Source organism: Luteibacter sp. (assembly GCF_035539195.1).
In the GTDB taxonomy this organism is placed as follows: domain Bacteria; phylum Pseudomonadota; class Gammaproteobacteria; order Xanthomonadales; family Rhodanobacteraceae; genus Luteibacter.
Genome location: NZ_DATLIW010000026.1, coordinates 1 through 57671 on the forward strand (window position 1 = coordinate 1; position 57671 = coordinate 57671).

Annotated in this window: 45 protein-coding genes (1 of these 45 running past the window's edge); 21 read left to right on the forward strand and 24 right to left on the reverse strand. The window is 64.7% G+C overall.

Annotated elements, in window-relative coordinates:
- Window positions 1-243: 243 nt before the first annotated feature.
- Window positions 244-1656: a porin gene (locus VM621_RS07635; RefSeq protein ID WP_414674507.1), complete on the reverse strand. Its 1413-nt coding sequence runs from the start codon at window positions 1654-1656 to the stop codon at window positions 244-246.
- A gap of 305 nt (window positions 1657-1961) precedes the next feature.
- Here VM621_RS07635 and VM621_RS07640 point away from each other — a divergent pair, with 305 nt between their 5' ends.
- The 8 genes from VM621_RS07640 to VM621_RS07675 all read left to right on the forward strand — a co-directional run bounded on the left by VM621_RS07640 (window position 1962) and on the right by VM621_RS07675 (window position 12196).
- A complete protein-coding gene (locus VM621_RS07640) occupies window positions 1962-4220 on the forward strand; it encodes a TonB-dependent receptor (protein WP_325468371.1) in 2259 nt (752 codons plus the stop codon).
- A gap of 403 nt (window positions 4221-4623) precedes the next feature.
- Complete coding sequence (locus VM621_RS07645; RefSeq protein WP_325468372.1) at window positions 4624-4806, forward strand: hypothetical protein; 183 nt, start codon at window positions 4624-4626, stop codon at window positions 4804-4806.
- A gap of 41 nt (window positions 4807-4847) precedes the next feature.
- Window positions 4848-5183: a hypothetical protein gene (locus VM621_RS07650; RefSeq protein ID WP_325468373.1), complete on the forward strand. Its 336-nt coding sequence runs from the start codon at window positions 4848-4850 to the stop codon at window positions 5181-5183.
- A 4-nt stretch (window positions 5184-5187) separates the two neighbouring features.
- Entirely contained in the window at window positions 5188-5562 is a 375-nt protein-coding gene (locus tag VM621_RS07655) for a GntR family transcriptional regulator (protein ID WP_046969113.1), read from the forward strand.
- Window positions 5559-6416, forward strand: a complete 858-nt coding sequence (locus VM621_RS07660) for an ABC transporter ATP-binding protein (RefSeq protein ID WP_325468374.1) — start codon at window positions 5559-5561, stop codon at window positions 6414-6416. The genes VM621_RS07655 and VM621_RS07660 overlap by 4 nt, the downstream gene beginning before the upstream one ends.
- A complete protein-coding gene (locus VM621_RS07665) occupies window positions 6413-7375 on the forward strand; it encodes a hypothetical protein (protein ID WP_325468375.1) in 963 nt (320 codons plus the stop codon). Before VM621_RS07660 ends, VM621_RS07665 begins: the two co-directional genes overlap by 4 nt.
- Before the next feature lie 65 nt (window positions 7376-7440).
- Window positions 7441-8688 (forward strand): serine hydrolase domain-containing protein, encoded by a 1248-nt coding sequence (locus tag VM621_RS07670; RefSeq protein ID WP_325468376.1) that lies wholly within the window; start codon window positions 7441-7443, stop codon window positions 8686-8688.
- 94 nt (window positions 8689-8782) lie between these two features.
- Entirely contained in the window at window positions 8783-12196 is a 3414-nt protein-coding gene (locus tag VM621_RS07675; RefSeq protein WP_325468377.1) for a patatin-like phospholipase family protein, read from the forward strand.
- Between the two features lie 10 nt (window positions 12197-12206).
- On the opposite strand, the gene VM621_RS07680 is transcribed toward VM621_RS07675, so the two are convergent.
- Window positions 12207-13604 carry a class II fumarate hydratase gene (locus VM621_RS07680; protein ID WP_325468378.1) on the reverse strand — a complete coding sequence of 466 codons (1398 nt, stop codon included), beginning with the start codon at window positions 13602-13604 and terminating at the stop codon, window positions 12207-12209.
- Between the two features lie 141 nt (window positions 13605-13745).
- Here VM621_RS07680 and purB point away from each other — a divergent pair, with 141 nt between their 5' ends.
- Complete coding sequence (gene purB, locus VM621_RS07685) at window positions 13746-15113, forward strand: adenylosuccinate lyase (RefSeq protein WP_325468379.1); 1368 nt, start codon at window positions 13746-13748, stop codon at window positions 15111-15113.
- Window positions 15114-16013: 900 nt separating this feature from the next.
- Here purB and VM621_RS07690 read toward each other — a convergent pair.
- Complete coding sequence (locus VM621_RS07690; protein ID WP_325468380.1) at window positions 16014-16187, reverse strand: hypothetical protein; 174 nt, start codon at window positions 16185-16187, stop codon at window positions 16014-16016.
- Window positions 16188-17096: 909 nt separating this feature from the next.
- Window positions 17097-17600 carry a type VI secretion system tube protein Hcp gene (locus VM621_RS07695; RefSeq protein ID WP_325468381.1) on the reverse strand — a complete coding sequence of 168 codons (504 nt, stop codon included), beginning with the start codon at window positions 17598-17600 and terminating at the stop codon, window positions 17097-17099.
- 345 nt (window positions 17601-17945) lie between these two features.
- On the opposite strand from VM621_RS07695, the gene VM621_RS07700 reads away from it, so the two are divergent.
- From VM621_RS07700 to pilH, 9 genes are all read left to right on the forward strand, one after another.
- The gene (locus tag VM621_RS07700) at window positions 17946-18761 is read left to right on the forward strand and encodes a DUF6402 family protein (protein WP_325468382.1); all 816 of its coding nucleotides are present in this window, start codon (window positions 17946-17948) and stop codon (window positions 18759-18761) included.
- Window positions 18761-19291 carry a hypothetical protein gene (locus VM621_RS07705; protein ID WP_325468383.1) on the forward strand — a complete coding sequence of 177 codons (531 nt, stop codon included), beginning with the start codon at window positions 18761-18763 and terminating at the stop codon, window positions 19289-19291. The genes VM621_RS07700 and VM621_RS07705 overlap by 1 nt, the downstream gene beginning before the upstream one ends.
- A 359-nt stretch (window positions 19292-19650) precedes the next feature.
- Window positions 19651-20853 (forward strand): cupin domain-containing protein, encoded by a 1203-nt coding sequence (locus VM621_RS07710; RefSeq protein ID WP_325468384.1) that lies wholly within the window; start codon window positions 19651-19653, stop codon window positions 20851-20853.
- 5 nt (window positions 20854-20858) lie between these two features.
- A complete protein-coding gene (locus VM621_RS07715; protein ID WP_325468385.1) occupies window positions 20859-21344 on the forward strand; it encodes a hypothetical protein in 486 nt (161 codons plus the stop codon).
- Between the two features lie 132 nt (window positions 21345-21476).
- Window positions 21477-24329 carry a 2-oxoglutarate dehydrogenase E1 component gene (locus VM621_RS07720; RefSeq protein ID WP_325468386.1) on the forward strand — a complete coding sequence of 951 codons (2853 nt, stop codon included), beginning with the start codon at window positions 21477-21479 and terminating at the stop codon, window positions 24327-24329.
- A 7-nt stretch (window positions 24330-24336) separates the two neighbouring features.
- Window positions 24337-25545, forward strand: a complete 1209-nt coding sequence (gene odhB / locus VM621_RS07725; protein WP_325468387.1) for a 2-oxoglutarate dehydrogenase complex dihydrolipoyllysine-residue succinyltransferase — start codon at window positions 24337-24339, stop codon at window positions 25543-25545.
- A 111-nt stretch (window positions 25546-25656) separates the two neighbouring features.
- Window positions 25657-27084 (forward strand): dihydrolipoyl dehydrogenase, encoded by a 1428-nt coding sequence (lpdA, locus tag VM621_RS07730; RefSeq protein ID WP_325468388.1) that lies wholly within the window; start codon window positions 25657-25659, stop codon window positions 27082-27084.
- 201 nt (window positions 27085-27285) lie between these two features.
- Window positions 27286-27888, forward strand: coding sequence for a TIGR00730 family Rossman fold protein (locus VM621_RS07735; RefSeq protein WP_325468389.1), 603 nt, complete (start codon window positions 27286-27288; stop codon window positions 27886-27888).
- A 234-nt stretch (window positions 27889-28122) separates the two neighbouring features.
- A complete protein-coding gene (pilH, locus tag VM621_RS07740) occupies window positions 28123-28491 on the forward strand; it encodes a twitching motility response regulator PilH (RefSeq protein WP_325468390.1) in 369 nt (122 codons plus the stop codon).
- Window positions 28492-28519: 28 nt separating this feature from the next.
- On the opposite strand, the gene VM621_RS07745 is transcribed toward pilH, so the two are convergent.
- Window positions 28520-29431, reverse strand: a complete 912-nt coding sequence (locus VM621_RS07745; protein ID WP_325468391.1) for a J domain-containing protein — start codon at window positions 29429-29431, stop codon at window positions 28520-28522.
- A 91-nt stretch (window positions 29432-29522) separates the two neighbouring features.
- Window positions 29523-29975: an Hsp20/alpha crystallin family protein gene (locus VM621_RS07750; RefSeq protein WP_325468392.1), complete on the reverse strand. Its 453-nt coding sequence runs from the start codon at window positions 29973-29975 to the stop codon at window positions 29523-29525.
- A 157-nt stretch (window positions 29976-30132) separates the two neighbouring features.
- On the opposite strand from VM621_RS07750, the gene VM621_RS07755 reads away from it, so the two are divergent.
- A complete protein-coding gene (locus tag VM621_RS07755; protein WP_325468393.1) occupies window positions 30133-30624 on the forward strand; it encodes a peroxiredoxin in 492 nt (163 codons plus the stop codon).
- Between the two features lie 825 nt (window positions 30625-31449).
- Here the strand turns inward: VM621_RS07755 and gyrA are convergent.
- The 14 genes from gyrA to rimP all read right to left on the reverse strand — a co-directional run bounded on the left by gyrA (window position 31450) and on the right by rimP (window position 50309).
- The gene (gene gyrA / locus VM621_RS07760) at window positions 31450-34086 is read right to left on the reverse strand and encodes a DNA gyrase subunit A (RefSeq protein ID WP_325468394.1); all 2637 of its coding nucleotides are present in this window, start codon (window positions 34084-34086) and stop codon (window positions 31450-31452) included.
- A gap of 139 nt (window positions 34087-34225) precedes the next feature.
- Window positions 34226-34639, reverse strand: a complete 414-nt coding sequence (locus VM621_RS07765; protein WP_325468395.1) for a GtrA family protein — start codon at window positions 34637-34639, stop codon at window positions 34226-34228.
- Entirely contained in the window at window positions 34636-35646 is a 1011-nt protein-coding gene (gene mtnA / locus VM621_RS07770) for an S-methyl-5-thioribose-1-phosphate isomerase (RefSeq protein WP_325468416.1), read from the reverse strand. The genes VM621_RS07765 and mtnA overlap by 4 nt, the downstream gene beginning before the upstream one ends.
- A gap of 191 nt (window positions 35647-35837) precedes the next feature.
- Window positions 35838-36332 carry a DUF2165 domain-containing protein gene (locus VM621_RS07775; RefSeq protein WP_325468396.1) on the reverse strand — a complete coding sequence of 165 codons (495 nt, stop codon included), beginning with the start codon at window positions 36330-36332 and terminating at the stop codon, window positions 35838-35840.
- Between the two features lie 38 nt (window positions 36333-36370).
- Window positions 36371-37438 carry a class III poly(R)-hydroxyalkanoic acid synthase subunit PhaC gene (locus tag VM621_RS07780; protein ID WP_325468397.1) on the reverse strand — a complete coding sequence of 356 codons (1068 nt, stop codon included), beginning with the start codon at window positions 37436-37438 and terminating at the stop codon, window positions 36371-36373.
- The gene (locus VM621_RS07785; protein ID WP_325468398.1) at window positions 37435-38382 is read right to left on the reverse strand and encodes a poly(R)-hydroxyalkanoic acid synthase subunit PhaE; all 948 of its coding nucleotides are present in this window, start codon (window positions 38380-38382) and stop codon (window positions 37435-37437) included. The genes VM621_RS07780 and VM621_RS07785 overlap by 4 nt, the downstream gene beginning before the upstream one ends.
- A 42-nt stretch (window positions 38383-38424) precedes the next feature.
- Window positions 38425-40794: a beta-glucosidase BglX gene (gene bglX / locus VM621_RS07790; RefSeq protein ID WP_325468399.1), complete on the reverse strand. Its 2370-nt coding sequence runs from the start codon at window positions 40792-40794 to the stop codon at window positions 38425-38427.
- A gap of 242 nt (window positions 40795-41036) precedes the next feature.
- A complete protein-coding gene (gene pnp / locus VM621_RS07795; RefSeq protein ID WP_325468400.1) occupies window positions 41037-43142 on the reverse strand; it encodes a polyribonucleotide nucleotidyltransferase in 2106 nt (701 codons plus the stop codon).
- 25 nt (window positions 43143-43167) lie between these two features.
- Window positions 43168-43434 (reverse strand): 30S ribosomal protein S15, encoded by a 267-nt coding sequence (gene rpsO / locus VM621_RS07800; protein ID WP_325468401.1) that lies wholly within the window; start codon window positions 43432-43434, stop codon window positions 43168-43170.
- A 140-nt stretch (window positions 43435-43574) separates the two neighbouring features.
- On the reverse strand, window positions 43575-44492 hold the full coding sequence (gene truB / locus VM621_RS07805; RefSeq protein WP_325468402.1) for a tRNA pseudouridine(55) synthase TruB: 918 nt from the start codon (window positions 44490-44492) through the stop codon (window positions 43575-43577).
- Between the two features lie 193 nt (window positions 44493-44685).
- The gene (gene rbfA / locus VM621_RS07810) at window positions 44686-45069 is read right to left on the reverse strand and encodes a 30S ribosome-binding factor RbfA (RefSeq protein ID WP_325468403.1); all 384 of its coding nucleotides are present in this window, start codon (window positions 45067-45069) and stop codon (window positions 44686-44688) included.
- A gap of 76 nt (window positions 45070-45145) precedes the next feature.
- A complete protein-coding gene (gene infB, locus VM621_RS07815) occupies window positions 45146-48070 on the reverse strand; it encodes a translation initiation factor IF-2 (protein WP_325468404.1) in 2925 nt (974 codons plus the stop codon).
- Between the two features lie 133 nt (window positions 48071-48203).
- Window positions 48204-49718 carry a transcription termination factor NusA gene (gene nusA / locus VM621_RS07820; protein ID WP_325468405.1) on the reverse strand — a complete coding sequence of 505 codons (1515 nt, stop codon included), beginning with the start codon at window positions 49716-49718 and terminating at the stop codon, window positions 48204-48206.
- 45 nt (window positions 49719-49763) lie between these two features.
- On the reverse strand, window positions 49764-50309 hold the full coding sequence (rimP, locus tag VM621_RS07825) for a ribosome maturation factor RimP (protein WP_325468417.1): 546 nt from the start codon (window positions 50307-50309) through the stop codon (window positions 49764-49766).
- 337 nt (window positions 50310-50646) lie between these two features.
- Here rimP and VM621_RS07830 point away from each other — a divergent pair, with 337 nt between their 5' ends.
- Window positions 50647-51798, forward strand: a complete 1152-nt coding sequence (locus VM621_RS07830) for a GGDEF domain-containing protein (RefSeq protein WP_325468406.1) — start codon at window positions 50647-50649, stop codon at window positions 51796-51798.
- 108 nt (window positions 51799-51906) lie between these two features.
- Here VM621_RS07830 and VM621_RS07835 read toward each other — a convergent pair whose 3' ends face one another.
- The 4 genes from VM621_RS07835 to VM621_RS07850 form a co-directional block, all read right to left on the reverse strand.
- Window positions 51907-52902 (reverse strand): GlxA family transcriptional regulator, encoded by a 996-nt coding sequence (locus tag VM621_RS07835; RefSeq protein ID WP_325468407.1) that lies wholly within the window; start codon window positions 52900-52902, stop codon window positions 51907-51909.
- A complete protein-coding gene (locus tag VM621_RS07840; protein WP_325468408.1) occupies window positions 52902-53465 on the reverse strand; it encodes an isochorismatase family protein in 564 nt (187 codons plus the stop codon). Before VM621_RS07840 ends, VM621_RS07835 begins: the two co-directional genes overlap by 1 nt.
- Window positions 53466-53632: 167 nt before the next feature.
- Window positions 53633-56104 carry a protease pro-enzyme activation domain-containing protein gene (locus VM621_RS07845; protein WP_325468409.1) on the reverse strand — a complete coding sequence of 824 codons (2472 nt, stop codon included), beginning with the start codon at window positions 56102-56104 and terminating at the stop codon, window positions 53633-53635.
- A gap of 403 nt (window positions 56105-56507) precedes the next feature.
- Complete coding sequence (locus VM621_RS07850) at window positions 56508-56975, reverse strand: antitoxin Xre-like helix-turn-helix domain-containing protein (RefSeq protein WP_325468410.1); 468 nt, start codon at window positions 56973-56975, stop codon at window positions 56508-56510.
- A 289-nt stretch (window positions 56976-57264) separates the two neighbouring features.
- On the opposite strand from VM621_RS07850, the gene VM621_RS07855 reads away from it, so the two are divergent.
- Window positions 57265-57671: the 5' portion of a GGDEF domain-containing protein gene (locus VM621_RS07855; RefSeq protein WP_325468411.1), read on the forward strand. The gene runs 1072 nt beyond the window's last position; only the first 407 of its 1479 coding nucleotides appear in the window; the start codon lies at window positions 57265-57267; its stop codon lies off the right edge, out of view.

Here is a 57671-nt window from a genome sequence, read left to right on the forward strand (position 1 = left end):
CGGCCGTAGGCCATATAGATACATAGGCCGCGCAGCGGCCTTCCGCACCGAACGCGGAGGACCTGTCTGAGCAGCGAGGGTGGGCGCCAAGGTCTCCCCGCGAAACGCCCAAGTGTACAAAGCGATGGCGAAGCCGAGCCCCGCGAGGCCGAAGGCGAGCCATCGGCAAGGTGCGAACGAACGCCCGGCATGCCGAGCGCCCGCCTCCCAGTCATCCGTGACGAACCAAAATAGGCCGACTACTCAGTAGTTCACCTGCAACTGCGCGCGAAGAAGCTGTCCATCGATACGACGGTACGGCGCCGCGCTGACATCCGTCCGGCGCATGTTCGCCCACGCCACCGCAAGTTCGACGGCACTGGACGGCTGCCACTCGACACCCGCCTCCAGTTCGTACACCTGCATCTTCGGCGCGTTGGTGTCGAACTTCGACGCGCCACGATACGTCTGCCACTTCGCATACGGCATCAGCGAGCCGAAATCGCCGTCGAACTTGTACATCACCTGCGCATAGCCGCCGCGAACCGATTGCGTGCGAATGATCCTTCGCGCGACGTCGAGCCCCGGACCTTGCCCCACTGTCCACTCCGCCTGGAAACCGAACGGCTGCGGGTAATACACCACATGTGCCGCGACGCGACGATCCGTCGAGCCGGCGACCGGCGCATCCACCGTTGGCGTGAATGTCGCGCCGCCGATGGCGGCCGACCCTGTCGCCACCTTGTAGCGCCCCGAGTAGGCATCCGCACCGACTTCGAGATACTGCCCGTTGGCGAATTTGAACGGGTAGGAAAAGTGGATCACCGAGTGCAGCTGGTCGTTGCGGTCCGGGCGATTCGCACCCTGACCGTTGTAGACGCCGACGCCAAACACGCCGTAGTCGCCCGAACCCTTCAGGCCCGACTTGACCAGATAGGCGTAGCGCTCCTTGATCTCCTTCGGCGTCCAGTAGAGGAACACGCCAAGATCCCGTTCATCGCGCACCGCCGAGTTGAGCGCGTCGGCGCGATCGAGGGCGAGGCGGTTCTGGCTCGACTGCAGGTCTTCCCAGCCATAGGGAATCTTCGACTGGCCCGCACGGATGCGAAACGTCTTGTCCTTGTCCAGCCACAGGTCCGCATACGCATCGCGCAGCTGGGCGAAGTTGCCGGTGCTCGATCCGGTCGGCGTACTGGCGAAATCCGGCTGGATGTAAATGGACATCTTGTCGGTGACGTCGCCACTGATGACCACGCGTGCGCGGCGAATGCCGAAGCCCTGTTCGCGACCGATGTAGCGATCGCCGGGCGATTTCAGGTCTTTCGCATCGCCGCCGGCCTCCTGGTTGTAGCGCATCTGCACGTAGCCACGAATGCCGATCTTGTCGTACCAGGCCTTGCCCGCCGGCGAGGCCGATTTAACCGCCGCAGCGGACGGCGTGACCGCGCCCGCCACCACGGTGGAGGCTGCCGTGGCGGGGGCCACGGCAGTGGCGGGGGGCGGGGTATCCGTCACTTGCGCGAACTTGCCCAGGCGCTGCCGCCCCGGACCCGGCTCCGCAAATAGCTGCCGCGTGGCCGAATCGACGTAGAGCTCGATCGCTTCTTGCGGTGCGCCCTCGGCGGCGGCGGTACCGCACATCGTCCAGAACGCAGCGGCCAGGGGGAACTTCTTCATACGCGGGTGCTCCGAAAATACTCATGGAATGTGTTGAGAAAAAGCTCAAACGTCGGCGATAGTGGTGCCTACATACCCGAAACGTCACGAACGCCTCCGGTGGAGCGGCACGTTATCGGCCACCCGTTGCACTTCCATGACAAGCCCAGGCCATTCGAATCCACGCAGTTTTCTGCGTTGCAACACTTCCGTCATGACCACGTCACAAGGGATAATTCGCAAAGACGCGCCCTCGCCAGGGGATCGGCTCGACCGAAGTTGGCGAGGCACTCTCCCACCCCAGGACCTCCCAGGCGGACCACACCATGTCTCTCGTTAGCTCGCGCCGTATGCCGCGACGTCTCGTCATCGCCCTGTCCATCGCCACGGCGCTCACCGCCGGCACGGCCATGAGCCAGGACGCCGCGCCCACTGCTCCGAAGGCCAAGACCGCCACGCTGGAGACCGTCACCGTCACGGCCGAGAAGCGCACGGAAGACCTGCAGAAGGTGCCCATCTCGATGACCGTGATCACGGCCGAGAAGCTCGAGGCATTCGGCCAGGCCGGCGACGGCGTGCTCCAGCTCGCCGCGCGCGCGCCGAGCGTGTATGCCGAGACATCGTATGGACGCGAGTTCCCGCGCTTCTACATCCGCGGCCTCGGCAACAGCGACTTCGACCTCAATGCGTCGCAGCCGGTGTCGATGGTTTACGACGATATCGTCCAGGAAAATCCCATCCTCAAGGGTTTCCCGCTGTTCGATCTCGACCAGGTGGAAGTGCTGCGTGGCCCGCAGGGCACCTTGTTCGGCCGTAACTCGCCGGCGGGCGTGATCAAGTTCGAATCGCGCAAGCCGACCCAGGAAACCGAAGGCTACGCCCGCGTCTCCTACGGCTCCTACGGCACGGCGAATGCCGAAGCCGCCATTGGCGGCAAGATCAGCTCCGACTGGTCCGGCCGCGTCTCCGCCATCGCCCAGCACCGCGACGGCTGGATCGACAACGACTTCAAGGGCCAGAAAGACGACCTCGGCGGTTACAACGACCGTGCTGTCCGCCTGCAGGCCATGTACAAGCATTCCGACGACTTCGATGCACTGATCAACGTGCATGGCCGCCTGCTCGATGGCAGTGCCATGGTCAACCGCGCCAACGCGATCACCCTGGGCAGCGACCAGTTCGTCCAGGGCTTCGACCGCGACTCGGTCTCGCAGGACGGCAACAACCGGCAGCACCTGTTCACCTGGGGCAGCAACCTGCACCTGAACTGGCACTTCGGCGACCTGAACTTCACCTCGATCACCGGCCTGGAACGCGCGCAGACGTACAGCCTGGGCGATGTGGACGGCGGCTACGACGCCTCCGAGACGCCGGCCCGCCCAAGCAACACCAATCGCACCACGCCCTTCTACTCGGAGACCGCGGACGCCCTGCCGAAGGATCGCCAGCTCAGCCAGGAATTCCGCCTGTCCAACGACAGCGCGGAACGCCTGAAGTGGCAGGTGGGTACGTACTACTTCGACGAAGACGTCGCGATCACGAACTACTCGTACGACACGCTGAACAACCACGCCCTCAACGGCCTGGTCGACCAGAGCCAGCACACGAAGGCCTGGGCGCTGTTCGGCTCGACCGATTACCAGTTCACCGACGAATTCGACGTCCGCGCCGGCGCCCGCTGGTCGCACGACAAGCGCGACTTCAGCGCGCAACGCTTCATCGGCTTCACCGGCCCGATCGGTCCGCTGACCTCCAAACCGACCGACTCGCGCTGGAGCGGCGACCTGACCGGTACCTGGCAGCTGTCGAAGAACGCGAACGTGTACGCGCGCGTCGCCAACGGTTTCCGCGCGCCCAGCGTGCAGGGCCGCATCACCTTCGCCAACAGCATTTCCACGGCACGGCCGGAGACGGTCACGTCGTATGAAGTCGGCTTCAAGTCCACCACGGAAGACAACAAGCTCCGCTTCAACGCAGACGTCTACAAGTACAACATGCACAACCAGCAGCTCACGGCGGTGGGTGGTGCGAGCAATGTCACCGAGCTGATCAACGCGAAGAAGACCGAGGGCTACGGCGCCGAGTTCGATCTCGAGGCCTACCTGACGCCGCAGTTCTACATGACGGCCGGCGGCAGCTACAACCACACCGAGCTGAAGGACAAGAACCTGGCCATCGCGCCGTGCGGCGGTGGCTGCACGGTGCTCGATCCGCTCAATGCCGACGGCAATGCGCTGATCAATGGCAATTCGCTGCCCAACGCACCGAAGTGGATCGGCACCTGGACCGCGCGCTACGGTATCCCGTACGGCGAAAGCGGCGAGTTCTTCGTCTACACCGACTGGAACTACCGCAGCGAGGTGAACTTCTTCCTGTACGACTCGGCGGAGTTCAAGAGCAAGCCCTTCCTCGAAGGCGGCATCCGCGTCGGCTATAACTGGGACTTCGGCAAGCGCGAGATCGCCCTGTACGGTCGCAACATCACCGACAAGAAGGTGATCACCGGCGGTATCGACTTCAACAACCGCACGGCCTTCGTCAACGACCCGCGCATCATCGGCGTGGAGTTCCGCGCGGAGCTGTAAGGCTCCAGCCGCCTTGATCGGCTAACGGCCGGCCCCGCAAAGGGCCGGCCGTTTTCGTTGCTGACCAGCCCGTCCGTGTGGGAGCCCCTCGTGTGGGACCCCCTCCGTGTGGGACCCCCTCCGTGTGGGAGCCGCTTCAGCGGCGATCCCGCGGCAGCGGGCAGGCTCGCCGCCAGCACCCCACCGCTGAAGCGGCTCCCACGGGCCTGCGCAGCTCTCGCCTAAACCTTTCCCCCGGAAGCCGCATCAGAGCTGGTGCCACCGACGCACCCCACCAGCACAGCGCGGCACGGCATAGGCCATAAGTCATATGGAATTTCACGAAATTCCGGTTGACGACTAAAAATCTGGTGTTATAGTTCACTACAACACCGGTCACCCACACCACCACTGGAGTACAGACATGAAAAACCTCAACCTCGCCGCCCTCGCTGCCGCCTTCGCCATCGCCACGGCTTCCCTGGCCGGTTTCCACAGCACCTCCACCGCCGCCGCCCCGCTGACCGAAATCAACGGCACGCATGTCACCGACCTCGCCCCGATCGTTGTCTACGCCAACGCCGACGCCAACGTCGCCTCCCTCTAACCCCACCGACCGACCTGCAGCAAAGTCATCGGAGTCGAATCATGAAAGCGCCGAACCTCATCGCACTCACCGCCTCTGTCCTGATCGCCGGAACCAGCGTGTTCGCCCTGCGCTCCTTCGATGACCGCGCCGCTGCCCTGGTCGCCGCCCCCCATTTCGTCAACGGCGTTCGCGTCGTCGACCTCCCGGCACTCCAAGTGCGGCCCACCGACGCCGATGTGCGCGAGGCCGCCCTGGCAAGCGAGGCCACCCTGGACTCGGCGGCTGCCGCCCTCAAGCGCAGCGCGGAAGATCGCGCCGCTGCCTTGATCGGCGCCCAGCTGGCCATGCCCTACTATTCGTTTGGTAATGCACTGCGCCGCACGGCCAAGGATTAAATACATGTCCATCACCTGGAACGACAGCGTCCCGATTTACCGCCAGCTCCGCGAACGCGTGGTGGCGATGATCCTGGACGGCGCCTTGAACGAAGGCGACCCGCTGCCGTCGGTACGCCAGGTCGCGGGGGATTTTCAGATCAACCCGCTGACCGTTTCCAAGGCGTATCAGGAGCTGGTCGACGAACAACTGGTTGAGAAACGGAGGGGTCTTGGCATGTTCGTGATCGATGGGGCGCGTGACGCGCTGCTCAAGAGTGAAAGGGAGCGCTTCCTGCGCGAAGAATGGCCGGCGCTGTTTGCCCGCCTCCAGCGCATGGGCCTCGACCTCAAGACTTTAATGCGTGAAGCCCAGGGCTCCACGGAGGATCCGTCATGACCGCGGTCGTTACCGCCACCGGCCTGAGCAAACGCTACAAGTCCTCGCAGGCGCTCGATGGCGCCACCTTCCAGATCGGATCGGGGCGCATCGTCGGCCTGATCGGCCCCAACGGTGCAGGCAAGACGACCGCGCTCAAGGCGATCCTCGGGCTGACCACGTTCGAGGGCGAGCTCAACGTCCTCGGCCTGGATCCGCGCAAGGACCGCGACAAGCTGATGGAACAGGTCTGCTTCATTGCCGACGTCGCGGTGCTGCCACGCTGGATACGGGTAAAGGACGCGGTGGACTTCGTCGCCAACACCCACCCCCGCTTCGACCGCGCCAAGTGCGATGCCTTCCTGGCCCGCACGAAGCTGCAGCCGCAGCAAAAGGTGAAACAGCTTTCCAAGGGCATGATCGTGCAGTTGCACCTGGCCCTGGTGATGTCGATCGACGCGCGGCTGCTGGTGCTCGACGAACCGACGCTGGGCCTGGATATCCTCTATCGCAAGCAGTTCTACCAGAGCCTTCTGGAAGACTACTTCGACGAGGAGAAGACCATCCTGGTCACCACCCATCAGGTCGAGGAGATCGAGCACATCCTCACCGACCTCATGTTCATCCGCGACGGCAAGATCGTGCTCGATACCGACATGGACAGCCTGGGCGAGCGTTTCGCCGAGGTCCTGGTCGGCGCCGAGTTCGCACACGCGGCCCGGGAACTGAAGCCGCTCGACGAGCGTCAGGTCTTCGGCAAGAGCATTTTTCTCTTCGACAACGTCAGCCGGCCCGAGCTGGAACGCCTGGGCGAGGTACGACGCCCGTCGATCGGCGACCTCTTCGTCGCCACCATGAAGGGCACCTACGCATGAAAACCTTCTACTGGCTGGTCAAGCGCGAATTCTGGGAACACAAGGGCGGCTTCTTCTGGGCTCCCGTGATCACCGGCATCGTCTTCCTCGTGCTCAACGGCATGGGCATCGCCCTGGGCGAAGTGTTCGGGCGGCGATGGGGCGGCCTGCAGTTCGGCGGCGGGCATGTCCACTTCGAGAACAACATGAGCCTGGTGGACCTGCGCAACGCCGGGGCCGGCATCGACATCATGCTTTATGCGGTCGCGGCGATCATCCTGGGCGTCGCCGCCATCGTGGTCTTCTTCTACTGCCTTGGCGCGCTCTACGACGACCGCCGCGATCGCAGCATCCTGTTCTGGAAGTCGCTGCCGCTGTCGGATACCTCCACCGTGCTGTCCAAGCTGGCCAGTGCCGCCCTGCTCGCTCCCGCCATCGCGATCGCGGTCGGCGTGGTTGTCGGACTGATACTCGCCCTGCTTCTCGCCGTCGTCGCCACGATCCACGGCATCAGCCTCTGGTCGCTGTTGATGGCATCGCATCCGCTCCATGTCGCGATCAACATGGTGCTGCTGCTCCCGCTGTATGCGATCTGGGCATTGCCGACACTGGGCTGGCTGCTGCTCTGCTCGGCCTGGGCCAAGAGCAAGCCGTTCCTCTGGGCTATCGCCCTGCCCGTCGGCTCCGGCGTCATCGTCTCCTGGTTCGGGCTGATGGGTCTGCTCAATCTGTCGACCGACTGGTACTGGAAGAACGTGGTCGGCCGCCTGCTGGGCAGCCTTGTCCCCGGCAGCTGGGTCGGCAACGCCTCGCCGCTGGTGGTCCCGGACCACAACGATCCGGCCGCTGTGCTCGACAGCCTGGGTCTGGCCTATCACTACAGCGCCCTGGCCAGCCCGTCGCTCTGGATCGGCGCCGCGGCGGGTATCGCGATGATCGCCGGCGCCATCTGGTTCCGCCGCTGGCGGGACGAAAGCTGAAACGATGATTGGGCGGCCCCTTCGGGGGCCGCCTTCCGTTGATGGGTCACACTTGGAGGTCGCTCATGGTCCGTCCGCCCTGGTTCCTGCTCATTCCGCTAGCCCTCCTTATCGCCGGCTGCGCCACGCACCCGACGGCTCCCGCCGCAGCGAAACCCCTGCGTGGCGAGGCCCTCGACCAGCGTGTCGAGCAGCTGATGAAAGCGGCCAACGTGCCCGGCCTCGCCATCGCGATCATCGAAGATGGCAAGGTGACCTACCTGCACGCCTACGGCGAGCGTGATACGGCGCAGCACCTGCCCCTGCAGACCGACACCGTGATGTATGCGGCATCGATCACCAAGCTGGCCTTCTCGTACGCGGTCATGGGACTGGTCGACGACCATCGGCTCGATCTCGACGCGAGCATCGCCAGCGATCTTCCCAAGCCCCTTCCCGCCTACGAGAAATATGCGGACCTCGCCAGCGATGGCCGCTGGAGGGCGCTCACGCCGGCCATCCTGCTCAGCCACCGCTCGGGATTCTCCAATTACCGCTATTGGCCACCGGGCAAGGACTACGATCCGAACGGCAAGCTTGCGTTCTACTTCGATCCAGGCACGCGCTACGCGTATTCCGGCGAAGGCATCAACCTGCTGCAATTCGTGATCGAGAACGGCAAGGGTATCGACGTGGACACGCTGATGCGCGATCGCCTGTTCACCCCCTATGGCATGACGCGGACCGCCATGACCTGGCGCGACGATTTCTCCGGCAATGTCGCTATCGGCTACGACGAACACGGCAAGGCCCTGGGCCATAAACGCCGAGAATCCGTGCGCGCGGCGGGATCGATGGACACGACGCCGCGCGACTACGCGCAGCTGCTGGCCGCCATGGTTCGCGGTGATGGCCTTAGCGCCGCCACCTACCGGAACTGGCTGACGCCGCGCATCGCGATCCGTTCGCTGCAGCAGTTCCCGACGATCGGCGCGCCCGATACCACCGACAACGCCGGCATCGGGCTCGGCTACGGATTGGGTATGGCCCGCTACCATTCGAGCGCGGGGCCGGTGTTCTTCAAATCGGGCCATGACGACGGGACGAACAACCTCGCGGTCTGCCAGATCGATTCGCGCACCTGCGTCCTGCTCATGAGCAACAGCTCCAACGGCGAAAGCATCTTCGCCTACCTGCTGGAAGCGACGATCGGCGAAACCTGTTTTCCCTGGTACTGGGAGAACTACATTCCGTTCGACCATCCCGAACTCGGCGGCGACGCCGGGCGCGTCATGCACCATCCTTCGTGCACCGTGCCGAAAGCGTCGATCTGATCCTCGCGCCATGGCCCGGAAGCGTGCGCCAGCGCACGCGAATACGCTGCATGGCGTGTTGCACGCGCTGGCCGCAGGGTCTACAAACGGAGGCATGAGCACAGCAGCCGCCGCGGCAACGGAGCCGACCACGGAGAGCGAACGCGAAGCGTTGGCCCGACGCCGCTCCGCCGCCGGCATCGACCCCGCCGCGCCACGCGTGGGGCTCGCCTTCTCCGGCGGCGGTATCCGCAGCGCCACCTTCTGCCTGGGCGTGCTTCGCGCCCTCGCCCGCAACAAGGTGCTGCATCGGTTCGACTACTTGTCGACCGTCTCCGGCGGCGGCTATATCGGCTCGGCATTCGGGCGGCTGTTCCACGCCGGCAAGGATGGCGACGCCGCTTCGGTCGAGAAGGGTGTGGCGGACGACGGCTCCCTGTTCCTCTGGTGGCTGCGCAATAACGGCCGATTTCTCGCGCCGGCCGGCGCGTCGGACCTGATCCAGGCCCTGGCGAGCCAACTGCGCGGTTTCCTCGCGACGCAGGTGGAAGTCGCGGTCCTGATCATGCTGTTCGCCGGTGCGATCACCCTGCCCCACCTGGCCTATTCCTGGGTGTTCGCCGTGCGCGAAGGCATGCCCGTCGCGATGAGCCTGTGGTGGTGGCTGTTGCCCTTGCCGGCCGCCGGCGCACTGACCATGTGCTACGCGTACTGGTTTCTCGGCAAAGCGAGTGCGAGCGGACTGGCTACCGCCGTGCTGGCCACCATCGTGGGCCTCTATCTGGCCGCGCAGGCCAGCGCCACGCCCACCTCGTTCGACGCGACCCTCCTGTGGCTCGGGGCCATTGGCATGTTGCCTTCGCCCGTGGCCTGGGTCTGCGCACGGGTGAGCAGCCTGCGCCGTTCCGAGGAAACCAACCGGGTGCGTTACACCAAGGGGCTGGCCAGGTGCCTGAAAGCGCTGGCGGTGGTCTTTGCCTTCGGCCTGCTCGACATGCTCAGCTGGTACATGAAGCTCTGGCTGACCCAGATCGGCGGTGAGGCCGCCGGTGGCAACGTCGCGGCCGGCGTCGGCGTGACGACGGTGCTCATCGGCATCGCCCGCTTCGTCCTGCCGATGCTGCAGACAGGCAGCAAGTCCGGGATCGCAAAGCTACCCTGGGGCATGCTCGCCAACGTGCTCGGCCTGATACTCGTGATGGCCCTGGCGCTGTTCTGGATGACGATCTTCCAGACCATCATCTTTCCCGACAAGGGCGACGTGCTCGGCAATCTCTTGCGCAATGCGTACGCGCGCTGGGCCAGCGTCTTCGTCATCAGCCTCGCCTACGTGCTGTTGAACGGCCGGGCGCTGCAGCAACTGAATCGATCGTCGCTGCATTTCTTCTACCGCTCGCGCATCGCCCGGGCCTATGTGTCGGTGGGCAATGGACCCGATGGCGGCGCCGCGCATCCCCGCTTTCCCGCCAGTCCCCTCGTCGCGAACTCGCGTAGCCTGACCGAGCGCACGGCGAAGATCACCTCGCTCATGGATGGCGACGATGTCGCCATGACCGACTACGTACCCCACCACTTTGGTGGGCCGATCCACCTGGTCAACTGCTGTATCAACCAGACGGTGGACGATCGCACCGGCACGTACAACGCCGACCGCAAGGGCGTCAGCCTGACCGTGAGCGCGCTGGGCGTGGAAACCGGAACGCAGCTGCCCGAAGATGGCTCGGCGGCCTTGTTACGTGACAGCACCGTCGCCGAGTGGATCGCCATTTCCGGTGCCGCAATCGGCTCGGGCATGGGCTCGCTGACCCGCCCGGGCACGGCCGCCATGGCGTTCCTGAGCGGGCTTCGACTCGGCTATTGGCAAGACAACCTCACCGTAGGTTCGGTGCGGCGCCACGGCCCGGTCGCCAAATACTTCGCCGTATTACGTGAGATGTTCGCGCGCTTTCCCGGCCTCGGCAGCGCGGAGTGGTATCTGTCCGACGGCGGCCATTTCGACAACACCGGCGTCTACGCGCTGCTGAAGCGCCAGCTGGCGTTGATCGTGCTGGTGGATGGCGGGGCCGACCCCGATTACTGCTTTGCCGATGTCGAGAACCTCGTGCGCAAGGCACGCATCGATTACGACGCGACCATCGCCTTCGTCGATCCCGCGGGCCTCATACCGCTGGCCGGCGCGTTAGCGCCGATGTTCGGTACCCCCGAGACCATCTCCAACGGGCCGGGCGACGCGCATCTCCTGTTGGCGCGCATCACCTATGCCGACGGACAGCGCGGCACCCTGCTCATCGTCAAGCCGCGAACCACCGACGACATGCCGCTGGATATCGCCGGCTATGCCAACCGCGAGGAAAGCTTCCCGCAGCAAAGCACGAGCAATCAGTTCTTCAACGAGGCGCAGTGGGAAAGCTACTGCGAGCTTGGCGTGCTGCTTGGTGCGCCGGTCGATCCGTCGCTCATCGGCCACCTGCCGGTATGGGCGTGGAACGCTCCGGTCATCGGCGCGAACGCGGCGCTGCTTTCACCTGCCGCCGCGCCCATGAGCCGCACGCAACGCCTCGCCACGACCGTCGGCACATCCATCGGCGTCGGTGCCTTGCTGACCGCACTCCTTGCCGGTTGGCAGGCCTGGGACTCGCACAAGCAACAGATGGTGCAGATGCAATCGGCAGCCAACGAACAGACCAAGGAGGTCAACGACGAAGTGCGTTCCCTGCTCACGTATCTGTCTGCGCCCGAACGGCAGAGCGCGAGTTTCGATCCCTCGGTGGACGCGACGGTGAACCTGCTTACCTCGGATATCGGCAATGCCACGCTGTCCGACCAGCAGGTGAAGACCATGCAGGATCTGGCCAACCTGCTCTCGCCGATCTGTGCGCGCACGCAGGACGCCACGCTGGTGACGCAGTGCGACTACGACCTGTTCGTGCTGACCAATAGCGGACATCGGCCGACGAGTGCGTGGAACGACGCCATGGCCAACTACAACGGCTGGCGCGATCCCGCCGCGGTCGCCTTCGTGTCGGCAACGACGACGGCGGCGAGCATGAGCCTTGGTCTGCCGGAAGCCGGACCCTCGCCGCCCCCGCCGCCGGTACGCGCTCCGGCAACCCGGCCGGCGGCCGCGCCGATCGATCGCACGCAACTGCGCAACGATGCCATCGCCAGCTGTGCGGAGAACGGGCAGACATTCATGCTCTATACGCAGATCTACGATGAAAGCCAGCGCGACGATGTGCTCAGGAGCCTCGCGCCGGTGCGCGAACTGGGCATCGTGGTTCCCGGTGTCGAGAATGTCACCGACACCGCCAAACGCAATGGCAAGCACAGCCCGTTCGAGTGGAAAGCGCCGACCCTGCTTTATGCGCCCGAAGGCAAGACCTGCGCGACGGCCCTGGTCAAATGGGGCAATGCCACCCTGCCGGCGCTGGCGACAACGCCGGCGAAAGCCGTTGCCCTCCCCGTCGGAACGGGGACGAGCAACGTGCTGGAGCTATGGATCCCACGGCGCCGAGCGGCTACCCCGTAACAGTGGCCGATCAGCCGCCACCACCGCCGCCGCCATGGATGCCGCCCTTGGTCAGCGCGGCGGGGTCGAGCAGCTTGGCGAGCTCGGCCTTCGACAGGCCGGTGGTCTCCAGGGCCACGTCCATGATCGGACGCTTTTCCTTGTAAGCCTGCTTGGCCGTCGCGGCGCCCTTCTCGTAGCCGATGACCGGATTGAGCGCGGTCACGAGGATCGGGTTCTTGTCGAGCGCCTCGCGGATGTGTTCCTCGTTCACCTTGAAACCGGCGATGGCCTTGTCGGCCAGCAAGGTCACGACGTTGGCGAGGATCTCGATCGACTGCAGCAGGTTGTACGCAATGACCGGCAGCATCACATTGAGCTGGAAGTTACCCGACAGGCCGCCGATGGCGATCGTCGCGTCGTTGCCGATGACCTGGGCGGCGACCATGGCGGCGGCCTCCGGAATCACCGGATTGACCTTGCCCGGCATGATCGACGAGCCCGGCTGCAGTGCCGGCAGCTCGATCTCGCCCAGGCCCGCCAGCGGTCCGGAGTTCATCCAGCGCAGGTCGTTGGCGATCTTCATCACGGCCACCGCCAGTGCGCGCAGCTGGCCGGAAAGTTCGACCGGTGCATCCTGTGCCGCCATGCCGGCGAAATAATTCGTCGAGGATTCGAACGTCACGCCGGTGAGCTTCGACAACTCGACCGCCACGGCCGGGCCGAACTTGGGATCGGCATTGATGCCGGTGCCGACGGCGCTGCCGCCCTGGGGCAGGCGACGCGTGCGCTTGAGGGTGTCGGTGATCCGTTCGGACGCGTCGGCGATCTGCGCGGACCAGCCCGAGAGCTCCTGGCCGAAGGTGATCGGCATCGCGTCCATCAGGTGGGTGCGGCCGGTCTTGACCACCTTCTTCAACTCTTTGGCGCGCGTATCGATGGTCTTGCGCAGGTGCTTCAGCGCTGGCAACAGCTTTTCGGTCGTCGCCAGCGTGGCGCTGACCAGGATGGCGGTAGGAATGACGTCGTTGGAACTCTGGCCCGCGTTGACGTGGTCGTTCGGGTGCACGGTCGTGCCGGCGGCCGCGGCGAGGTGGGCGATGACCTCGTTGGCATTCATGTTCGAACTGGTGCCCGAGCCGGTCTGGAACACGTCGATCGGGAAGTGCTCGTCGACGCCGCCGGCGGCGACCTGCTCGGCCGCGGCGCGGATCGCCTTGGCCGAGGCCTTGTCCAGGTGGCCGAGCTTGACGTTGGCCTCCGCCGCGGCCGACTTGATCAGGCCCAGCGCACGGATGAATTCGCGCGGCATGGTCAGCCCCGACACCGGGAAGTTGTCCACCGCCCGCTGGGTCTGTGCGCCATAAAGAGCCTTGGCGGGTACCTTCAACTCGCCCATGCTGTCGCGTTCGGTGCGGAATCTGCTCATGCGGGGGTTCCTGTGGGAGGGATCGGGTCACGATAAGCCTAATCGCGTCATCGTTCTACGCCGATTCCCACGGGCCGGGCCTCCCCTGCCCGCTGGCGGTATAATCACCGGCTGCTCCCGCCTAGCCTCCAGGAACGCCCCATGTCCCACGCCACGCTGACCGCCCTCTCGCCGCTGGACGGCCGCTACGCCGCGAAGGTGGAGCCGCTGCGCCCAATCTTCAGCGAGTTCGGCCTCATGCATCGCCGCGTGCACGTGGAAATCCACTGGCTGCTGGCCCTGGCCGCGAACCCGGGCATCGTCGAGCTGCCGCCGTTCCCGGCCGACGCCGTGACCCGGCTGATCGCCATCGCCGACGATTTCTCGATCGAAGACGGCGAACGGATCAAGGCGATCGAGGCGACCACCAACCACGACGTCAAGGCGGTCGAATACCTCATCAAGGAAAAGATCGGCAACGATCCCGCCCTCGCCCAGGCCAAGGAATTCGTGCACTTCGCCTGCACCAGCGAAGACATCAACAACCTCGCCTACTCGCTCATGCTGCGCGACGCCCGCGAGTCGGTGCTGCTGCCGGCGCTGGACCAGGTCATCGCCAGGCTGCGCGGCCTCGCGCACGAACATGCCGGCCTCTCGCTGCTTGCCCGCACGCATGGGCAGACCGCGTCGCCGACCACCATGGGCAAGGAAATCGCCAACGTCGTCGCGCGCCTCGAGCGCCAGCGTCGCCAGCTCGTCGCCATCGAAATCCCGGGCAAGATCAACGGCGCCGTCGGCAATTACAACGCGCACGTTATCGCCTACCCTGCCGTCGACTGGCCGGCCCTTGCATCGAGCTTCGTCGACGGCCTCGGTCTCACGTTCAACCCGTACACCACGCAGATCGAGCCACACGACGGCATCGCCGAGTTCGCCGACGTGCTGCGCCGGATCAACATCATCCTGATCGACCTCGCGCGCGACATCTGGGGTTACATCTCGCTGGGCTACTTCCGCCAGGCGCTCAAGGCGGGTGAAGTCGGTTCCTCGACCATGCCGCACAAGGTCAACCCGATCGACTTCGAGAACGCCGAAGGCAACTTCGGCCTCGCCAACGCCCTGCTCGGCCACTTCGCCGAAAAGCTGCCGATCAGCCGCTGGCAGCGCGACCTCACCGACTCCACCGTGCTGCGCGCGCTGGGCACCGCGTACGGTCACTCGCTGGTCGCGATCGAGTCGCTGCTCAAGGGCCTTGGCAAGCTCAACGTCAACGCCGATCGCGTCGCCGCCGATCTCGACGCCAGTTGGGAAGTCCTCGCCGAAGCCGTACAGACCGTCATGCGTCGGTTCGGCCTGCCGGAGCCGTACGAACAGCTCAAGGCGCTCACCCGCGGACAGGGCATCACGAAGGAGTCGATGCGCGCCTTCATCGCCGGGCTCGACCTTCCCGCCGACGCGAAGCAGGCACTCGCCGAACTGACGCCTGCGTCTTACATCGGCCTTGCGGACAAGCTCGCGAAAGCCATCTGATCCAACGCGTCATCGCCTATGAAAAAGCCCGGCATTCACATGCCGGGCTTTGTCATGGCTCTTCGCCGGGCATTCTTTCGCACCTCGCACCTCGCACCTCGCGCGGGGCTCGCCTTTGGCTTCGCGGGGCTCGGCTTTGCCATCGCTCTCTACACTTGGGCGTCTCGCGGGGAGACCTTGGTGTCCACCCTCGCTGCTCAGACACGTCCTCCGCGTTCGAGAAGGAAAGGCCGCTCACGCGGCCCGTGTATCTATTTGGCCTACGGCCGCTCCACTTGTGCGGAACTCGCCTCGAGGGTGGACACCAAGGTCTCTCACGACGGTACGGTTGATTGGCAGGAGAGCCGTTGGCGTGGTGCCGTCGTCGGCCCCGGCCTCTCCGGGACACGAAGGCGATGCGGAAGCCGTTGCTGGTAACCGGTTGCGGAACGCCTTACTCGCGTCTGCGCTTCCGCCGGCGTGCTGGCGTGCTGGCGTGCCGGCGAGGCTGCAAGGCTGCAAGGCTGCGAGGCTGCCGACAATGCTGCGCGCTTTGGCCCGACCCACGCGAACATCAGGGTCCGGGAGAGCCTTCGGTGCCCACCCTCGAGGCGAGTTCCACACAAGTGGAGCGGCCGTAGGCCAAATAAGTACACCGCCGCGCAGCGGCCTTTCCGGTACGAAACGCGGAGGACGTGTCTGAGCAGCGAGGGTGGGCACCGAAGGCTCTGCGCCGCCACGTCACCGAACGCTCTGCGCCTCACCCCTGACGCACTCGGCGGCGCGCGAGCCGCTAAAAACACGCACTCGCAAAAAGCGAATGAACCACCTGGGTATCGCCGCACCAGCCAGCATTGAGCGGCGTACATCGCCCACGAAAAAGCCTGGCATGCGAATGCCGGGCTTTTATAGGTTCAGGCGTCAGTGGTGGTCGTGATCGTTGCAGCTGTTGTCGCGATGGTCGCGATCGTCACAATGATGATCGGGGCCATTGTTGTAGCGGTCGGGGCCACCGTCGCGGTGATCGCGAATGATGCAACCACTGAGTGAAGCGACGGACGACAGAATCACGGCGATGAGAAGAAGACGTTTCATGGGCGGCTCCGGAGATAACGACGGCGCGTTACGTTGTTACAACGTACGCTCGGCTGCATCAAGGAGCGATGAATGCGCCTCGAATCCTGTCCCACTCCATCTTGATGTGCCCGCGATGCGCACTGGACGCCCATGACGACCAATGCATCGATTGCCCCGAGCGCCAATAGCACTCTCTGCCGGTCCGGGATCTCGTCATCGTGTAGTGACTCGACGAGCAAGCCCGTCACCCCACGCGCGTACTGCAAGAACTCGCTCGCATCATTTAACAGTGCATTTATCCCAGCCTCCGCGTCGAGGCAAAAGCTCCCTTCGCCGAGCGTTCCGTACGTTTCCATGGACAACTCATTAGGACCGCACCTCCGCCGAGGTGTGGCGCGTCGCGAACAACATGACGCGCCACCATCGCTCGGACGATGAGTTCTCAACGGCGTGTCCGTGACCGGACGCCGGGCGGTTTGATCGAGAAGTGGGATGCGGCGTCAGTCGTTGCTTTCCAGGCACGCGGCTAGGCGCCGAGTGTCGCCGGCAAGAAATGTCTCATTTCAACGGCGGCCGCCGCGGTTCTTCAACCGTGTCTGCGACGCGTGCGGACGGCCCGATTACCGTTGAGGGAGGCCCCGCAGGAGAGCGGCGCGCGTGGGAATGCCTTAGTATTTGGCTTAGCCATGGTCAACCTTGCTTGTTGATTAGGGTCAGCGGACCTTGTGGTGCTTCTACACCCATGGTCCGCGCTTCTCATCTCTTCGAGCGATGGTTGCCTGCGGTGTGCGAAAGGCGGTTCCGCAGGCAACTCATACAACCTAGCAAACTCAACAATCTGTTGTCATGAGAATGTTTGGGTAGCGCGGAAAAAAGACCTGATAAGTTGGCCGCTCGGCGCTTCGACGATCGACCATTGCCGTCGCATCAGACTGTGTACGTCTTGTCGTTCTTCGTCAGGCTCCATGCCCCCAGCGTCATTCCGCCCTGACCGCCGTCGATGTTCTGCTTCTGGTATCTCCACTGGATTGCTGCATAGCGAAGCGACATCATCTCCGTCGGAAGCGATGCCTCGCCGACGTCGAGAAAGATTTGTGAGATCAGCACATTCTTGAGTTGAATCTCAAGATACTTCACTCGCTTGCCATCCCCAGCATCGCGATAAAGGTCGATTTGTGCCGACCGAAACGTCGTGCCTCCCGACAGGTACTGGTAGAGCATTGGGCTCGCTGAATCGAGTTCCTTGAACAGCGATATGTCTCCGTGCTCGGCACGTTGTGTCGCATGACCACCGGCCGTGGACACGACAGGAGACGTCGGCTGATGCATTTCGTGGCGAAGCGACTTCAGTTCGATCCACTGGCCGTGATCCTTGTCCAAGGACTCACCATTCAGGTCGGGACCGCACAGTTTCAGATAGATGCTTTTCATGAAATTCCTTTCTTTGATGGGATCTGGCGTGCGTGATGACGTCATCGCACCTGCAGCCTTCTATAGAAATTCGGTTCCGAATACATGAGACCAACGAACATCTAGTTCTGACGTAATGCCTGTATTCATGCGACTGACAAGCTCGCATGAATGGACACACACTCCGTATAGATGTGTCCGATTTTTCGCATTCCGCCACGGCCGTCCGATCACTACCATCCCCGCCCAACACCTTTTTACCGAAGAACGGAAACGGGCCAGCAAGGGGTCTCTACACCATGGAAGCGTCGAATGTCGCCTCATGGATAGCGAGAGTTCGAGCACCTATAGGGAAGGATGATAAGCATGATCGGAAGTTCGTCGCACCAGGAAAACGTTGCAGCCGTCAGGGAGTCGATCGAAATGATTCCTGTCGCCATGCGTCGGATGGGATGGAGAGTCTCGGCCGAATTGATGGAGCGCTGGCTACGTTCACCCGCGTGGGTGTTGCCGAGCAAGTGGAAGTCGAACAATCCACCGGATCCCAGAACACTGGCGTCCGCGCACCTTGATCAAAAAATCGTCCGCATGAGTTGGGCGATGGCCAACCCGCGCGTGCGCATCGCGATGGATGAGCTGCGTGCAAAGATGGCGAACGGTCCAGCAAGGGCGAATCTACGTGACCGGATCTCTACCTTGCCGTGGCTGTCGCACCAAAAGATGGCCTTCGGCAGTCAAAGCGACAGCGCGGTACAACTGGACCAAACCTGCCAATCGAACCGCGTATCCTTTGGCGGCATGATGGACACGATGGATGATTTGTACGGAGGCATTGGCAGAGCGACCTTGAAGGTGGCGCTGATCGGTGAAGCAACGCGCGACGCAAGAACAGGAAACGACTCGCTCCGGATTACGCATGCCGGCTTCTACATCCGCGATACGTACGACTTTAGTGGCATCCAGTACTTAGGAACCTGGACGGAATCGGGCGTTCTGAACAAGTCACAGATGCTCATGGCCTCGGTGAGCGACGGCCTGACATTCCGCTGGGGCAAGCCACTTGGCCACAGGTCCAATCAGGATTTCGAGACGCTCAGGCGCCTCACCGGGGTGGGCGGCGACTTTGTTCTCTATTCCGACGTTTACTGGGAGCGCGTGGACCTTTTACTGGATCTGAGCTGATGCGTGTAAAGGTGATCCTCGCCCTCGCTGCGGCTGCTGGTGGTGCCGCGGTCTATCAGGCGTCCGAATGGTGGGAGCGTGCCTATGCGATCTACGTCGCTTCGGAAATAAGCCCCGATGGTTGTTTTCGCATCGATACCTACACGCCATTTTGGGTCTTGCCGTCAATGCTTCATCGAAGCCCGGATCCCGATCCCGCAATCCGTAACAGCCTAGGTAGGCCTTGGGACATGGCTGTATTCAGGCGTGCGTACGAAATCAGCACAGGCGAACTGCTGGGTGAGACGGTCGTCTTCGACCCGGTGGGTCCGGCCGATCGCAACTATTGGAACACCTCAAGAACTCCTGGCCGCCGCACTGTGTTTGCCAATGAATTTCTTCTTTTCGACTCCGACCGTTGTTCCGACGATGCGACGCTCGCCAAGCTCGAGGCATTCTACGAACAGCAGCGGGAAGCGAACCGAACGATTGTGAACGCCTGGGAAGAAGAACGCAGGCGCGCGAATTCTCCGACGGGGACCGGTCAGTAACGCGTCGAAGCTCGGTTTCGACGGAGACAACGACAGCGCGTTACATCGCTACAACATACGGCGAAGGCGGCAGTGGACCCGGTCGACATCGACGCCATGCTTGCCAGGGCGCTGACAACCGCGCGCGCAGGGCATGCAAAAAGCAACGGACACGTCCGAGCTCATGGAGCCTTACGGCATTGCGCTCGGCGAAACCGCCAAACGCGCGCCGAAAGGCAGCCCCGAGTGGCGCTTCGGGACGCGGAGACGCCCTGGTTTCGCCAGCTTATGGTCGATCGTTGCCAGCCGACGATCCAGCGCCTTCGCTCACGGCTGCACACCCCTGAGACAGGAGCCCTAACGCGGCTACAATGCCGCCCATGGCCATCCAGACCCCCACCCGCAAGCCCCTCCCGATCGAAGTGCGCGGCAGCGCCAGCCAGCCGCTCGGCATGAGTGCCGCGCAGTTCCTGCGCGACTACTGGCAGAAGCGACCGTTGCTCATCCGCAACGCCTTCCCGGACTTCGAGCCGCCGATCCAGCCCAATGACCTCGCTGGCCTGGCCTGCGAAGAAGGCGTGCTCGCCCGCCTCATCGTCCACGACGAGAAGCGCGACCGCTGGACCGTGAAGAGCGGCCCCTTCGAGGAAGCCGAATTCGGCAAGACCCCCAAGCGCGACTGGACCCTCCTGGTCCAGGACGTCGACAAATGGGACAGCGATGTCGCCGGCCTGCTGGAGCACTTCGCCTTCCTGCCTAGCTGGCGCGTGGACGATGTGATGATCTCTTACGCCGAGGACGGCGGTGGCGTTGGCGCCCATGTGGACCAGTACGACGTCTTCCTCCTCCAGGGTATCGGCCAGCGCCACTGGGCGATCAGCGACGACCCGGATGCCCCGCTCGACTTCCGCACCGATGTCGAGCTGAAGCAGTTGAAGGCATTCCTGCCCACCCACGAGTGGCTGCTCGAACCCGGCGACATGCTCTATCTGCCCCCCGGCGTGCCGCACGACGGCATCGCCCTCGGCGATTGCATGACCTTGTCGGTCGGCATGCGTGCGCCTTCGCAGGCGGAACTCACCGGCGACCTCGCGGACTTCCTCGCCGAGCGCATGCCCGACGAACTGCGCTATACCGACCCCGACCTCGTTCCGGCCAAGCGCACGGGCGAAATCGACTCGGCCGCGCTGAACCGACTGCGCCAGGCCCTGCCCTTCGCGGCGGCGCTCGACCGCGACCTGCTGGCCGACTGGTTCGGACGCTTCATCACCCGCTATCGCAACGCCCAGGTGCCAGCCGCGCCGCCCAAGGCCAGCACGGCCGCCGCACTGGCGAAGGCACTCGACGCCGGGGCCACCCTTGTCCGTCACCCGTTTGCCCGCCTGGCGTGGGTCCGCGGCAAGAAGGACGCAACGCTTTACGTGAACGGCCACGCCTACCCTTGCCCGATCGACCTCGCCGAGCGCCTTTCGGCGGAACGCGAGCTCCGGGTCGCCGCCACGGCGAATCCCGCCGAACGCGAGGTCCTCCTGGCCCTGGTCAACGAGGGCCAGCTGGTCGTGCGCAAGGGTCGTCGCCGGTGACCGGCATGGCGGACACGGCGCTGACCGTCGAGGACCGCGCCGGTCTCGAGGCAGCCCATGTTCGCCTGCTGGGGCAGGCCCGCTACCGCGCCGCGATCTATCTGCCCCGGATGGAACCCGGCATCCTCGATAGCGAGGCGATCCTCACCGAGCTGCGCCGCCTCGCCACCAGTGGCAGGCCGGCCCAGATCCGCATCCTGACCCACGACGCCGAGCAGGCGCTCCGCGACGGGCACCGGCTGATCGCCCTCGCCCAACGCCTGCCCACGGCGGTCGCCATCCGCATGCCGGTGGACGAATCCCACCTCGGATATGCCTCCGCGTTCATCTGCGATACCAGGAGTGGCTACCTGTTCCGGCCGGTGGCCAGCCGCTACGAAGCGCGGGGCGATCTCGACGCCCCCGGTGAGACCTCTCGCCTGATGGCGTATTTCGACGAAGTCTGGGAGCGGGCCGAGCCGGCCTGGCAGATAAGACCACTCGGAATCTGAAAGGCATACGAAACGTGAATCCGGGTTGGCGCGGCGCAACAGCACGGAGCTATACTTAACGGATTCTTATGCCGCGGCGCGTCCCCACACGTCCAGCGGCAGCCCGTCCTTTTCGTGTGTGCCGGTGGTGACGTGAGCGCAAACCTGATCCGCGAGTTTTCCGAATCCTCCCAACTCGCCGGCGGCAACGCCGACTACGTAGAGCAAGTCTACGAAGCCTGGCTGGCCGATCCCGGCTCCGTCCCGGGCGAATGGGATACCTATTTCAAAACCTTCAAGGGTCGCGAGGCCGGGGATGTCGCCCATTCCGGCGCCATCGCCCGTATCGAAGCCGCGCAGAAACAGCGCCGCACGGCCGCCCCGGCACCTGCCGCCGGCTCCGCCGATAACGCTTACGCGCAGAAACAGGCCGGCGTGCTCCGCCTCGTCACGGCCTATCGCTCGCGCGGCCACATCGCGGCGCAGCTCGATCCGCTCGGCCTGACCGTCCCGGATATCGACACCCCCGACCTCGGCCTGGCCTTCCACGGCCTGTCCGACGCCGATCTGGGTACCGAGTTCGATGCCGGCACCTTCGCCGGCGGCGGCCAGCGCATGACGCTGCGCGACCTCCTCGCGAAGCTCAAGCAGATCTACACCGGCACCGTCGGCGCCGAGTTCATGTACATCTCCGATTACGACCAGCGCGCGTGGATCTACTCGCGCCTGGAAAAGGCCGCCGGTTCGCCGGGCCTGCAGAAAGCGGAAAAAGTCCGTGTTCTGGAGGCCCTCACCGCCGCCGAAGGCCTGGAGCGCTACCTCCACACCAAGTACGTCGGCCAGAAGCGCTTCTCGCTCGAGGGCGGCGAAAGCATGATTCCGATGGTCGATGACATCGTCCGCGCCGCCGGCGACAACGGCGTCAAGGAAGTGATCATCGGCATGGCCCATCGCGGCCGCCTCAACGTTCTCGTCAACATCCTCGGCAAGGCGCCCTCGCAGCTCTTCAACGAGTTCGAAGGCAAGTTCGAGCATGACGACAGCCCGATGCACACGGGCGACGTGAAGTACCACCTCGGCTTTTCCGCCGACGTCAAGACGCCGAACGGCGGCGTGCACGTCGCGCTGGCGTTCAACCCGTCGCACCTGGAAATCGTCAATCCGGTCGTCGCCGGTTCCGTGCACGCGCGCCAGTCGCGCCGCCGCGATACCGCCCGCGAGAAATCGATGGCCCTGCTGATCCATGGCGACGCGGCCTTCGCCGGCCAGGGCGTCAACATGGAACTGATGCAGATGTCGCAGGCCCGTGGCTTCGCCATCGGCGGCACGCTGCACCTGGTGATCAACAACCAGGTCGGTTTCACCACGTCCAAGCGCGAAGACGCCCGTTCCACGCTGTACTGCACCGACCTGGCCAAGATGGTCAACGCACCGGTGTTCCACGTGAACGGCGACGATCCGGAAGCCGTGCTCCAGGTCACCCGCCTGGCCTACGAGTTCCGCAAGCAGTTCAAGAAGGACGTGGTCATCGACCTCGTCTGCTACCGCCGCCACGGCCATAACGAGGCCGACGAGCCGGCGGCGACCCAGCCGCTCATGTACCAGATCATCCGCAAGCGTCCGACCACGCGCGATCTCTACGCCCAGGCGCTGGTGAAATCGTCGACGATCGGTGCGGACGACGGCCAGAAGATGCTCGACGATTATCGTGCGCGCCTCGAGAAGGGCGAGCCGCTGATCGCGATCGATCCGAACCCGACCCGTGACATCCCGGTGGACTGGAGCCGCTTTCAGAAAACCAACCTGGCGATGGAAGTGAACACGGGCGTGCCGCGCGAGCAGCTTGCCAAGGTGTCCGACGTTCTGCTGAACATCCCGGCAGGCGTGACGCTGCACGCACGCGTCGCCAAGATCTACGAAGACCGCCGCAAGATGGCCGCCGGCGAACTGCCCGGCGACTGGGGCTTCGCCGAGAACCTCGCCTACGGCACGCTCATCGCCGAAGGCAACGACCTGCGCATCGTCGGCCAGGACGCCGGCCGCGGCACGTTCTTCCACCGCCACGCCGTGCTGCACGACCAGTCCAGCGACGACACCTTCATGCCCCTGTCGAAGGTCCGCGCCGATGCGCGCGTCGACGTGATCGACTCGCTGCTCTCCGAAGAAGCCGTCATGGCCTTCGAGTACGGCGAAGCCACGACCTCGCCCGACCAGCTCACCATCTGGGAAGGCCAGTTCGGCGACTTCGCCAACGGCGCCCAGGTCGTCATCGATCAGTTCATCAGCTCGGGCGAAGCCAAGTGGGACCGCCTCTGCGGCCTCACGCTGCTGCTGCCGCACGGTCAGGAAGGCGCGGGCCCGGAGCATTCCTCCGCCCGCCTGGAGCGTTTCCTCCAGCTGTGCGCACTGGACAACATGCAAGTCTGCGTGCCGACGACCCCGGCCCAGGCGTTCCACATGATCCGCCGCCAGCAGGTGCGCCCGGTGCGCAAGCCGCTGATCGTGATGACGCCCAAATCCCTGCTCCGCCACAAGCTCGCCGTGTCCTCGCTGGACGAACTGGCCAACGGCAAGTTCCAGCTCGTGATCGGCGAACATCGCGACCTCCCGACGAAGAAGGTCAAGCGCGTCGTCGTCTGCTCGGGCAAGGTCTACTACGACCTCCTCGAAGACGCCGACAAGCGCGGCGTGACCGACGTCGCCCTCGTGCGTGTCGAGCAGCTGTATCCGTTCCCGCGCCCGGAAGTCTCGGCCGAACTGGAGAAGTACGCTTCCGCCAAGGAAGTCGTCTGGTGCCAGGAAGAACCGATGAACCAGGGCGCCTGGTTCCAGATTCGCCACCACCTGCAGGCCTGCATCGGGTCGAAGCAGAGCCTCTCCTATGCCGGACGCTCTCGCTCGCCGTCGCCGGCACCGGGCCATCTCAATACCTATATCGCCGAACAGACGGCGCTCGTCGAGCAAGCGCTCGTCGCGCCGGTCGGCACCGATCACGCAGCGGAGTAAGGCAAGCATGTCCATCGAAGTCAAAGTCCCGGTCCTGCCCGAGTCGGTCTCGGACGCGCTCATCGCCACCTGGCACAAGAAGGCCGGTGATGCGGTCAAGCGTGACGAGAACCTGCTGGACCTCGAGACCGACAAGGTCGTGCTCGAAGTGCCCTCGCCGGTCGACGGCGTGCTGAAGGAAATCAAGTTCGAGGAAGGCTCGACGGTCACCAGCAGCCAGGTGATCGCCGTAATCGAGGAAGGCGCCGCCGCTGCCGCGCCCGCTCCGGCGCCGGCCGCTGCCGCCGCCGAAGCGCCCAAGGCCGAGAAGACCGAAGCCGCTGCGCCGAAGGGCGTCGATGAACTCTCGCCCGCCGGCCGCCGCGTCGCCGTCGAAGAGAACATCGACCCGTCCAAGGTCGCCGGCACCGGCCGCGACGGCCGCGTGACCAAGGAAGACCTGGTCAACGCCGGCAAGGGTGGCACCGCCGCGCCCGCCGCCGCGCCGGCCCCCGCCGCCAAGCCGACCCCGGGCAGCCGTCCGGAAGAGCGCGTGGCCATGACGCGTATCCGTACGCGCATCGCCGAGCGCCTGATGCAGTCGAAGAACTCGATCGCGATGCTCACCTCGTTCAACGAAGTGAACCTCGCCGAGGTGGTCAAGCTGCGCAAGGCCCTGGGCGAGCAGTTCGAAAAGGCCAACGGCGTCAAGCTCGGCTTCATGAGCTTCTTCGTCAAGGCGGCCACCGAAGCCCTCAAGCGCTATCCGGTGATCAACGCCTCGGTGGACGGTTCGGACATCGTCTACCACGGCTACCAGGACATCTCGATCGCCGTGTCGACCGAAAAGGGTCTGGTCACGCCGGTCCTGCGCGACGTCCAGGACATGTCCTTCGCGGACGTCGAGAAGGGCATCGTCGGCTACGCCAAGAAGGCCCGTGACGGCAAGCTCGGCCTGGACGACCTCCAGGGCGGCACCTTCACCATCACCAACGGCGGCACCTTCGGTTCGCTGCTCTCCACCCCGATCGTGAACCCGCCGCAGAGCGCCATCCTCGGCATGCACACGATCAAGGAGCGCCCGATCGTCGAGAACGGCCAGGTCATCGCCGCCCCGATGATGTACATCGCCCTGTCGTACGACCACCGCATCATCGATGGAAAGGACGCCGTGCTCTTCCTGGTCGACATCAAGAACCAGCTGGAAAACCCGCAGCGGATGCTGCTCGGCCTGTAATGGTCGGTTGATTCATCAATGTGAAAGCGGGAGTCGAGAGACTCCCGTTTTTATGTTCCGACCCCATATTGGCGGTAGCAGAATCCCGCCGTTTCATCCGGAGCAAACCTCATGAGCGACAAGTTCGACGTCATCGTCATCGGTGCGGGCCCCGCGGGCTATGTGGCCGCGATCCGCGCCGCGCAGCTGGGCCTCAAGACCGCCGTGGTCGACGCCTTCGTCGGCAAGGACGGCAAGGCCGCCCTCGGCGGTACCTGCCTCAACGTCGGTTGCATCCCGTCGAAGGCGCTGCTGGATTCGTCCAAGCAGTTCCACAACCTGACGCACAACTTCAAGGATCACGGCATCACCGCCGAGAATCCGCAGATCGACATCGCGACCTTCATCGGCCGCAAGGACAAGATCGTCAAGCAGTTCACCGGCGGCGTGACCATGCTGTTCAAGGCGAACAAGGTCACCTCGTTCTTCGGCAAGGGCAAGCTCCTCAAGGGCAACCAGGTCGAGGTCACCGGTAACGACGGCACCGTCCAGACGATCTCCGCGACCAATGTCATCCTCGCCTCGGGCTCGGTGCCCATCGAGCTGCCGTTCGCGAAATTCGATAACAAGCACATCATCGACAACACCGGTGCACTCGACCTCACCGCCGTGCCCAAGCGCATGGGCGTGATCGGTGCCGGCGTGATCGGCCTCGAGCTCGGCAGCGTGTGGAAGCGCCTCGGCGCCGACGTCACCGTGCTCGAAGCGCTGCCGAAGTTCCTCGCCGTGGCCGACCAGGACATCGCCAAGATGGCCGCTCGCGAGTTCGCCAAGCAGGGCCTCGACATCAAGGTCAATGCCAAGGTGACCGCCGCCGAGGTCAAGGGCGACGAAGTCCATGTCAGCTACACCGACAAGGACGGCGCCGCGCAGTCGCTGGTCGTCGACAAGCTCCTGGTCGCCGTCGGCCGTCGCGCCTACACCGCCGGCCTGCTCGCCGACGACACGGGCGTGAAGCTCGACGAGCGTGGCCGCATCGTCGTCGACGAGCACAACCACACCGGCGTCGATGGCGTCTGGGCGGTCGGCGACGCCGTGCGCGGCCCGATGCTCGCGCACAAGGGTTCCGAGGAAGGCGTCATGGTGGCCGAGCTCATCGCCGGCAAGCCGGGCCACATCAACCTCGACACCGTGCCCTGGGTCATCTACACCGAGCCGGAAATCGCCTGGGTCGGCAAGACCGAAGAGCAGCTCAAGGAAGAAGGTATCCCGTACAAGACGGGCGCCTTCCCGTTCGCCGCCAACGGCCGTGCCGTGGCGATGAACGAGGGTATCGGCCAGGTCAAGATGATCGCCCACGCCGAAACCGATCGCATCCTCGGCGTGCACATGGTCGGCCCGGTTGTCTCCGAGCTGATCCACGAGTGCGTCGTGGCGATGGAGTTCAAGGGCTCGTCGGAAGACCTCGCCCGCATTGTCCACGCCCACCCGGCGCTGTCGGAAGTCGTGCACGAAGCCGCTCTGTCGGTCGACAAGCGCGCCATCCACAAGGGCAACTGATCGCCTGTGCGACCCAAGCCCGTCCATGCCATGAGCATGGGCGGGCTTTGTCGTTTCTGGGTGTCTTTACGAGAGTGCGCTTTGTGTGGGAGCCGATTCATCGGCGATGGACGATACGGCGCCACCGCTTCGTTGGCTTTGCGCCGATGAATCGGCTCCCACAACAGCGGGTGCTCTGGTAAGTACATAGGAGACTTGGACATGCGTGACATCAAATCGCTCTGCGTCTACTGCGGCTCCAGCAGCGGCACCCATCCGGGCTACACCGAGGCCGCGAAGGCCTTCGGCACGCGCCTGGCGAAGGAAGGCATCGCCCTTGTCTACGGCGGCGGCAAGGTCGGCCTGATGGGGACCGTGGCCGATGCCGTGCTCGCGGCCGGGGGCCGCGTCATCGGCGTCATTCCGCGCCAGCTCGTCGAAAAGGAAGTGGCCCATACCGGCCTTTCCGAGTTGCAGGTGGTCGAGACCATGCACGAGCGCAAGACGCGCATGTACGAGCTCTCCGATGCTTTCGTCGCGTTGCCCGGCGGTTTCGGCACCATGGACGAAATGTTCGAGATGCTCACCTGGGCGCAGCTCGGCCTGCATAGCTATCCCTGTGCCTTTCTCGACGTGCGGGGCTTCTACTCGCGCCTTTCCGCAAGCATGGACCACATGGTCGCCGAGGGTTTCGTCAAGGAGACCCAGCGCGACCAGGTCTGGTTCGGCGCCAGTATCGACGCGCTGTTCGATTGGATGAAGCACTACGAGTCGTCATACACGCCGAAATGGATCACCGGGACCTCGGTCGACAGCGTCGTCTGAGGTGTTTCCAGCGGCTGTACGGAAGGCCGGACGCGCCGCCGGCCACCCCCGGGATCCTGCTCGAAACAGGTTTCGAACGTCTCACCATTGATACAACCGCGCTGGCCGGTAGAATGAGCCCACGCCAGAGGCGCAACGCGTGACGTTTTTTCGTCACCGCAGCAATCGAGACGGCCGCCTGGAAGGCGTACGTCATCAAGGACAACACATCGGGCCTGGCCCGGGGGAAAGTGAATGGCTCGTATCCTGATCGTCGACGATTCGCCGTCGCAGCTGCTGGGCATCAAGCGCATCGTCGAGAAACTGGGCCATGAGGCCATCACGGCCGAGGACGGCGCGCAGGGGGTGGAAGTCGCCAAGCGCGAGATTCCCGACCTGATCCTGATGGACGTCGTCATGCCGAACCTCAACGGGTTCCAGGCCACGCGCACGATCAGCAAGGAAGAAACCACCAAGCACATCCCGATCATCCTGGTGACCACCAAGGATCAGGACACCGACAAGGTCTGGGGCCTGCGCCAGGGCGCCAAGGACTACGTCGTCAAGCCGATCAAGGAAGAAGAGCTGGTCAAGGCCCTCAAGGAACACCTGCCGCACGCCTGAGCGCCGGCAGGCAAAGGCGCGGCAGGGCTCAGCCCTGCCGCGGATCGAACCCCGGGAACGCGTCCTTGAACTCCGCGTACGCCGCCTGCTCCTCGTGGGTTTCAGGCACCGGGACGCGAATTTCCAGCACCACGATCTGGTCGCCCGGCTCCGAGCCCGGCAACCCTCGCCCCTTGAGGCGCAGCTTGCGGCCCGACTGCGAGCCCGCCGGGATACGCAGGTCGACATGACCACCCAGCGTCGGCACGGGCACCGTGGCACCCAGAGCGGCCTCCCACGGCGTGATCGCCAGCGTATGCGTGACGGTCCTGCCTTCCAGACGGAAGCGGGCGTCGTCGCGAACGCCGATCTCCAGCAGCAGGTCGCCCGAGGGGCCGCCGCCCATGCCTGGGTGGCCCTGCCCGGCGAGGCGGATGGTCTGGCCCGGCGTGATGCCGGCGGGGATCTTCACCTCGAGCACCCGCTCGCCGCCCGAGGCGTCGTTGAGTACGACGCGGGTCTTGCCGCCATTGAAGGCGGTCTGCAGGTCGGTCTCGATCCTGGCCTGGATATCCCGGCCCCGGCGCGCATGCGACTGCTGCTGGCCACGGCCGCGGCCACCGCCGAACAGACTCTCGAAGAAGTCGCTGAAGTCGCCGCCACCGCGGCCCATGTCACCAAAATCGTAGCTTCCGCCGCCCTGACCGAAGCCCGGAGGCGGACGGAACTGCTCGCCCTGACGGTAACCGCCCGCGCGCAGCTGATCGTAGGCCCGGCGCTTTTCGGGGTCCTTCAGCGCCTCATTGGCTTCGTTGATCGCCTTGAACTTCTCTTCGGCACCCGGCTCCTTGTTCTTGTCCGGGTGGTATTTACGGGCGAGCTTGCGATACGCCGCCTTGATCTCGGCGTCGGTCGCTTCAGGCTTCACCCCAAGTGCTTCGTAGTAATCCTTGAACTCCACAGGCTCTCCCGGGCTTGTGTCGAAAACAAAAAGCAGAATGCCCGCGGTGGCGCATGTCCACCGCGGGCCAGCGTTACAAGCTTAGAGCGAATCAGCCCGCGGCGTTAATCTCAATACGACGCGGCGCGCTTTCGGCCTTTTTCGGAATCGCGATTTCCAGCACACCATGGGCGCCCGAGGCGGTGATGCCCTCGGCGTTGGCGCTTTCCGGCAAGGTGAAGCTGCGCTTGAACGCGCCGGTAGCGCGTTCGACGCGGCTGAACTTGCCTTCGGTCTCGCTGGCAAACGCCTTCCGCTCACCCTTGATGCTGAGCACGTTCTTTTCCATCTGGATCTCGATGTCGGCGAGGTTCACGCCCGGCACATCGGCAAGGATCAGGAAACGGCCGTCCTCTTCACGAATGTCGACGCGCGGCGCCCAAGCGCTCTGCGCGGCGACAGCCGGCGCGGCGATCTCGTTGCCGAACAGCTGGTCGAAGACATTGCGGACGTCGCTGCCGAACACCGGCGCAGGACGGAACGACACATGACGAAGCTGGTTCATCTGTTTGACTCCCAAGAAGTTTTTCGGCCATGTGGCCGTCTGGGATCAAACATATGACCGACCCGTCGGGATTCAAGTGGCGCGACGCGAGACGCCGGTTGGGTCGGCTACGGTGTTCGCGCTAAGCTCGGGCATCTCTGCCCGCTAAGGATTCCCCATGACCATCGCCGTTGGCGACACGTTGCCCGATCACACCCTCACCCAATACAAGGACGGCCTGGAGACAGTCTCCAGCCTCGACGCTCTGGGCCAGGGCAAGGTGGTCGTATTCGCCGTACCGGGCGCCTTCACGCCCACCTGCTCGAACAAGCACCTGCCTGGTTACATCCAGCACATGGAAGATTTTCGCGAGCGCGGCATCAAGGTCGCCTGCGTATCGGTCAACGACGCCTTCGTCATGCACGCCTGGGGCATCTCACAAGGCGTACCGGACGATCTGGTCATGCTCGGCGATGGCAATGCCACGTTCGCCAAGGCCCTGGGCCTGGAACTGGACGGCACGAAGAACGGCATGGGCATCCGCGCCAAGCGTTTCGCCATCTACGCCGAAGATGGCGTGGTGAAGGTCCTGCACGTCGAGGCGCCGGGCGAATTCCGCGTCACATCGGCGGAAGCCATGCTCGAAGCCATCGAGGCCCTCGGCAGCTGAAGACTACCGCGCTTCCCGTGGGAGCCGTCGACCATGGAGCCCGATAAACAAGGGTTCTTCACGGATTACCGGGGCGGGCGGGCGCTCGGCATGCCGGGCCTTCGTTCGCACCTCGCACTCCGCCGAGGGCTCGCCTTCGGCATCGCGGGCTCGGCTGCGCCATCGCTTTGTACACTTGGGCGCTTCGCGGGGAGACCTTGGCGCCCACCCTCGCTGCTCAGACAGGTCCTCCGCGTTCGGTGCGGAAGGCCGCTACGCGGCCTATGTATCTATCTGGCCTACGGCCGCTCACTTGTGCGGAACTCGCCTCGAGGGTGGACGCCAAGGTCTCTCACGACGATACGGTCGAGTGGAAGGAGAGCCGGTGTGTCGTGCCGTCGTCGGCCCCGGCCGCGCCCGGAACATCCGGGCGAAGCGGAAGCGGTTGCTGGTATACGGTTGCCCAACACCTTCGTCGCGCTTGTGTCGGCGTGCCTGCCGGCGATGCCGTGGCGCGATTTGACTCGACCCACGCGAGCCTCACGGTTCGGGAGAGTCTTCGGTGCCCACCCTCGAGGCGAGTTCCGCACAAGTGGAGCGGCCGCAGGCCAATAAGAACATGGGCCGCGCAGCGGCCTTTCCGGTACGAAACGCGGAGGACCTGTCTGAGCAGCGAGGGTGGGCACCGAAGGCTCTGCGCCGCCACGACCCAGCCCGCCGCCGCGGCATCAGCCGCTGATAACACGCACTCGCGAAGCAAGTGAACCGATGCCTTCGGCGTCGGCGTCCCCGGACTTCCGCGAAGAACCTAAAAAAAAACCCGCCTTTCTAGGCGGGTTTTCGTTGTTACGCTTCGGTTGGTTCGCCGCCGTCGCCGGTGGGGCCGCTTTCGATCGGCGGCATGTCGGCAGCGACGTCACCGTCGATGACGTCACCCTCGCCTTCGATCTCGAGTTCTTCCTCGGCTTCCAGGCGAACCACGCCGATGAGCGTTTCGTCCTTCGGCAGCTTGATCAGCGTCACGCCCTGGGTGTTGCGGCTGAGCTGCGAGACTTCCGACACGCGAGTGCGGACCAGGGTGCCCTGGTCGGAGATCAGCATCAGCTGCTGCGCCTCGGTGACCTGGGTCGCCGCGACGAGATTGCCGTTGCGGTCCGAGCACTGGATGGCGATGACGCCCTGCGTGCCGCGGCCCTTCTTCGGGAACTCGTCGAGCGCCGTGCGCTTGCCGTAGCCACGTGCGGTCGCCGTGAGGATATCGCCCTCACCCGCCGCCACGATCAGCGAAACCACTTCCGCGTCCTCGGCCAGGCGCATGCCGCGTACGCCGGTGGCGGTACGACCCATCGAGCGAACGGTACCTTCGTCGAAGCGCACCGACTTGCCGTTCGAAGCGAACAGCAGGACGTCGCTCTCGCCGCCGGTCATCGCGACGTCGACCAGGGCATCGCCCTCGTCGAGGTTGATCGCCGCCTTGCCCTTCTGCAGCTGGAACGCGAATTCCGTCAGCGGGGTCTTCTTCACCGTGCCCTTGCGGGTGGCGAAGAACACGAAGCACGTCGGATCGTAGTCGCGAACCGGCAGCAGGGCCTGGACCTTCTCGCCCTCGCCCAGCGGTAACAGGTTCACGATGGGCTTGCCACGCGCGCCCGGGCCGGCTTCCGGCATCTGGTAGACCTTGAGCCAGTAGACACGGCCGGTGCTGGTGAAGGTCAGCAGCGTGTCATGGGTGTTGACCACCCACAGCTGCTGCACGACGTCTTCGTCCTTCAGCGCCGAGGCCGAACGTCCCTTGCCGCCACGTTTCTGCGCGCGGTACAGGCTGGCCGGCTGGCGCTTGATGTAGCCGGTGTGCGAGAGCGTCACCACCACGTCTTCCGGCGCGATGAGGTCGAGCACGTTCAGGTCTTCCTGCGAATGCTGGATCTCGGTGCGGCGTTCGTCGCCGTAGTCGGTACGGATCTGCTCGAGCTCTTCGCGGATGACTTCCAGCAGACGCGACGGGTTCTCGAGGATCTCGATGAGGCCGCGAATGGTGTTGAGGATGTCGCGGTACTCTTCCGAAAGTTTTTCCTGCTCCAGGCCGGTGAGGCGATGCAGACGCATCTGCAGGATTTCGGTGGCCTGCGCTTCGGACAGCTGATAGCCGTCGTCACGAAGGCCGTCGCGCGGATCCATGTCTTCCGGGCGCGACGACTCGGCGCCCGTGGCCGCCAGCAGTGCCTTGACCAGTCCCGGCTCCCAGCGACGGGCGACCATGCGCTCGCGCGCCTCGTTGGACGAGGCCGAGGTACGGATCAGCTCGATCATCTCTTCGATGTTGGCGAGCGCGACCGTGAGGCCCTCGAGGATATGCGCGCGCTGGCGTGCCTTGCGCAGTTCGAAGATGGTGCGACGGGTGACGACTTCGCGGCGGTGGCGAATGAAGGCCTCGAGGATGTCCTTGAGGTTCATCAGCTTGGGCTGGCCGTCGAGCAGGGCCACCATGTTGATGCCGAAGGTGACCTGCAGCTGTGTCTGCTGGAACAGGTTGTTCAGCACGACATCGGCCATGGAATCGCGGCGGATCTCGATGACCACGCGCATGCCGTCCTTGTCGGACTCGTCGCGCAGTTCGCTGATACCCTCGAGCTTCTTTTCCTTGACCAGCTCGGCGATCTTCTCGATCAGGCGAGCCTTGTTCACCTGGTACGGCAGTTCGTGGACGAGGATCGTTTCGCGACCGTTGGCCTCGGTTTCGATCGAGGTGCGCGCGCGCACCAGGATGCGGCCGCGACCGGTACGGTACGCCTCGACGATGCCGGACGAGCCGTTGATGATGCCGGCGGTCGGGAAGTCCGGGCCGGGGATGAAGGTCATCAGGTCGTCGACGCCGAGCGAGGGATCCTCGATCAGGCCCAACACGGCGTTGATGACTTCGGTCATGTTGTGCGGCGGGATGTTCGTCGCCATGCCGACGGCGATACCGGCGGAACCGTTGACGAGCAGGTTCGGCACGCGGGTCGGGAGGACCAGCGGCTCGTGTTCGCTCTCGTCGTAGTTCGGCCCGAAGTCGACGGTTTCCTTGTCGATATCGGCCATCAGTTCATGCGTGAGGCGCGCCATGCGCACCTCGGTGTATCGCATGGCAGCCGCGTTGTCGCCGTCGACCGAACCGAAGTTGCCCTGGCCGTCGACGAGCATGTAGCGCAGCGAGAAGGGCTGCGCCATGCGGACGATCGTGTCGTAGACCGACGCGTCGCCATGCGGATGGTATTTACCGATCACGTCACCGACCACGCGGGCCGACTTCTTGTACGGCTTGTTCCAGGAGTTGCTCAGCTCGTTCATGGCGAACAGTACGCGTCGATGTACCGGCTTGAGGCCGTCGCGCACGTCGGGTAGCGCACGCCCGACGATGACGCTCATCGCGTAGTCGAGATAGCTCTGGCGCATCTCGTCTTCGATGTTGACGCGGATGACTTCTTTGGCGAGTTCTGCCATCAATCGGCTTCCTGGATATCTATCAATAGGCCCCCGCCGGCCGCGCGATTCGCGGTATCGCGACGCGGCCGACCCAACCCGTCGATGGTAGCACAACGGGCGTCGAAAAGACAGCTAAAAGCTTTTCTAATTCAATGACTTACGCAGGTGTTTTGGCGCTGCGGAAAAGCAGCGCCCGGGCGAACAGGAAATTCGCCACGGAACCGCCCACCGAGCCCGCCGCCACGGCCACTGCGGGCCACGCGTGAAGCTGGGGAAAGGCACGAAAAGCGAGTACGTACACCCCGTTGTTAATCACCGCGCCAACGGCCATCAAGCCCATCCAGCGCAGCCACTCCGAGCCCTGGCTCCGACCCGAATCGCGTTGCGCGAACGTGTGATTGCGGTTCCACCACCAGGTAACGGTGGCGGCGCTGAGGAAGGAAACGACACGGGCGCTGTACACATTCCAGCCGGCCATGCTGACAAGGGCCTGCGCAATACCCGCATCGACGATGAAGCCCAGCAGTCCGCCCACGGCGAAGAGCGCGACCTCACGACGCAGAGGACTCACGGAAACAGGATCCGCATCTGGTCTTCATCGGGCTTGAGGATCACGCCGCGCTCGGTGACGATCGCATCGATCAGCTCGGCGGGCGTCACGTCGAACACGGGATTCCAGGCATCGGCACCTTCGATCACCGTACGCGTGCCGGCGACGGACAGCAGTTCCGCGGCATCGCGCAGTTCGATCTCGATGTCCGTACCGGTGGCCGTGGCCATGTCGACCGTGGTCGAAGGGGCGACCACCATGAACTTCACGCCATGGTGGCGCGCCGCGATGGCGAGCTGGTAGGTGCCGATCTTGTTGGCGGTGTCGCCGTTGGCGGCGATGCGATCGGCGCCGACGATCACCCACTTCACCCTGCCCTGTTTCATCAGGTGCGAGGCGGCGGAATCGGCGATGAGCTTGGCGGGAATGCCGTCGCGCACCAGCTCCCACATCGTCAGCCGCGCCCCCTGCTGCCAGGGCCGCGTCTCGCCGGCGTAGACCTGCTCGATGTTGCCCATGGCGACGCCCGCGCGAATCACCCCCAACGCCGTGCCATAGCCCGCGGTGGCGAGCGAGCCGGTGTTGCAGTGGGTGAGCACGTGCGAGCCCGCTTCAATCAGCGAGGCACCGAGTTCGCCCATGTGACGGTTGGCGGCGAGGTCTTCATCCTGGATAGCCTGCGCCTCGATCTGAAGTGCGGCGGCGTCGGCACCCTCGAGGACACGCCGGTTCATGCGATCCAGCGCCCACATGAGGTTCACCGCCGTGGGCCGCGCCGCGCGCAAGGTGGCCATGGCGCTGGCGAGGTTCTCGCCCGTCTGCGCAGCCAGCACGACACCCCACGCCGCGGCGATGCCGATGGCGGGCGCGCCGCGCACGGCCAGGTCGCGAATGGCACGCGTGACGTCGCCCGCGTTCACGCAATCGAACCAGATTTCTTCCGCCGGCAAGCGACGCTGGTCGAGCAGGCGGAGACGATCGCCCTGCCACTGCACGGCGCGGATGGAGTCGTGGGAGTCGTTAGTCATCATGCCGCCATTATCGCATCTTCTGAGAACCCATCTCCCGAGAAGCCATCGTCGGGGAACAGCCTTCTGTGGAAGACAGGAACAGCCTTCCGTGGAGCCGGGAACAGCCTTCTGTGGAGCCGGGAACAGCCTTCTGTGGAGCCAGGGACAGTCTACTGTGGAGCCGGGGACAGCCTTCTGTGGGAGCCGCTTCAGCGGCGATGCCCTTCCACTTCCCCGTCAGCCTGGTTGACGAAAACCAGCACCCCTACTATCGCCATATAAAACCGGAAGGCGGCCTCCTGCCCGTTCCACACCTTCGACTGCCACATCGCGAACCATTCGCCGCCGACCACCATGAAACCCAAGAACCAGAGCACGAAGCCCAGGCCGCATCCGGCGATGACCCAGCGTTTAGCCGCCTGGAACGCGGAGGCCGACTGCCTGCGCGCGCGCCACAGAACGATGCTGCCCAGCAGGAGCAACAGACCGGTCGCCGCTTCGCCCACGATGATCGCCACGTAACCGGCGTGCCACATCCATGGCTGGGTGAGCGCGCGACCCGACAACGCATTCCCCGGGAACGTCGTATCCATCGACAGCACGTGCCGGACGAAGGCGAAGTTCGAGCCGTAGTCGACCAGGTTGTCGTACGCCACCACCAGCGCGAAGGCGGCCAGGGTCAGCGAGAGGAGGATCTTGGTCATGCGCGCCGTCATGCGCGGCTCCCATGGGTGACGATGGACTACCGCGCGGCCAACCATTCGTGGATGGCCGGCGGCACCTGGGCCTGCGCCCTGCCCGATACGTAAATACCGATATGACCGCCCTTGAAGGCGAGCGCGGTGTAATCCTTGCTACCGATGGCATCACCCATGGGTGTCGACGCCGCCGGTGGGACGAGGTGATCCTGCTCGGCGTAGATGTTCAATACCGGCTGGGTGATCTTCTTCAGGTCGATCGCTTTGCCGCCGATGCGCGCTTCGCCCTTGATCAGCTGGTTCTTCTGGAAGAAGTCGCGGGCAAATTCGCGGAACGCCTCGCCAGCCTGGTCGGGCGAATCGAAGATCCACTTCTCCATGCGCAGGAAGTTCTCGACTTCCTTCGGGTTGTCGAGGATGTCCACGAGGCCGACATACTTCTGTTGGTTCAGGCGAACCGGCTTGAGCGTGAGGTAAGCGAAGTTCATGACGTCCGCTGGCACGTTGCCGTAGGTGTCCACGAACAGATCGATGTCGATGTTGCGCGCCCAGTGCGAGAGCATGTTATCGGGCGTATGGAAGTCCACCGGCGTCACCATGGTGACGAGGTTGCGTACCTTTTCCGGATGCAGCGTGGCATAGCAAAGCGAGAACACCCCGCCCTGGCAGATGCCGAGCAGGTTCAGCGAATCGGCGGCATGACGCTGGCGGATCACGTCGACGCAGCGGTCCAGGTAACCGTCGATGTAATCGTCGAGGGTGAGCCAGCGATCGGCACCGTCCGGGTAGCCCCAGTCGATAAGGTAGACATCTTCACCCTGCGCGAGCAGGTTGCGGACCATGGAGCGGTCTTCCTGCAGGTCGACCATCCACGGCGTGTTGACCAGCGCATAGCAGATCAACAGCGGCGTCTTCGACGTCGGTTTCTTCGTTCCCTTGAAGTGCCAGAGCGTCAGCTTGTCTTCGCTATAGACCGCTTCGCGCGGTGTCGTGCCGAGTTCGATCGGACCGACGTGTTTCAATGTTTCCATGCCGGCTTCGAGCTTGCGCCGGAACGCCTCGACTTCGGCCTGCGCACGCTCGGGGTCGAAGGAAAACGGGTTGCCGTTCATCGCGCTCCGCCCTTCTTCGCGGTCGTCCGGGTGGCAACCTTCGGCTTGCCGGCCTTCTTCGCGACCGTCTTGCCACCTCGCAACGACGCCACTTCCGCACGAAGCGCTTCGACCTCGGCCACCAGCCCGTGCATCTGCCGCAGCTCGCGACGCATCGCCTGCAAGCGCTCGCCGAGACTATCCACTTCCGACCGCGTCGGCATGCCGGCCTGCCCCGTCACGCGCTCGACCTGCTTTCGTTGCAGCACCTTCAGGCGCATCTGCGCATTCACCAGTGCGGCATAGACGTCGCGGAATTCGCCGGACAACGCGGCTTCGCCGTAGCTTTCCTCGGCCAGATTCACCCAGCGGTCGTAAACCGAACGCATGGACTCCGCGTCCGACGGCGCCGGCTGCTCGCGCAACGCGGCACCGGCGCGGTCGTTCACGCCCTGCAGCAGGGCCTGAAAACGTGCGTAGTGTTCGGCGTAGTCGATCCACGCGCGGAACAAATCCTGCTGCTCTTCCTGCTGCTCGCGCGTCAAACCGAAGGCCGGCATCGACAGCGCTTCGCGCGCGACCCTGGCCCACTCGTCGAATGACTCGCTCCCCGGCGGCGGCATCGCGGCACCGGGCGGCGGACCATAGCCATAGGGCGCGGCCCCCGGCGGCGGCCCGTAACCAAACGGCGCGGCACCTGGGGGGAAAGCGTCGGCCGGGCCGGGCTGGCCGAACGGCGGTACGCCACCCATGGCGAATGGGGCGGCTCCCGGCTCACCGGCAGCCATCGAGCGCATCCAGTCGCCGTATCCACTCAGGCCAGTGAACATCCGGCCCATGATGTCGGCCGATGGCGATGCAGCGCTGCCCTGGCTGGCGGGGTCGAACTGACGCGACCAGGTTTCCAGCCCTGCGCGCACGAAGGCCTGGTATTGATCGATGAAATCGGTGGGTTTATCTGCCATGCGGGTATGGTACGGCACGACACGAGCGGGCGCGCCGGTTCATCAGGGCGTGATCGCGAAGACGGCTTGCCGGTCGGCCCTGGAGCTGCCGCCCACCCAGACCGTGTACTGGGTCGGTTCGACAACCTCCTCGCTCTTCGCGTTCCAAAGCGACAATTCGGAAAAGCCCAGCCGGAACGTGACGCGCCGGGACTGTCCAGGCTGGAGCGCGACACGCTCGAAGCCCTTCAGGCTGCGTATCGGCTGCTCGACGCTGGCGCCAAGGTTGCGCACGTAAAGCTGCACGACTTCCGTGCCGGCACGCGGGCCGGTATTCGTCACCGTGGCGGTCACGCTGACCAGATCGTTTGCGCCCTGCCTGTTCGCTTCCGCCAACGGGATGGTGGCGCGGGACACTTGCACGTCCGAATAGCCGAACGTGGTGTAGGACAGACCGTGGCCGAAGACGTACAGCGCGTCGTTGGGCACGTCGATATAGCGCGAGATGAAGGCCGTGCCGTGGGATGGCGGCTTGGCCAGGTCGGCGTCGCCGGGTGGACGGCCGGTCGGGAACTGATCGTAGTAGAGCGGCTCCTGGCCTACCGCGCGCGGGAAGCTCATGGTCAGCTTGCCGCCGGGCGCCACATCCCCGAACAGGACGTCGGCCACGGCATGGCCCGCCTCCGTGCCGGGGAACCACACGGCCATCACCGTGGGCACGTGGCGATCGGCCCAGTCGAGCACCAGGGGGCGTCCCGAAAACACCAACAAGACCACGGGTTTTCCGGTGGCGACCACCCGCTCCAGCAGTTCCTGCTGGTTGCCGGGCAGGTCCAGCTGCGCCCGCGAGCCCGCTTCGCCGCTCATGCGCGACGATTCGCCGAGCGCCATGACCACCACATCGGCCCGGGCGGCGGCCTGCATGGCCTCCGCGAAGCCGGCTTCCGATGCCGTCTCGACCTCGGTGCCCCGGGCGTAGAGCAGTTCGCCACCCCGCGCCTTCATGCGTGCCGCAAGACCACTGCGCAACGTGACGACGTCCGGAAAGTGCTGCGCGCCACCCCAGGCACCTTGCATCTCGGCGGCCGCATCGGCCAGCGGCCCGATCAGCGCCAAGGTCTTCACGCGGGCGTCGAGGGGCAGTACGGGTGGCATGCCCTGCCCGCCATTCTTCAACAGTACGAAGGATTCGGCGGCAGCGCGCCGTGCGAGAGGCCGATGCGCATCCACCGCCTGGGTCACTTCCGTGCCACGCGCGTACGGATGTTCGAACAGCCCCAGGGCTATCTTCACCCGCAGCACGCGTCGCACGGCCTCGTCCACGGTGGCCATGGACAGCTTTCCTTCCGCGAGCAGCTTCGGAATCTGGGTGTCGTAGTAGTGGCTCATCATGTCCACCTCGACGCCGGCCTGCAACGCCTTCCGCGTGGCGGTGGCAGCGTCCAGCGCCACGCCATGATGGGTGAGCTCCATCACCGCCGTGAAGTCGCTGACCACGAAGCCGTTGAAACCCCACTCCTTTCGCAGGATATCCGTCATCAGATACGCACTGGCCGTGGCGGGCACGCCGTTGAGCGCATTGAACGCGCTCATCATCGTGGCCGCACCGGCAGCGACCGCCGCCCGATACGGCGGCAGGTACACCTGGCGCAGGCGGACGTCCGACATATCGGTGGTGTTGTACTCGCGCCCGGCTTCGGCCGCACCATAAGCGGCGAAGTGTTTGACGGATGCCGCCACGCTTTCCGGATCGGCCAGGTCGCTGCCCTGGTACCCGCGGATATAAGCACGCGCCATGGCGGCACCGAGGTAGGCGTCCTCGCCGGCACCTTCGGTCGAACGGCCCCAGCGTGCATCGCGCGAAATGTCGACCATGGGCGAGTAGAACCATTTCACTCCCGCCGTCGTCGCCTCCGCGGCGGCCATGCGGGAAAGGTCCTCCACCAACGGTGGATCCCACGTCGCCGAGAGACCAAGCGGCACGGGGTAGATGGTGCGGTAGCCGTGAATGATGTCGGCGCCGAACAGCAGCGGAATACCGAGCCGGCTCTTCAGCGCGGCCTCCTGGAATCGGTGCGTCCTGGCCGCGCCGGTCACGTTGAGCATGGAGCCGAGTTCGCCCCGGCGCGCCAACGCCAGCGCATCCACGCGCTCGCGCGTTTCCGGATTGCTGCCAACCGCTTCCCCATCCGCCGGCTCGGATGCCCCGGTGGCACCGTACTGCACGAGTTGCCCGATCTTCTCCGGCAGGGTCATGCGGGCCAGTAGCGCATCTACCCTTCGTTCGATGTCTGGCGAGGCAAGTTGCGCGTTCGATGCCGGGACGGCCGGGTCACCCACGGCGGCCTTGCCAAAGGCAAGGCCGATCAGCAGCAAGGATGCACCGGAAAACAGCGCACGCAGGGATAAGCGATAACGGAGCAGCGAACTCATGCATTCTCCAAGAGCATTCCGCCGACGGGCAACGGACATGAACCGGGAATGTAAACGTTTACGTACCGTCCGGTAAACGCCTCCCTGCTGTGGGAGCCGCTTCAGCGGCGATCCCGCGGTAGCGGGCCAGCTTGAGATAGGCCCCATAGCCGCTGAAGCGGCTCCCACATGACCGCGGCGAGGCGCAAAAAAAACCCGGCATCTTGCGATGCCGGGTTTCATGGAACGCGTCAGGCGATGGCTCAGCCCGTGACGTTCTCGTCTTCAGTGACTGCCTTCATCGACAGGCGGATGCGGCCCTGCTTGTCGACTTCGAGGACCTTGACCTTGACGATGTCGCCTTCCTTGAGCTTGTCGGAGACCTTCTCGACACGCTCGCTGGAGATCTGCGAGACGTGAACGAGACCGTCCTTGCCCGGCATGATCGTGACGAAAGCGCCGAAGTCCATCAGCTTGGCGACCTTGCCCTCGTAGATGCGGCCCGGCTCGACGTCCGAAACGATCTGCTCGATGCGCTTGCGCGCGGCTTCGGCGGCTTCGCGATTGACCGACGCGATGACCACGTTGCCGTCATCGGTGATGTCGATCGTGGTGCCGGTCTCTTCGGTGATCGAACGGATGGTCGCGCCACCCTTGCCGATCACTTCGCGGATCTTGTCCGGATGGATCTTGATGGTGAGCAGGCGCGGTGCGAACTCGCTCATTTCCGAGCGGGCTTCGGTGATGCACTTGGCCATTTCGCCGAGGATATGCAGGCGACCACGCTTGGCCTGGGCCAGCGCCGTGCGCATGATCTCTTCGGTGATGCCATCGACCTTGATGTCCATCTGCAGTGCGGACACGCCATCGGCGGTACCGGCCACCTTGAAGTCCATGTCGCCGAGATGATCTTCGTCACCGAGGATGTCGGAGAGCACGACGAAGTCGTTGCCTTCCTTCACCAGGCCCATCGCGATACCGGCGACGGCCGACTTCAGCGGAACGCCCGCGTCCATCATGGCGAGCGACGAACCGCAGACCGAAGCCATCGACGAGGAACCGTTCGACTCGGTGATTTCCGAGACGACGCGGATCACGTACGGGAACTCTTCGATCGTCGGCTTGACGGCCTGCACACCGCGCTTGGCGAGACGGCCATGGCCGATTTCGCGACGCTTCGGGCTGCCGACGCGACCGGTTTCACCGACCGAGAACGGAGGGAAGTTGTAATGGAAGAGGAACGTATCCTTCCACTCGCCTTCCGGCGCGTCGATGAGCTGCGAGTCACGGGTGGTGCCGAGGGTGGCGACGACCAGCGCCTGCGTTTCACCGCGGGTGAAGAGTGCCGAACCGTGCGTGCGCGGCAGGACGCCGACGCGCACCGAGATCGGGCGGACGTCGTCGAGCTGGCGGCCGTCGATGCGAACCTTCGTGCTGAGGACACCGTCGCGCAGGGTGCGGTATTCGACTTCGCCGAACGCGTTGCCGATGTCGGCGTCGGTCCAGCCATTGGCTTCGGCGTCGGCGGCGATAGCCGTCTTCACGTCGGCCTTGAGCGCGCTGACGACGTCACGACGGGCGAGCTTGTCGCGGATCTGGAAGGCTTCGGTGAAGCGGTTGCCGACGGCGGACTTGACCGCGTCGAACAGTGCCGTCTTCGCGACCGGGGCTTCCCACTTGAACGTCTTGGCACCGGCTTCGGAAACGAAGGCGTTGATCGTGTCGATCGCGGCCTGCATCTGCTGGTGGCCGAACACCACGGCGCCGAGCATGACGTCTTCGCTGAGCAGCTTGGCTTCCGACTCGACCATCATCACCGCGCTGGAGGTACCGGCCACGACGAGGTCGAGGTCCGAGGTCTTCAGCTGGGCGGCGGTCGGGTTGAGGATGTACTGGCCATTCGCGTAACCGACGCGAGCCGCGCCGATCGGACCCTTGAAGGGCACGCCGGCGAGACGCATCGCCGCCGAAGCGCCGAGCAGAGCCGGGATGTCACCGTCGACTTCCGGGTTCAGCGACACGACCTGTGCGATGACCTGGATCTCGTTACGAAACTCTTCCGGGAACAGCGGACGAAGCGGACGATCGATCAGGCGCGAGGTAAGCGTTTCCTTCTCGGTCGGACGGCCTTCGCGCTTGAAGAAGCCACCCGGGATACGACCCGCGGAGTAGAACTTCTCCATGTAGTCGACCGTGAGCGGGAAGAAGTCCTGGCCGTCGCGCGCCTTGGGGGCTGCGACGACTGTGACCAGAACGACAGTGCCGCCCATGCTGACCATGACCGCACCGGAGGCCTGGCGGGCAATTTCGCCCGTCTCCAGTGTGACTTCGTGACTACCGTACTGGAATGACTTGGTTACTTTCGCCACCGTGTTCTCCTCGTCCTGGTTCGTTTTAGCGGCGCAGGCCGAGGCGTTCGATCAGGGTCTGATAGCGACCCAGGTCGTTGGTCTTCAGGTAGGCAAGCAGCTTCTTGCGCTGATTGACCATCTTCAGCAGGCCGCGACGCGAATGGTGGTCCTGCTTGTGTGCCTGGAAGTGATCCTGCAGCGCAGTGATGTTGGCGGACAGCAGGGCGACCTGGACTTCGGTCGAGCCGGTGTCGTTTTCCTTGCGGCCGAAATCCTTGATGATCTGACCGGTCTGTTCGGGAGTAAGCATTGAATCGATTCCTTAAAAGCGGGTGCGAAACTTGCGCAACCTCAGCGGTCCGCTGAAGTTGCGCAAGCTTCGCATTGTGTTGAAAGCTATGAAACGAGCACTCTATTGTAACGTCGTGCGCGTAGTGGCAACAAGCCCGGTCAAGCGGCCGGAAGGTTGAGACCGCGAAGCACCCGGAGCAGGCCGTCGTCGGCGATTTCGCCCAGTGCCATGAGACGCCCGTCGGCACCCCAGACGCCGCAGCGACCCAGTTCGATTCCCTCCCCCAGCGACACCGGCTGGCCGAAGCCAAAAATACGGGTCTGCTCCGGATCGAGTTCCACCCGGGGGATATGCGTCAGGCCGGCATCGACCGGCATCAGGAAGGCCTCGAGCTGCTCCGCACCCGTTTCCGCCGCCTCGCGCAACGCCTCCAGGGTGACCATCGACGGCCGCATGAATGGCTCGACCCAGAGGCGGCGCAGGCCGGTCAGATGGGCGCCGCAACCGAGGTTCGCACCGAAATCGACCGCGAGGCTGCGCACGTAAGTACCGGATCCACATTCCACGTGCAGGCGGACGGTGTCGCCCCGACGCTCGATGACATCGAGTCGATAGACATCGACCTCGCGGGCCGGCACGTCGACCGCCTCGCCACGCCGTGCACGCACGTAGAGCGGTACGCCATCCTGCTTGATCGCCGAGTATGCCGGCGGTATCTGCACGATATGGCCGCGAAGCGGCGCCAGGGCCGCTTCGACCGCCGCGTCGTCGAGCGTCGGCACGGGCCGCGTTTCGACCACCTCGCCTTCCAGGTCGGCGGTCGTCGTGGTCGTGCCCAACCTCACCTCGGCTTCGTAAGCCTTGCGCGAGCCCAGCAGCCAGCCGGCAAGCTTGGTCGCTTCGCCGAAGCACAGCGGCAGCAGCCCGGTAGCGAGCGGATCGAGACTGCCGGTATGACCGCCCTTGGCCGCACCCACGAGCCGACGCGCCGTCTGCAAGGCCTGGTTGGAACTCAGGCCGAGCGGCTTGTCGAGCAGGAGGATGCCGTGAATGTCACGAAAGGTTCGGCGATTCATAGGGGCAGGAATGAGAAGTGGCCGGGTGATGGCCAGAACACTGTGGGAGCCGATTCATCGGCGATGGGTGCTCGCGGGGGACGGGCCCGCTGGCGATGGCGCTTCCGGCTAAACCGCTCCGTTGGCTTTTCGCCGCTGAAGCGGCTCCCACATGGGCTTGTCGCCGCTGAAGCGGCTCCCACATGACCTGATGTCAGTCTTCTTTGGGCTCGTCCGCGGGGTCAGCCGGGGGCACCGGGTTCTCACGCAACAGGCGCTCGATGCGTTCGCCGGTATCGACGGATTCGTCGTACTTGAACTTCAGCTGGGGCACCTTGCGCAGGATCATGGACTTCGACAAGGCATGACGGAATTCGGGAGCGAGTTCCTTCAGCGCTTTCATCACCACGGCCGATTCTTCCGGCTTGAGCGCCGTGACCCACACGGTAGCCCAGTCGAGGTCACGGGTTACTTCTACATCCGACACGCTGGCCGAGGGCAGCGCGTAGTCGCGCACAGCCGCGTGCAGCAGTTCGCTGACTTCGCGGCGAAGCTGGGCGGACACGCGGTCGGTACGCTTGAAATCACGGGACGGCATATCCGCCTCCAGTCTTTTATAGGGGCACTAACGAATAAAGCCTCCCCGGCGAACCGGGGAGGCGAGCTGACGCGGGTTACAGCGTGCGGGGCACTTCGATGCGCTCGAAGCACTCGATCTGGTCGCCGACCTTGACGTCGTTGTACTGCTTGACGGCGATACCGCATTCCATGCCGTTACGGACCTCGTCGACGAGTTCCTTGAAGCGACGCAGCGACTCGAGTTCGCCCTGGAACACGACCACGTTGTCACGCAGCACGCGGATCGGCTTGCTGCGCTTGACGTTGCCTTCGATGACCATGCAGCCCGCGACCGCGCCGAACTTCGACGAACGGAACACGTCACGAACCTGCGCGACACCGATGATCTCTTCGCGGATTTCCATGCCGAGCAGGCCGGTAGCCGCCTGCGTGACCTGGTCGATCACGTCGTAGATGATCGAGAAGTAACGGACATCGAGGCCGTTGGTGTCGATCACCTTGCGTGCCGACGCGTCGGCACGGACGTTGAAGCCGATGATCAGCGCCTTGGAAGCCGTCGCCAGGGTGGCCTCGGACTCCGTAATGCCGCCGACGCCGGACGAGATGACGTTCACCTTGACCAGGTCGTTGCCGATCTGGGTAAGCGAATCGCGCAGTGCCTCGACCGAACCCTGCACATCGGCCTTGACCAGGATGTTGAGGGTCTGCTGGCCTTGGCCCTGGCCCATCTGGGCCATGATGTCTTCCAGACGGTTCGACTTGCTGACAAGGCGGGTTTCGCGACGCTTGAGCAAACGCTCGGCCGCCACTTCGCGGGCCAGGCGCTCGTCCTTCACGGCGACGAAGTCGTCACCCGATTCCGGCACGCCGGACAGACCGAGCACCTGCACCGGAATCGACGGGCCGGCTTCGTTGACCTGCTTGCCGGTTTCGTCGACGAGCGCACGCATGCGGCCGTATTCGACACCGCAGACGACGAAGTCGCCCTTCTTCAGCGTGCCCTGCTGGACCAGTACCGTCGCCACCGGACCGCGACCGCGGTCGAGGCTGGATTCGATCACGACACCCGAAGCGCGGCCGTCGGCCACTGCCTTGAGTTCCATGACTTCGGCCTGCGCCGAGATCGCGTCGAGCAGTGCGTCGACACCGTCGCCGGTCTTCGCCGAGAGCGGCACGAACGGCGTGTCGCCGCCCCACTCTTCAGGGATGACTTCGAGGTTGCCGAGGCCTTGCTTGACGTTGTCCGGATTGGCGCCGGACTTGTCCATCTTGTTGAGCGCGACGATGAGCGGCACCTTGGCGGCACGCGCATGCTTCACGGCTTCGATCGTCTGCGGCATGACGCCATCGTCGGCGGCAACCACCAGCACCACGATATCCGTGGACTGCGCACCGCGGGCACGCATGGACGTAAACGCCGCATGGCCCGGGGTATCGAGGAAGGTGATGACACCGCGGCTGGTTTCGACGTGATAAGCGCCGATGTGCTGCGTGATGCCGCCAGCCTCGCCCGAGGCGACCTTGGTGCGCCGGATGTAGTCGAGCAGCGAGGTCTTGCCGTGATCGACGTGACCCATGATCGTGACGACCGGCGGACGCGTGACCTTCTCGCCTTCGAGTTCGGCAGTCTGCGTCTGCGTCTGCAGCGCGGCTTCCGCATCGTTCTCGGTGGCGCGAACCGGGTTGTGTCCGAGTTCCTCGACGACCAGCGCGGCCGTGTCGTGGTCGATGGTCTGGTTGATGGTCGCCATGACGCCCATCTTGAACAGCGCCTTGACTACCTCGGCACCCTTCACGGCCATCTTCTGGGCGAGATCGGTGACGAGGTTGTTGTCGCCGATCACCACATCGCGAACCACTGCGGCGGTCGGCCGCGTGAAGCCATGCGGACCACCCGACGAAGCGCCGCCACGCGGGGCTTCGACCCGACCGCGGACCTTGCCGCCGCCACGACGATTGGCGCTGGAACGACGTGCGCGGTCGGCGTCGGAAAGGTGCATCTCGCCACCGCCAAAACGCTTGCCGCCGGAGTCACGGTCGTTGCCGCGGCCGGGGCCGCCGCTATTACCGCCACCGCCGCCACCGCCGCCGTGCTTCGGACGCGCGTTGCCGCGCGAATCGTTAGCCGCGGCGACCGAACCGGGAGCCGGACGCGGAGCGGGCGACGGGGCGGCGGCACGCGGGGCCGGTGCCGGCGCCGGGGCTGCTGCGACCGGCGCGGGCGCCGGGGCCGGAGCCGGGGCCGGAACGGGCTTGGGAATGACACGCTCGCGCTTACGCGGCTCATGGATGGTCGGCAGGATCATGCCGAGCCTGCGCGTATCGAGCTTGCCTGTCTGGTGGGTCACGCCATTCTCGTCAGTGAAGGACGTGGTCGCCGGAGCGGCCGGAGCGGCAGCCGGAGTCGCGTCGGCGGATGCCGGCGACGCCTTGGCCGCTGCCTGGGCCGCTTCAGCGCGCGCACGCTCGGCGGCCTGCTCGGCCTCGGCGTGACGGCGTGCCTCGGCGGCAGCCTCTTCCTGGCGGCGTGCCTCGGCTTCGGCGGCGTGGCGTGCTTCTTCGGCCTGGCGACGCTCGGCTTCCTCGCGGCGCTGCGCCTCGTCGCTCTCGCGCTGGGCGTGCGATTCGGCGAGCTTGCGCGCGGCGTCCTCACGCTCCGGATCGTGCGAAGCGTCTTCGGCGATGGTGCTGCGCTTGACATAGGTACGCTTGGTGCGGACTTCGACGTTGACCGTCTTCGCCGCGCCAGCCCCGCGCCCCGAACCGGAGCTGACCTTCAGCTCACCCACGGTGCGGCGCTTGAGGGTGATCTGGCGTGGCGCCGTCTCATCCGTTTCGGGAGCGGCGTCGTTCTTGCCGTGCGTGCGACGCAGGAATCCGAGCAGCTTCACCTTTTCGGTGCTGCTGATCACCTGCTCCGCATCGGAGAATTTCATGCCCGCTTCGCCGAGCTGCCCAAGCAGCTTGTCGACCGGGAGGCCCAATTGATGGGCAAGTTGTTTGATTGTGACGTCCGACATCGTTCTTTATTCTCCGCCGTTCCCGCGCGTAACCTTACGTGCCGACGATGACCCGTACGGCTGCCTCCATCCATGGCGGGAGACCTCATGGCCTCCCTCGAGGCGTCCGTCCAGGACGCTTCCGGTCTCGCGCTTAGCCACCCTTTTCCAGGCGGGCGATCATCGGAGCACGCGCAGCCATGATCAGCTGCGAAGCGCGTTCCTCTGTCATGCCATCGATATCGATGAGTTCGTCGACGGCAAGGTCACCCAGGTCGTCCAGCGTCTTCACTTCACGAGCCGCCAGCGCGAAGGCGGTCGCTTCGTCCATACCGTCCAGACCGAGCAGTTCCTCGGAAGGCGCGTTTTCTTCCACGCCTTCCTCGGCAGCAAGGGCTTCGGTCAGCAGGGCGTCACGGGCGCGAGCACGGAGTTCCTCGACGATATCTTCGTCGAAGCCTTCCACGTTGAGCAGCTCGGCGCTCGGAACGTAAGCAATTTCTTCGATGGACGAGAAGCCTTCCTGGACCAGGATGCCGGCGATCTCTTCGTCCACTTCAAGCTTGTCCTGGAACAGCTGCAGGGCGGCGGCCTGTTCGGCCTCGCTCTTGGCAGTGACCTGGTCCTGGGTCATCACGTTGAGCTGCCAGCCGGTGAGCTTGCTGGCGAGGCGCACGTTCTGGCCACCGCGACCGATTGCCTGGGACAGCTTGTCCTCGGCAACGGCGATGTCCATGGAGTGCTTCTCTTCGTCCATGATGATGGACTGCACTTCGGCCGGCGCCATCGCATTGATGACGTACTGGGCCTGGTTCTCGTGCCACAGGATGATGTCGACGCGCTCGCCATTGAGCTCGTTGGACACGGCCTGCACGCGCGAACCGCGCATGCCGATGCACGCACCGATGGGATCGGTACGGCTGTCGTGCGCGACCACGGCGATCTTGGCGCGATCGCCCGGATCGCGGGCGCAGCCCTTGATCTCGACCAGGCCCTGGCCGACTTCCGGCACTTCGAGCTTGAACAGTTCGATCATGAATTCCGGCGCGCTGCGCGAAACGAACAGCTGCGGGCCACGGATTTCCGATTTCACTTCGTACAGGTAACCGCGGACGCGGTCGCCGACGCGGGCCGATTCACGGGGAATCGTCTTGTCGCGCGGGATGAAGGCTTCGGCGTTGCTGCCCAGATCCAGGTAGACGTTGCCGCGCTCGACGCGCTTGACGATACCGGTGACCAGTTCGCCGACGCGATCCACGAAGGCGTCGACCACCTGCTGGCGCTCGGCTTCGCGCACGCGCTGCACGATGACCTGCTTGGCGGCCTGCGCGGCGATACGGCCGAACTCGGCGTTCTCGATCTGGTGCTCGATGGCACCGCCGATCTCGGCCACTTCGCCTTCACCGGCTTCGTCTTCGGCGTCCATCAGGCGGATCTGGAAGGACGGATCCTCCATCTCGCCGTCGTTCGCGATGATCTCCCAGCGACGGAAGGTCTCGTAATCACCCGTGTTGCGATCGATCTCGACACGGATGTCCGGATCCTCATCGGGGTAGCGCTTCTTGGCGGCCGAGGCCAGCGCCGCTTCCATGGCGTCAAAAATGACTTCGCGCGGTACGCCCTTTTCATTGGCGACCGCGTCGACTACCAGCAAAAGTTCTTTGCTCATTGCCGCTACTCCCGTAAGGATGCCCCGCGGCACCCCGTCGTTTCGTTATTTGGGTTTCTTTCCGCCCGGGCCGGGCTTCGGCTGCGGCGCGTAGCCGAGAGCCACCCAGTCGGGAACCACGCGGGCGCTTTCGACGTCCGCATGCTCGAATTCGAATCGGCCAGCCTCACCCTCGACCACAATGTGCTCGCCATTTACTTCAATGACGTTGCCCTTGAGGCGCCGACGACCCTCGATCGGGGCCCTCAGCAACACCTTGACTTCCTGGCCGCTCACGCGAGCGAACTGCTCCGCCGTGAACAGGGGGCGGTCGATGCCGGGAGAGGAGACTTCTAATACATAGTTGCCGGGGATCGGATCTTCAACGTCCAGGTAGGCGGAGAACTCGCGGCTTGCCGCCTCGCAATCCTCGACCGTCACCTCGACGGGAAGCTCCGCCGCTTCGCGACGCCCGCGCTCGGCGCCGAGCACGTCCAGGTAGACGCGCAGCGTTTGTTGCCCGTCTGACGGAGCGAAATCCATGCCCAGCACTTCGAGGCCAAGCTCGGCCACGATGTCTGAAAAGCGTTGTGTAAGTGCGTTGGTATCCACGTTACCTGCGGTTTTTCCATTCGCCAGAAACAAAAAAAGGGCGCGAGCGGCCCATTCCATTACGTCGCCGATGTATCCGACACTTTCCTCCAGCGCCCTCCGCGATGCCCTGACGGCGCTCACAGTGTGTCGCAGGGAGCCTCCGTGCGCCCAACAAAAAAGCCTCACGAGGAGGCTTTCTTGTAAAAAGAAAGTTCCTGAAGCACCCATCGGGTGTAAGGCCTCAACCGGGGCCCAACGGCGCTTAAGATTCACCAAGTCTATCGTATTTTAATGCCTTCGTGCAAGGTCGCCGGTCCCGTCCTAGAATGGTCCCAGGGGAAATCCGGGGGACGGGATGGACGGCACGGCCACTCTCGACGTCCACACGCTAGGCATCATCGGCCTGGCCGTGGGCGCGACTATTGCATTGAGTTTCACCCTGCTCAGTATGGTGCTGCGCGGGATGCTGGCCCTGCACATCTGGGCGGCAGCGTTCTGGCTGCTCACCCTGGCCGGGCTGGCCGAAGGCTACGACGAAAACGGGACCTTTCTCTCGGCTATCGTCGGGAGCATTCTGATAGCTGCAGCCAATGGCGCCATGCTGGCCGGGATCGCCATCCATATCAAGTATTCGTTGCGCTGGCGCTGGCCGGCCATGCTGATCGCGCTCTTCCTGGCCATCCAGGTCGCTTTTTTCATCGCGCCCCCACCGCAGGCCGTCGAAGCGACGGTGTTCGGGGTGAAAAGCATCATCTGGGATATCTGGATGATCTGGCTGCTGCTGTTCCGCGCGCCGCGCGAGCTGAAGACGGGTTGTGCGTTCACCGCCATGGTCTTCGCCATCGATACCTTCTTCTACCTGGCCCGGGCCGTCGTCTCACTCCATCCTGAGATGGCGTCGCATCAGTTGCTGTCGTCCATCCTGACGACGTCCAACTACCTTTTCGGCATCCTCTGCACCTTCCTGCTCAGCACCGGATTCACCCTGATGCTGGCCCAGCGCCTGGTCCACGACCTCCGCTGCGCGGCCGAGACCGACGGCCTTACTGGCCTGCTGAACCGTACCGCCGTGGTTCGCGAGTCCAACCGCCGGCTGGCGACAACCCGAGGCCGGACCAATTCCGCCCTGCTCTTCGATCTCGACAACTTCAAGAACGTGAACGATTCCTGGGGCCATGCCGGCGGCGACGCCGTGCTCAAGCACTTCGCCGAAACGATCCGTGCCAGTGGCATTCCCGAACATGCGCTGTTCTCCCGCTATGGCGGCGAAGAGTTCCTGTTGCTCCTGCCCGGCGCCTCGCCGACCACGGCGAGCAGCCTGGCGGAGAGCCTGCGCACCCGCATCGAAGGCGCGCCAGCGCCGTTCTCGGGCGCCTCCATCGCCTTCACCACCAGCGTCGGCGTCTCCACATCCACCAACACCGAAGTCCACGCCCTCATCCAGGCCGCGGACGAGGCGCTCTACCGGGCGAAGAACGCGGGGCGTAACCGGGTCGAGGTGGCCTGATGCTCACGCCTTGGTCATAGGCCGATGGAAGACGACGCCACCTGCGTCGCTTCGCCTCGCGCGGCAAGGCGTACGTCTACGCACTGCCATACCGCGACGAGGACGGGTCTAAAGGACGTCGCGCGACCGACTCGGCGGCGCGGCGTGCAGTCGACCCCAGGCGCGGCGCAACTGGCGCGCGGAGCCAAAACCCGAGCGTTCGGCCACGGCCTCCATATCGAGTCGCGACCCCGCCAGTAACTCGCTGGCCAGGGCGACCCGCATGCGGTTGACGAAATCGGTGACGCTCATGCCCGCGTGTTCGTTGAACAGCCGCGAAAGATGGCGCGGGCTGGTAGCCGCCTCGTGCGCCAGAGCCGGGACGGTCCAGTCACGCGCCGGATTCGCGGCAACCGCGTCCTGTGCCCGGTGGATCGACGGATGCATGTGGTTGCGACCTTCCAACCATGGTGACAGCTGCGGGTCGCCTCCCGCGCGACGCAGGTAGACGACGAGAAACCGTGCCACCGCCAGCGCGCAACCCGGCCCCGCCTCGCCCGCCACGACGTGCAGCATCAGATCGATACCGGCGGTGATGCCGGCACTGGTCATCCGCTCGCCGTCCACGACGTAGAGCCGGTTCTCTCGCACACGAGCCGCCGGCGCATCCTGCGCGAGCTCGGCGGTACAACCATGATGGGTCGTACATTCGAAGCCGTCGAGCAGGCCCGCGCGCCCCGCCAGGAGGGCGCCGGAACAGATCGTGGCCAAGCGAACGCCCGGTCGAACGACGCGTCGGAGCCAGCTGACGATGGCCGCTTCGTAGGCGTCGTTCTGCGCGGCCGTCGTCACCGGCTCGCCCAGCGGAATGTCCGCATGGCCGGGAACCACCAGCATGGCGCCATCGGGAAGTCGCCGCGGCAAGGGTCCGATGCCAGTCACCGCGAGACCGATCGAACTGCCAAGCTTGCGAGCGGGTCCGACGAAACACACGTCGAACCGCACGTCCGTCTGCTCGAGATTCGCTTTGCGCAGCACCTCGATGGGCCCCGCGACATCGAGCAACAGCACGCGCGGCGGCAGCACGACGAAGACGGGAACCACGCGCGGTGTTGCGCTCTTCATCAGGCGACCTGGCGCAGCGCTCCGCCGAGCGCCTCCTCGACGGTCGCGATGCGAGCGAAGCGCTCCTCCAGTACCAGCTCGGTCCGCGCGCGTATCTCGACCGCGCTCCACTCGCGACCGCGGCGGTCCGTCATCGGGAACGTCAGCGTCGCTTCGCCGACATAGTCCACCTGGTAGCCGAGGTCCGAAGCATGGCGCGTCGTGGTTTCGCAGCACTGCTCGGTACGGATCCCGGACACGATGATGCGCCGGATACCGTGTTCGACCAGCCAGACATCCAGGCCGGAGCCGACGAGTGCGCTATGCCGCTGCTTGCGGAACGTCACCACCGGCTCGATACGCAGCGGCGCCAGGGTGGCCACGAAACCCGAGGCCTCGGAGAAGGGCCCGGCCCCCTCCACGTGGAAGATACGGACGACGGGGATGCCTGCCTTCATCGCGCCATCGATGAGAGCCTGCTGGCGATCGATGTAGAAGGCCACGCCCTCCTCCCGCCAGTAAGGGCGGTGCCGGAAGGACTCCTGGGCATCGATGACGATCAGTGCGGTATCGGAAGCGGTCATGGCGATCATCCTCTGGTTGGAATGGATCGCATTTTCCGCCGACGGTTGCAAGGGGGAGAGACCTGGGGCGGACGGCTGGCGGACACATCGCGCCATGGGCCGTCGCAGGAAACGAGAAGGCGCCCCTCGAGTGTCGAGGGACGCCTTCGGTCTTCACTATGCAACGATCAGTTGGTCCAGGTCGCCTTCAGCGACACGCCCGAGAATGCGGCGTAGCCGTTGAGCATCACGTAGTACGTGCCGGTCGACGGCGCGGTGAAGGAGCAGGTCTCCGAATTGCCGGTGATATACGGACGGCAGTCGTAGGTCGACGTGGTCGGCGCCGAGCCGAATTTCACGTAGAGGTCCGCGTCGCCGGTTCCGCCCGAAATGGTGATCTTCAGGTTGGTCGCACCCGCCGGAATCGCCACGGTGTAGTTGAGCTTGGCGTTCTTCGCAGCCGCAAGTCCGGTCACCGCCACGCCGTTCTGCAGCGTGTTGCCACCGCCGCCACCGGACGAAGTCACTGTCACCGACGAGGTCTTGGTGTTGGTGGCACCCGCGTTGTCGGTCACCGTTTCGCTGACGGTATACGTCCCCGCCGCAGTGTACGTATGGCTCGGGCTGGTCGCGGTCGAGGTGGATCCGTCGCCGAAGTTCCAGGCGTGCGAGGCGATGCTGCCATCGCTGTCGGACGAGCTATCGGTGAAGGTGGCCGTGAGACCACTGGTGACGACGCTGAAGTTCGCCACCGGCGGAACGTTGGTACCACCGCCACTCACCCAGTTGGCCTGGGCGTACGTATTGAGCTTGCCGATGTCGAAGCTGCCGAAACCGGTCGCTTCATCGAAGCCGGTGGCCGCGGTGTAGCCATGGTTCTGGTAACCGTTGTTGCCCGAGGTAACGTCATGCAGCAACGAAGTCTGGGTCGGGAAGGCGGCGTAGAACTTCGATGCCGGGAAGCCAATGGCATTGTTCGCCGCCGACTCGATGCGCGCGAACGCACCCACGAACAGCGGCGATGCCAGGCTGGTACCGCCCACCTGCTCGGTCGAGCCGTTGACGATGATCAGCGCGCCGGACGAAGACGCTGCGTCGAACGACAGATCCGGACCGACGCGCTTGGTCGAGCTCGTCACCGCCGACTGCCAGGAAGGTGCGGTCTCGTAGAGACTGGTGCCGCCACCGGTCGCCCAGAGGCGCTGGTTGTTGTCGCCCTGACTCGGCGCGATCGCCGAGAGACCTTCGTTCCACACGGTCTCGCCGGACCACGTCGTACCGCTGGTCGACAGCTGCGTGCCGCCGACCTGGATGACGTAGGGCGAGCTGGCCGGTTCGCTGACCGAGTAGTGGGTCAGGTCGATTTTCACGGTGCCGGCGGAGTTGGCCACATAGCCGGGCGAGCCCGAGGTCGGATCGGTGGACCACTGGTAGACACCCGCGTCACCCGAGGCGATCGAGAAGGTCTGGCCCTGTGCCACGGCCTGCTGGAAGATCGCGTCATCCGCAGCCTGCGTACCGGACTGTTCGGCGGCTGTCTCGTCTTCACCGAGGGATACGTTGATCAACTTGGCGATGTTGTCGGTTACGGCCTTGTTGTAGGTCGCGGTGATTCCCGCGTCCGTGATACCGCTGGAGCTCGAATCGCCGTTGGGCGACGTGTAGAAGATCAGCTGCTTCACACCGCCGGCGATACCGACGATGTCCTGGCTGTCGAGCGACCATTCCCCGTTCGAATCGGGATCGTTGGCGAAGGTACCGCTGCCGACCTTGGTGATCGTCGAGTTCACCGTGGCAAGACCCGCACCCGAGGTAAAGCTATTGAGGTCGGTCACGGTCTGCGTAATCGAACCCCAGGTGATGATGCCGACCGCGGTGTTAGTGGCGGCGGGTACACCGCTCGCGCCGTAAATCGCGGCGAAGTCCTGCGGATTGTGCGCAGTCACCGCGGCGGCCGCCTGTGTGCTCGATGCCGGGCCGGGAACCGTCACGTTCTCCGGGTGAAAGACATGGTGCAGCGTGTGCTTGACGGAGACGTTCTGCAGGCCGAGAACGGCACCGACCGAATCGCCCAGCGCCGCCGGAACGAGGGCCGGCGTGTCGTTGGCGAAGAACTCGCGGCCATTCGCGCTAAAGCGCTTGATCGATGTATGAAAGCCCGTCGTCGCGGCGCCGGCATTACCGTCGGCGGAGATCAACAGGTTGTTTGGCGCCACATCGATGTTGGTGAAGCCGGCCTGTTTCAGGTGGGCGACCACCGCATCGACCTGCGCCTGTGTCGGGCCGAACTGCGCCTTGAACTGCGCCGGTGACAGGAACTTTCCGTATTGCGCACTGCCCGGCGTGGTCACACCGGCGAGGAACGTCTGCAACTGGTCGGGGTTACGCAGCTTGAGGCTGACGACCACGTGCAGCGGGTGGTCCGCTTCCATCGCTGTAACGGCGGCACCTTCGATGTGCGGCGAGCCGGTCATGTTCAGCGCATAACCGCTGGCTACCGGCGTAGCGGCGGTCGAGCTGGCGGCCAGCGTTTGCGGAGCGGCGACGGGAAGCATCGCGGCCTTGGTATGCGTGGAAACCCATGCGTCTTCGGCGTGCGTGGAAAGCGAGGTCATTGCCAGTGCAATCGCCACTGTCAACGCCGTTTTCTGAATCTTCATGTGTGATCCTTCGTTAGCCCGTATTTGCCTCCGCCAAGGCGGAAGCCCTGACACGCTGGCGATCTGGCTAAGCGGCACCTTCCCCGCCGGTCCCTCGTACCCCTGCCCGTTTTCGTGAAGCGCAGGAAATCACGAATTCCCCACCATCCCGCTTCTTGCTCCCCTGTTTCCCTTCCAGCCATGCGACTAGAAACTTTCACCGGGCTTTCCTCACGGTCGGCACGAAGCCGAAGAATCAGGGGACGTGACGGAGGCCGCAGAAAACAGGCAAGGCGCATATCGAACGACCACGCACGCCGACCCGATCGACGGATCGGTCGACGCTTACGTATCCGCATCATCTTGCGTTCTTGCCGGTATGGCATGGCCGTCGTTGCAGCCGACCGCGTTGCACAGGTGACGCCTAAGCGCACGGCTCCGGGCTGAGCGCATCCGCCAGGCAGTCCGCCACGAGCGCCCTGCCCTCGCCGATATCCATGTACTGAATGGGAGCTCCACCGTCGAGCCCGGGCAACGGGGTGCGCAACCATCGACCGAGCCAGTCGAGGGGATCGGCAACGATGCCTCGGTCGACCGACGACTGGCGACACGCCATCACGACACGGCCGGCAAGCAAGGCCATCGCCAGAGGGCCCTCTGACTCCTGGGCGCTTAAACGCTCGTCGTCGGCGATCCGCCGTCGCAGAACCGCCCGGTTGAGTCCCAGATACAACGCGAGGTTGCGGTCGGGGATACGGAGATCGTGAGCCAGCTGCATGACCAGCGCCGGCGGTAACCCGCGACGCACCCTGGCGATGCGCTCTTCTGCCGGCGCCTGGAGCGTATCCAGGTAGATCGTGTATGCCGCGAGGGAATCCGTTGAAACAGCCATGTCGTGTCGCTTCCTGAAGTATCCAACGCGCCACAGTGACAGGAACGAGCGCCATGAACTTGAGAATCCGGACCGGAAATCGGGCCTGCCGAAAACGCACCACCGAATTCGTGTAGGCAGCCCCCGACAGACGGCGGGTCAGAAGTGCCCTAACGTAGGCCGGGTTCCAGCCCAATGGCCCTCCCCCGGATCATTGGCTTTGCGCGGCGCTCCGGCGCCGCTTTTTTTTGGCACGCCGATCCGATCGTGTCAGGATGGATCCGGGAACAGCCGCATTAGGGGATGAGGCATGCTCAGCTACCGGACACGCCAGGTTGTCTTCTACGCCCTGCTGATCGCGGTGCTGCCGGTCGCGTACCTGCTCGTTCCCTCGGCGGTCCACGAACGCGCGCCCGAGCTCGCCGACTTCGCCATGCTCGCCAGCGCGGTACTGGCTCTCTCCTACACGTTGTTCTGCCTGCACAAGCCGGGTTATGACCGCCGTTATCTCGTGTGTCTCGGCCTTGGCCTGGGCTGCTGGATCGCCGGCATGACTTACGCCGTCGCGCGGTCGGGCACCGACGAAAATCTCATCTCCACCTATGTCCTGTTCGTGAGCTATGGCGCGCCACTGCTCTATGCCGCCGTAACGACGCCGGACGAGCCCTCGTCGCATGGGCGCCGCGCCGTCGATGGCGTGCTCCTCATCCTGCTGGT

Excerpts from the sequence above, each read along its gene's own strand:
- VM621_RS07700 (WP_325468382.1), top strand. The coding sequence starts at position 17,946 with ATGATCGGAAGTTCGTCGCACCAGGAAAACGTTGCAGCCGTCAGGGAG.
- VM621_RS07845 (WP_325468409.1), bottom strand. The coding sequence starts at position 56,104 with ATGAAGATTCAGAAAACGGCGTTGACAGTGGCGATTGCACTGGCAATG.
- pilH (WP_325468390.1), top strand. The coding sequence starts at position 28,123 with ATGGCTCGTATCCTGATCGTCGACGATTCGCCGTCGCAGCTGCTGGGC.
- infB (WP_325468404.1), bottom strand. The coding sequence starts at position 48,070 with ATGTCGGACGTCACAATCAAACAACTTGCCCATCAATTGGGCCTCCCG.
- VM621_RS07655 (WP_046969113.1), top strand. The coding sequence starts at position 5,188 with ATGTCCATCACCTGGAACGACAGCGTCCCGATTTACCGCCAGCTCCGC.
- VM621_RS07705 (WP_325468383.1), top strand. The coding sequence starts at position 18,761 with ATGCGTGTAAAGGTGATCCTCGCCCTCGCTGCGGCTGCTGGTGGTGCC.
- rbfA (WP_325468403.1), bottom strand. The coding sequence starts at position 45,069 with ATGCCGTCCCGTGATTTCAAGCGTACCGACCGCGTGTCCGCCCAGCTT.
- VM621_RS07670 (WP_325468376.1), top strand. The coding sequence starts at position 7,441 with ATGGTCCGTCCGCCCTGGTTCCTGCTCATTCCGCTAGCCCTCCTTATC.
- mtnA (WP_325468416.1), bottom strand. The coding sequence starts at position 35,646 with ATGACTAACGACTCCCACGACTCCATCCGCGCCGTGCAGTGGCAGGGC.
- VM621_RS07680 (WP_325468378.1), bottom strand. The coding sequence starts at position 13,604 with ATGAGCAGATTCCGCACCGAACGCGACAGCATGGGCGAGTTGAAGGTA.
- VM621_RS07635 (WP_414674507.1), bottom strand. The coding sequence starts at position 1,656 with ATGAAGAAGTTCCCCCTGGCCGCTGCGTTCTGGACGATGTGCGGTACC.
- VM621_RS07850 (WP_325468410.1), bottom strand. The coding sequence starts at position 56,975 with ATGGCTGTTTCAACGGATTCCCTCGCGGCATACACGATCTACCTGGAT.
- VM621_RS07775 (WP_325468396.1), bottom strand. The coding sequence starts at position 36,332 with ATGACCAAGATCCTCCTCTCGCTGACCCTGGCCGCCTTCGCGCTGGTG.
- VM621_RS07830 (WP_325468406.1), top strand. The coding sequence starts at position 50,647 with ATGGACGGCACGGCCACTCTCGACGTCCACACGCTAGGCATCATCGGC.
- VM621_RS07710 (WP_325468384.1), top strand. The coding sequence starts at position 19,651 with ATGGCCATCCAGACCCCCACCCGCAAGCCCCTCCCGATCGAAGTGCGC.
- VM621_RS07650 (WP_325468373.1), top strand. The coding sequence starts at position 4,848 with ATGAAAGCGCCGAACCTCATCGCACTCACCGCCTCTGTCCTGATCGCC.
- VM621_RS07755 (WP_325468393.1), top strand. The coding sequence starts at position 30,133 with ATGACCATCGCCGTTGGCGACACGTTGCCCGATCACACCCTCACCCAA.
- bglX (WP_325468399.1), bottom strand. The coding sequence starts at position 40,794 with ATGAGTTCGCTGCTCCGTTATCGCTTATCCCTGCGTGCGCTGTTTTCC.
- VM621_RS07840 (WP_325468408.1), bottom strand. The coding sequence starts at position 53,465 with ATGACCGCTTCCGATACCGCACTGATCGTCATCGATGCCCAGGAGTCC.
- VM621_RS07785 (WP_325468398.1), bottom strand. The coding sequence starts at position 38,382 with ATGGCAGATAAACCCACCGATTTCATCGATCAATACCAGGCCTTCGTG.
- VM621_RS07660 (WP_325468374.1), top strand. The coding sequence starts at position 5,559 with ATGACCGCGGTCGTTACCGCCACCGGCCTGAGCAAACGCTACAAGTCC.
- VM621_RS07735 (WP_325468389.1), top strand. The coding sequence starts at position 27,286 with ATGCGTGACATCAAATCGCTCTGCGTCTACTGCGGCTCCAGCAGCGGC.
- rpsO (WP_325468401.1), bottom strand. The coding sequence starts at position 43,434 with ATGCTTACTCCCGAACAGACCGGTCAGATCATCAAGGATTTCGGCCGC.
- VM621_RS07715 (WP_325468385.1), top strand. The coding sequence starts at position 20,859 with ATGGCGGACACGGCGCTGACCGTCGAGGACCGCGCCGGTCTCGAGGCA.
- gyrA (WP_325468394.1), bottom strand. The coding sequence starts at position 34,086 with ATGGCAGAACTCGCCAAAGAAGTCATCCGCGTCAACATCGAAGACGAG.
- lpdA (WP_325468388.1), top strand. The coding sequence starts at position 25,657 with ATGAGCGACAAGTTCGACGTCATCGTCATCGGTGCGGGCCCCGCGGGC.
- VM621_RS07640 (WP_325468371.1), top strand. The coding sequence starts at position 1,962 with ATGTCTCTCGTTAGCTCGCGCCGTATGCCGCGACGTCTCGTCATCGCC.
- purB (WP_325468379.1), top strand. The coding sequence starts at position 13,746 with ATGTCCCACGCCACGCTGACCGCCCTCTCGCCGCTGGACGGCCGCTAC.
- VM621_RS07835 (WP_325468407.1), bottom strand. The coding sequence starts at position 52,902 with ATGAAGAGCGCAACACCGCGCGTGGTTCCCGTCTTCGTCGTGCTGCCG.
- VM621_RS07690 (WP_325468380.1), bottom strand. The coding sequence starts at position 16,187 with ATGAAACGTCTTCTTCTCATCGCCGTGATTCTGTCGTCCGTCGCTTCA.
- truB (WP_325468402.1), bottom strand. The coding sequence starts at position 44,492 with ATGAATCGCCGAACCTTTCGTGACATTCACGGCATCCTCCTGCTCGAC.
- VM621_RS07695 (WP_325468381.1), bottom strand. The coding sequence starts at position 17,600 with ATGAAAAGCATCTATCTGAAACTGTGCGGTCCCGACCTGAATGGTGAG.
- VM621_RS07645 (WP_325468372.1), top strand. The coding sequence starts at position 4,624 with ATGAAAAACCTCAACCTCGCCGCCCTCGCTGCCGCCTTCGCCATCGCC.
- VM621_RS07665 (WP_325468375.1), top strand. The coding sequence starts at position 6,413 with ATGAAAACCTTCTACTGGCTGGTCAAGCGCGAATTCTGGGAACACAAG.
- odhB (WP_325468387.1), top strand. The coding sequence starts at position 24,337 with ATGTCCATCGAAGTCAAAGTCCCGGTCCTGCCCGAGTCGGTCTCGGAC.
- VM621_RS07675 (WP_325468377.1), top strand. The coding sequence starts at position 8,783 with ATGAGCACAGCAGCCGCCGCGGCAACGGAGCCGACCACGGAGAGCGAA.
- VM621_RS07780 (WP_325468397.1), bottom strand. The coding sequence starts at position 37,438 with ATGAACGGCAACCCGTTTTCCTTCGACCCCGAGCGTGCGCAGGCCGAA.
- VM621_RS07750 (WP_325468392.1), bottom strand. The coding sequence starts at position 29,975 with ATGAACCAGCTTCGTCATGTGTCGTTCCGTCCTGCGCCGGTGTTCGGC.
- nusA (WP_325468405.1), bottom strand. The coding sequence starts at position 49,718 with ATGAGCAAAGAACTTTTGCTGGTAGTCGACGCGGTCGCCAATGAAAAG.